This window comes from Paenibacillus sp. V4I9, from assembly GCF_030817295.1.
In the GTDB taxonomy this organism is placed as follows: domain Bacteria; phylum Bacillota; class Bacilli; order Paenibacillales; family NBRC-103111; genus Paenibacillus_E.
The window spans coordinates 1,093,987-1,151,657 of the sequence record NZ_JAUSZE010000001.1 but is presented as its reverse complement, the minus strand read 5'-3'; the positions used below and the strand labels follow the sequence as shown (position 1 = coordinate 1,151,657).

At 43.8% G+C, this 57,671-nt stretch carries 46 protein-coding genes, 2 pseudogenes and 1 riboswitch (1 of these 49 running past the window's edge); of the genes and pseudogenes, 12 read left to right on the top strand and 36 right to left on the bottom strand.

Features of this window, described 5'->3' with window-relative positions; all coding sequences use genetic code 11:
• The 7 genes from QFZ81_RS05660 to QFZ81_RS05630 form a co-directional block, all read right to left on the bottom strand.
• Positions 1–1,822 carry the 5' portion of a response regulator gene (locus QFZ81_RS05660; RefSeq protein WP_307601874.1) on the bottom strand. Its footprint begins 1,427 nt before the window's first position, so only the first 1,822 of its 3,249 coding nucleotides appear in the window; the start codon lies at positions 1,820–1,822; its stop codon lies beyond the left edge, outside the window.
• 31 nt (positions 1,823–1,853) lie between these two features.
• Positions 1,854–2,564: a response regulator transcription factor gene (locus QFZ81_RS05655; RefSeq protein ID WP_307447082.1), complete on the bottom strand. Its 711-nt coding sequence runs from the start codon at positions 2,562–2,564 to the stop codon at positions 1,854–1,856.
• Between the two features lie 147 nt (positions 2,565–2,711).
• On the bottom strand, positions 2,712–4,865 hold the full coding sequence (locus tag QFZ81_RS05650) for an EAL domain-containing protein (protein ID WP_307601872.1): 2,154 nt from the start codon (positions 4,863–4,865) through the stop codon (positions 2,712–2,714).
• Between the two features lie 64 nt (positions 4,866–4,929).
• A complete protein-coding gene (locus QFZ81_RS05645; RefSeq protein ID WP_307447088.1) occupies positions 4,930–5,334 on the bottom strand; it encodes a hypothetical protein in 405 nt (134 codons plus the stop codon).
• Between the two features lie 266 nt (positions 5,335–5,600).
• Positions 5,601–6,017: a GNAT family N-acetyltransferase gene (locus QFZ81_RS05640; protein WP_307601870.1), complete on the bottom strand. Its 417-nt coding sequence runs from the start codon at positions 6,015–6,017 to the stop codon at positions 5,601–5,603.
• Between the two features lie 28 nt (positions 6,018–6,045).
• Positions 6,046–6,540 carry a CYTH domain-containing protein gene (locus QFZ81_RS05635; protein WP_307601868.1) on the bottom strand — a complete coding sequence of 165 codons (495 nt, stop codon included), beginning with the start codon at positions 6,538–6,540 and terminating at the stop codon, positions 6,046–6,048.
• Between the two features lie 719 nt (positions 6,541–7,259).
• Positions 7,260–8,087 carry an AraC family transcriptional regulator gene (locus tag QFZ81_RS05630; RefSeq protein ID WP_307601865.1) on the bottom strand — a complete coding sequence of 276 codons (828 nt, stop codon included), beginning with the start codon at positions 8,085–8,087 and terminating at the stop codon, positions 7,260–7,262.
• Between the two features lie 112 nt (positions 8,088–8,199).
• Here QFZ81_RS05630 and QFZ81_RS05625 point away from each other — a divergent pair, with 112 nt between their 5' ends.
• Complete coding sequence (locus QFZ81_RS05625; RefSeq protein ID WP_307601863.1) at positions 8,200–9,906, top strand: glycoside hydrolase family 2 protein; 1,707 nt, start codon at positions 8,200–8,202, stop codon at positions 9,904–9,906.
• Between the two features lie 86 nt (positions 9,907–9,992).
• Here the strand turns inward: QFZ81_RS05625 and QFZ81_RS05620 are convergent, their stop codons facing one another.
• The 5 genes from QFZ81_RS05620 to QFZ81_RS05600 form a co-directional block, all read right to left on the bottom strand.
• Positions 9,993–10,835 carry a carbohydrate ABC transporter permease gene (locus QFZ81_RS05620; protein WP_307601861.1) on the bottom strand — a complete coding sequence of 281 codons (843 nt, stop codon included), beginning with the start codon at positions 10,833–10,835 and terminating at the stop codon, positions 9,993–9,995.
• A 16-nt stretch (positions 10,836–10,851) separates the two neighbouring features.
• Positions 10,852–11,736 carry a carbohydrate ABC transporter permease gene (locus QFZ81_RS05615; RefSeq protein ID WP_307447104.1) on the bottom strand — a complete coding sequence of 295 codons (885 nt, stop codon included), beginning with the start codon at positions 11,734–11,736 and terminating at the stop codon, positions 10,852–10,854.
• A 77-nt stretch (positions 11,737–11,813) separates the two neighbouring features.
• Positions 11,814–13,157: an ABC transporter substrate-binding protein gene (locus QFZ81_RS05610; protein WP_307447107.1), complete on the bottom strand. Its 1,344-nt coding sequence runs from the start codon at positions 13,155–13,157 to the stop codon at positions 11,814–11,816.
• A 72-nt stretch (positions 13,158–13,229) separates the two neighbouring features.
• Positions 13,230–14,981 carry a cache domain-containing sensor histidine kinase gene (locus QFZ81_RS05605; protein ID WP_307601859.1) on the bottom strand — a complete coding sequence of 584 codons (1,752 nt, stop codon included), beginning with the start codon at positions 14,979–14,981 and terminating at the stop codon, positions 13,230–13,232.
• A 37-nt stretch (positions 14,982–15,018) separates the two neighbouring features.
• The gene (locus QFZ81_RS05600) at positions 15,019–15,843 is read right to left on the bottom strand and encodes a response regulator transcription factor (RefSeq protein ID WP_307606834.1); all 825 of its coding nucleotides are present in this window, start codon (positions 15,841–15,843) and stop codon (positions 15,019–15,021) included.
• Positions 15,844–16,168: 325 nt separating this feature from the next.
• Between QFZ81_RS05600 and QFZ81_RS05595 the strand changes: the two genes are divergently transcribed.
• Positions 16,169–17,440 (top strand): erythromycin esterase family protein, encoded by a 1,272-nt coding sequence (locus QFZ81_RS05595; RefSeq protein WP_307447114.1) that lies wholly within the window; start codon positions 16,169–16,171, stop codon positions 17,438–17,440.
• A gap of 224 nt (positions 17,441–17,664) precedes the next feature.
• Here the strand turns inward: QFZ81_RS05595 and QFZ81_RS05590 are convergent, their stop codons facing one another.
• Positions 17,665–18,399 carry a hydroxypyruvate isomerase family protein gene (locus QFZ81_RS05590; protein WP_307601857.1) on the bottom strand — a complete coding sequence of 245 codons (735 nt, stop codon included), beginning with the start codon at positions 18,397–18,399 and terminating at the stop codon, positions 17,665–17,667.
• Between the two features lie 133 nt (positions 18,400–18,532).
• Between QFZ81_RS05590 and corA the strand changes: the two genes are divergently transcribed.
• The 3 genes from corA to QFZ81_RS05575 all read left to right on the top strand — a co-directional run bounded on the left by corA (position 18,533) and on the right by QFZ81_RS05575 (position 20,499).
• Entirely contained in the window at positions 18,533–19,483 is a 951-nt protein-coding gene (gene corA / locus QFZ81_RS05585) for a magnesium/cobalt transporter CorA (protein WP_307447121.1), read from the top strand.
• A 259-nt stretch (positions 19,484–19,742) separates the two neighbouring features.
• On the top strand, positions 19,743–20,039 hold the full coding sequence (locus tag QFZ81_RS05580) for a hypothetical protein (RefSeq protein ID WP_307601855.1): 297 nt from the start codon (positions 19,743–19,745) through the stop codon (positions 20,037–20,039).
• A 40-nt stretch (positions 20,040–20,079) separates the two neighbouring features.
• Entirely contained in the window at positions 20,080–20,499 is a 420-nt protein-coding gene (locus QFZ81_RS05575; RefSeq protein WP_307601853.1) for a DUF2961 domain-containing protein, read from the top strand.
• A 231-nt stretch (positions 20,500–20,730) separates the two neighbouring features.
• On the opposite strand, the gene QFZ81_RS05570 is transcribed toward QFZ81_RS05575, so the two are convergent.
• The 6 genes and pseudogenes from QFZ81_RS05570 to QFZ81_RS05545 all read right to left on the bottom strand — a co-directional run bounded on the left by QFZ81_RS05570 (position 20,731) and on the right by QFZ81_RS05545 (position 30,700).
• Positions 20,731–22,383, bottom strand: coding sequence for an ABC transporter substrate-binding protein (locus tag QFZ81_RS05570; RefSeq protein ID WP_307447126.1), 1,653 nt, complete (start codon positions 22,381–22,383; stop codon positions 20,731–20,733).
• Between the two features lie 51 nt (positions 22,384–22,434).
• Positions 22,435–23,331 carry a carbohydrate ABC transporter permease gene (locus QFZ81_RS05565; RefSeq protein ID WP_307601852.1) on the bottom strand — a complete coding sequence of 299 codons (897 nt, stop codon included), beginning with the start codon at positions 23,329–23,331 and terminating at the stop codon, positions 22,435–22,437.
• Between the two features lie 24 nt (positions 23,332–23,355).
• Positions 23,356–24,315, bottom strand: coding sequence for an ABC transporter permease (locus QFZ81_RS05560; RefSeq protein ID WP_307447132.1), 960 nt, complete (start codon positions 24,313–24,315; stop codon positions 23,356–23,358).
• Between the two features lie 164 nt (positions 24,316–24,479).
• Positions 24,480–26,807 (bottom strand): helix-turn-helix domain-containing protein, encoded by a 2,328-nt coding sequence (locus tag QFZ81_RS05555; protein WP_307601849.1) that lies wholly within the window; start codon positions 26,805–26,807, stop codon positions 24,480–24,482.
• Between the two features lie 273 nt (positions 26,808–27,080).
• On the bottom strand, positions 27,081–27,341 hold the full coding sequence (locus QFZ81_RS05550) for a hypothetical protein (protein ID WP_307447137.1): 261 nt from the start codon (positions 27,339–27,341) through the stop codon (positions 27,081–27,083).
• 195 nt (positions 27,342–27,536) lie between these two features.
• Positions 27,537–30,700: pseudogene (locus QFZ81_RS05545) on the bottom strand (ATP-binding cassette domain-containing protein).
• Positions 30,701–31,017: 317 nt separating this feature from the next.
• On the opposite strand from QFZ81_RS05545, the gene QFZ81_RS05540 reads away from it, so the two are divergent.
• The 3 genes and pseudogenes from QFZ81_RS05540 (at position 31,018) to QFZ81_RS05525 (ending at position 34,410) form a co-directional block, all read left to right on the top strand.
• Positions 31,018–32,406: an IS1182 family transposase gene (locus QFZ81_RS05540; protein WP_307601847.1), complete on the top strand. Its 1,389-nt coding sequence runs from the start codon at positions 31,018–31,020 to the stop codon at positions 32,404–32,406.
• 505 nt (positions 32,407–32,911) lie between these two features.
• Positions 32,912–33,361: pseudogene (locus QFZ81_RS37240) on the top strand (SDR family NAD(P)-dependent oxidoreductase); the annotation flags it as partial.
• Between the two features lie 83 nt (positions 33,362–33,444).
• Complete coding sequence (locus QFZ81_RS05525; protein WP_307447147.1) at positions 33,445–34,410, top strand: cation diffusion facilitator family transporter; 966 nt, start codon at positions 33,445–33,447, stop codon at positions 34,408–34,410.
• Positions 34,411–34,470: 60 nt separating this feature from the next.
• Here the strand turns inward: QFZ81_RS05525 and QFZ81_RS05520 are convergent, their stop codons facing one another.
• Positions 34,471–35,529 (bottom strand): LacI family DNA-binding transcriptional regulator, encoded by a 1,059-nt coding sequence (locus QFZ81_RS05520; RefSeq protein ID WP_307447150.1) that lies wholly within the window; start codon positions 35,527–35,529, stop codon positions 34,471–34,473.
• A gap of 136 nt (positions 35,530–35,665) precedes the next feature.
• On the opposite strand from QFZ81_RS05520, the gene QFZ81_RS05515 reads away from it, so the two are divergent.
• A complete protein-coding gene (locus tag QFZ81_RS05515; RefSeq protein ID WP_307601841.1) occupies positions 35,666–36,583 on the top strand; it encodes an EamA family transporter in 918 nt (305 codons plus the stop codon).
• Between the two features lie 237 nt (positions 36,584–36,820).
• Here QFZ81_RS05515 and QFZ81_RS05510 read toward each other — a convergent pair whose 3' ends face one another.
• The 6 genes from QFZ81_RS05510 to QFZ81_RS05485 all read right to left on the bottom strand — a co-directional run bounded on the left by QFZ81_RS05510 (position 36,821) and on the right by QFZ81_RS05485 (position 43,588).
• Complete coding sequence (locus QFZ81_RS05510) at positions 36,821–37,627, bottom strand: ABC transporter ATP-binding protein (RefSeq protein WP_307447155.1); 807 nt, start codon at positions 37,625–37,627, stop codon at positions 36,821–36,823.
• Between the two features lie 3 nt (positions 37,628–37,630).
• Positions 37,631–38,449, bottom strand: a complete 819-nt coding sequence (locus QFZ81_RS05505; RefSeq protein WP_307601839.1) for an ABC transporter permease — start codon at positions 38,447–38,449, stop codon at positions 37,631–37,633.
• A 23-nt stretch (positions 38,450–38,472) separates the two neighbouring features.
• Positions 38,473–39,495, bottom strand: coding sequence for an ABC transporter substrate-binding protein (locus QFZ81_RS05500; RefSeq protein WP_307601837.1), 1,023 nt, complete (start codon positions 39,493–39,495; stop codon positions 38,473–38,475).
• A gap of 64 nt (positions 39,496–39,559) precedes the next feature.
• Positions 39,560–39,668: riboswitch (guanidine-I (ykkC/yxkD leader) on the bottom strand.
• A gap of 719 nt (positions 39,669–40,387) precedes the next feature.
• Positions 40,388–41,152, bottom strand: coding sequence for a succinate dehydrogenase iron-sulfur subunit (gene sdhB / locus QFZ81_RS05495; RefSeq protein ID WP_047680827.1), 765 nt, complete (start codon positions 41,150–41,152; stop codon positions 40,388–40,390).
• 2 nt (positions 41,153–41,154) lie between these two features.
• Entirely contained in the window at positions 41,155–42,918 is a 1,764-nt protein-coding gene (gene sdhA / locus QFZ81_RS05490) for a succinate dehydrogenase flavoprotein subunit (RefSeq protein ID WP_171641079.1), read from the bottom strand.
• Positions 42,919–42,934: 16 nt separating this feature from the next.
• Positions 42,935–43,588, bottom strand: a complete 654-nt coding sequence (locus QFZ81_RS05485) for a succinate dehydrogenase cytochrome b558 subunit (protein WP_307601835.1) — start codon at positions 43,586–43,588, stop codon at positions 42,935–42,937.
• A gap of 288 nt (positions 43,589–43,876) precedes the next feature.
• Between QFZ81_RS05485 and QFZ81_RS05480 the strand changes: the two genes are divergently transcribed.
• Positions 43,877–44,773 (top strand): LysR family transcriptional regulator, encoded by an 897-nt coding sequence (locus QFZ81_RS05480; protein WP_307601834.1) that lies wholly within the window; start codon positions 43,877–43,879, stop codon positions 44,771–44,773.
• 51 nt (positions 44,774–44,824) lie between these two features.
• On the opposite strand, the gene QFZ81_RS05475 is transcribed toward QFZ81_RS05480, so the two are convergent.
• From QFZ81_RS05475 to QFZ81_RS05460, 4 genes are all read right to left on the bottom strand, one after another.
• Positions 44,825–45,562: a response regulator transcription factor gene (locus QFZ81_RS05475; RefSeq protein ID WP_307447174.1), complete on the bottom strand. Its 738-nt coding sequence runs from the start codon at positions 45,560–45,562 to the stop codon at positions 44,825–44,827.
• A gap of 93 nt (positions 45,563–45,655) precedes the next feature.
• Positions 45,656–46,906 carry a cation:proton antiporter gene (locus QFZ81_RS05470; protein ID WP_307447177.1) on the bottom strand — a complete coding sequence of 417 codons (1,251 nt, stop codon included), beginning with the start codon at positions 46,904–46,906 and terminating at the stop codon, positions 45,656–45,658.
• Positions 46,906–47,568, bottom strand: a complete 663-nt coding sequence (locus QFZ81_RS05465) for a potassium channel family protein (RefSeq protein ID WP_047680845.1) — start codon at positions 47,566–47,568, stop codon at positions 46,906–46,908. Before QFZ81_RS05465 ends, QFZ81_RS05470 begins: the two co-directional genes overlap by 1 nt.
• 14 nt (positions 47,569–47,582) lie before the next feature.
• Positions 47,583–48,935, bottom strand: a complete 1,353-nt coding sequence (locus QFZ81_RS05460; protein ID WP_307601831.1) for a TrkH family potassium uptake protein — start codon at positions 48,933–48,935, stop codon at positions 47,583–47,585.
• Between the two features lie 275 nt (positions 48,936–49,210).
• Here QFZ81_RS05460 and QFZ81_RS05455 point away from each other — a divergent pair, with 275 nt between their 5' ends.
• Positions 49,211–50,782, top strand: coding sequence for a CPBP family intramembrane glutamic endopeptidase (locus QFZ81_RS05455; RefSeq protein WP_307601829.1), 1,572 nt, complete (start codon positions 49,211–49,213; stop codon positions 50,780–50,782).
• Here the strand turns inward: QFZ81_RS05455 and uvrC are convergent.
• From uvrC to QFZ81_RS05440, 3 genes are all read right to left on the bottom strand, one after another.
• Entirely contained in the window at positions 50,742–52,739 is a 1,998-nt protein-coding gene (uvrC, locus tag QFZ81_RS05450; protein WP_307447188.1) for an excinuclease ABC subunit UvrC, read from the bottom strand. The two genes, QFZ81_RS05455 and uvrC, sit on opposite strands and share 41 nt — an antisense overlap.
• 459 nt (positions 52,740–53,198) lie before the next feature.
• On the bottom strand, positions 53,199–53,513 hold the full coding sequence (gene trxA / locus QFZ81_RS05445) for a thioredoxin (RefSeq protein ID WP_057307540.1): 315 nt from the start codon (positions 53,511–53,513) through the stop codon (positions 53,199–53,201).
• A gap of 142 nt (positions 53,514–53,655) precedes the next feature.
• On the bottom strand, positions 53,656–54,039 hold the full coding sequence (locus QFZ81_RS05440; protein WP_029194766.1) for a MerR family transcriptional regulator: 384 nt from the start codon (positions 54,037–54,039) through the stop codon (positions 53,656–53,658).
• 210 nt (positions 54,040–54,249) lie between these two features.
• On the opposite strand from QFZ81_RS05440, the gene QFZ81_RS05435 reads away from it, so the two are divergent.
• Entirely contained in the window at positions 54,250–54,393 is a 144-nt protein-coding gene (locus QFZ81_RS05435; RefSeq protein WP_082562634.1) for a YqzM family protein, read from the top strand.
• 140 nt (positions 54,394–54,533) lie between these two features.
• On the opposite strand, the gene dnaI is transcribed toward QFZ81_RS05435, so the two are convergent.
• From dnaI to QFZ81_RS05420, 3 genes are all read right to left on the bottom strand, one after another.
• Positions 54,534–55,484 carry a primosomal protein DnaI gene (dnaI, locus tag QFZ81_RS05430; protein WP_307447196.1) on the bottom strand — a complete coding sequence of 317 codons (951 nt, stop codon included), beginning with the start codon at positions 55,482–55,484 and terminating at the stop codon, positions 54,534–54,536.
• Between the two features lie 54 nt (positions 55,485–55,538).
• Positions 55,539–57,059, bottom strand: a complete 1,521-nt coding sequence (locus tag QFZ81_RS05425) for a replication initiation and membrane attachment family protein (protein WP_307447198.1) — start codon at positions 57,057–57,059, stop codon at positions 55,539–55,541.
• Between the two features lie 171 nt (positions 57,060–57,230).
• Positions 57,231–57,587 (bottom strand): winged helix-turn-helix transcriptional regulator, encoded by a 357-nt coding sequence (locus QFZ81_RS05420; protein WP_307447201.1) that lies wholly within the window; start codon positions 57,585–57,587, stop codon positions 57,231–57,233.
• Positions 57,588–57,671: the final 84 nt, after the last annotated feature.

The window sequence follows — 57,671 nt, the reverse complement described above, 5'->3', positions numbered from 1 at the left end:
TACCTATTCCACTATCCTCTACGGTAAAGCTAAGCCTAATTTCTTCTCTGGATGTGTGTGGTTCCAACTCAATTTGGAGCATCACATAGCCCTCTGAAGTAAATTTAATCGCATTGCTGCAAAGATTAAGCAGTACTTGCTTCAGTCTCAGCGGATCCCCAAGAATATGATTGGGCAATTCAGCGGCTGTATTAAAAATAAGCTCGATCTGGCGACTATCGGATAAGACACTCAATATACTGGAGAGTTCCTTGAGAAGCTCATCTAACTGAAAGCTGGTTCGTTCTACTTCGAGTTTTCCCGCTTCTACTTTGGAAAGGTCAAGAACATCATTAATAATGCCCAGCAGTGTATGGGATGAAGATTTTATTTTATGTAGATAATCCTTTTGATGGTCTGAGAGTGAGGTTTTCCCGAGAAGTTGAGAAAGACCAATGATACCGTTCAGAGGAGTTCTAATTTCATGACTCATTTTGGCAATAAATTGGCTTTTAGCTTGATTCGCTTGATCGGCGGCATGCCGCATGGTTACCTCTGTGAAATCATGAACCGTTCCAACAATACCTTCCAATTCGCCACTCGCATCATGATAGACTGAAAGCGTGACACAATAATCTCGAAGAGCACCTGAAGAGGACGGAATACTCATTTCAAATCGTACGTTACCACCATTCCGGATGACTTCTTGGAAATGGGAATCCCAACGAATTTGCTCGGCTTCCGGGAGAAATCCGGTTATTTTTTTGCCCAACATGTCCGCAGCTGTCGCATGGGTCATCAGGGAAACAATTTGATTCACAGAGGTAATCTCGCCTTCCTTCGTGAACCCAAGAATTCCTTCCTGTGAATTCTCTACGAGGATACGATAGCGTGCTTCACTCTCCTGAATACGCCGTTCTGCTGCTGTTCGCTCTGTAATATCTGTCGTAGAGCCGATGATCTCGACCACCTGCTCACCTTCAAATACGGGTTGTAAGGTTGTAAAGGCGATCTTCCCTTTTATTTGGTTCTCATACGCGACTTTGTTCCCCTTCCAGGCTTCTTCGAATTTCCCAAGTATAAATGTTGTGAATTCAGTGGTAAAACATTTGATTGATTGTATATTTTTATTTATTAAATCTTGTGGGTGTAGTCCAAGATTTCGTAATAACTGACCATCGATCATGGTATAAATGAATTGATTATGACTTTTATTAAGTTTAAACGTAATGCCGGGCTGCAGCCGAAGAATATCCACTAACTCTTGTTGGATATGACTTACTTGACTCCTTAGCTCCTCTGCCCTTAAGAAATAGCGGATTAGCGCTGCTGCGAATAAGCCCCCTCCCAAATGCAGAAGTAACGTTGGAATGACTAACCGGGCAACAGGAATATGATAGATTAGTACCATATCAACGAACAAGACACTGATAGGACACATCATTAATAATGTCCATTTTCTCCAATAACCATGAATGAAATGATTAGTTAGCGCGGTACCCGCAAATATGAGTAGTCCTAGTGTAGAGATTCGAAAAAATACAGAAGGATCTATCAGCGTCCTGCCAATAATCATAATCGTTGTGGCAATAAAACCAGAAATTCCTCCACCAATGAATGTAGCCATCAGAATAGCAATCGCTTTTAAATCCAATATATGTCTTGCAGTAACATGTACGCCAAGAAAAGTTAGAATGACACCATAGATCCCATGCAGCAAACCTGCTAGTATGCGATATTTCCATCTAGATGTGGCTTTTAATCTAGGAGAATAGAAAATCTCGATAGACAAGAAAATGAAGACAGCCAGTATCGAGAAATTGTTCAGTAGATCTTTGAGCACTGCTATTCACCTCATCGCTTAATTACACACCTTAAATAGCTGAAAGATGCACAAATTTATAACCAACACCCCATACGGTTTTAATATATTGTGGTTCCTTTGGATTCTGTTCTATTTTTCTACGGAGATTCGTAATATGTACATCAATGGCGCGATCATTCACGATTTCGCCCATCCGATATAAAGTATCTATAAGCTCATCACGTCTAAACACTCTGCCAGGATAGTGAATAAAACGTTTCATTATTTCAAATTCAGAATTGGTGATATCAATTTTTTGATCTTTGATCACAATCAATCTGCGCTCTACATCCAGAGTAAAGTCAGGATATTGTGACTCTGACTCTGTCCCTTCCGACACACCGATAGCCGGAACCTGTATGTCCGCCATACGAAGTGAGGCTTTGATACGTGCTTTTAACTCCTGCATGCTAAACGGCTTACAAAGATAGTCATCAGCCCCAATATTAAAGGCCTCCACCTTCTCCTTAATATTTGTTTTCGTCGATATCACAATAATAGGAACCAAACTTAATCCCCTAATGGCCCCACATAGCTCTAACCCCTCATAATCTGGCAAAACGAGATCCAATAAAATCACATCAGGCTGAAAATGAACGATTTCCCTCAATCCGTCATGTCCATTTACGGATTGCTTCACATCAAATTGATCTTCCGAAAGATACATGCTTATCATTTGTCCTATAATGATGTCGTCTTCGATAATAAGCACCTTAATCACTAAAATCCCTCCTTTATACCTATTTTGTTTCTATCATCTATTATAATATGTCGAATTATGGCAGGTCTACACTATTTTTTACCAGAAATATGAAAAATAAAAAACGCCACAGAACCGACAGTCACTGTCATGGCGTTAGGATGATTCTTATGTATTCGCAATTCGATTGCATGTAAATCTATCAAATATCTCGGGTACTTCGCTTGCTTCTACCGGGCGGCTAAATAAATACCCCTGTACGGTGTCACAATTGAATTCCTGCAGAATCTTTAAATCGTTGTCGTTCTCTACCCCTTCTGCAATCACAACTAGCTTTAGGTTACGTGCTAGCGCAATGATCGTATTTACAATGGCTGCATTGGTAGGATTAATCGAGATATCCTTCACAAAGGATTGATCAATTTTCAAATGATGGATCGGGAATTCTTTCAAATAGCTGAGCGAGCTGTAACCCGTTCCAAAGTCATCCATAGCAATCTTCAGACCCATGTTTCTAAAACTATTTAAAGTCGTTAAGGCAACTTGAACATCCATCGTCATGCTTTCCGTTATCTCTAATTCCAGATATTGCGGTTCGAGTCCTGTCTCTTGAAGTATGCTGTTAATCTGTTCTTTGAGTGACTGATCATAGAACTGCTTAGAAGACAAGTTGACAGCCATTGAAACCTTAGGAAAACCTAACTCCTGCCAGCTCTTATTCTGGCTGCATGCTTCTCTAAGGACCCATTTTCCAATCGGATAGATTAATCCCGTTTCCTCTGCGATAGGAATAAATTCTAGTGGAGATACGCACCCCAGTTCAGGGCTTTTCCACCGAATTAAACTTTCAAATCCGACGATCTGATTTACTAATAGATTGACCTGCGGTTGGTACACCAGAATAAACTCATTTTTCTCCAATGCTTTTCGCAAATGCTTCTCAATCTTAATTCTACGTTCTATTTTCGCATAAATTTGCGAATTGAAATATTGAACTTGATTACCGCCTAGTTCCTTGGCGTATTCCATAGCAATATCTGCAAAACGAATCAGATTATCAGGGTCAATATCGTCTTGTGGATACTGGCTAATCCCGATCGAGGGAGATATATAAATTTCATGTTCTTGGATGCGAATGGGCTGATTAATAGTCTGAACAATGGTATGTGCGAAACCTTCAAGTTCAGCTAACGAATGGTGCTTAACCAAACCAATAAATTCGTCACTGCCCACTCTGAAAACAGAAACATCTTTGATCATGGTACTGTTTTTCAATCTGCGGGCCATAACTTGAAGAATTCTGTCCCCTGTATCATGACCTAACGTTTCGTTGGCCAGCTTGAAGTGATCCAAATTCACGAATACAACAGCAAAACGTTCCTGCTGTGCAATTGCGTCCTCGATCCATTTACTTAACCCATGTCGATTCGGAAGGCCTGTCAGAGGGTCATGATGGATTAAAAAGCGGATTCGTTCCTCCAAGCTTCGCGACTCCGTAATATCTACAGTTAGCGAAATGATTTCTGTCATTACACCATCTCGTTTGATTGGGCGAAGTACGGTTAAGTAATAATAACCATGCCATTCGGTTTCGAAATCAATGACTTCTTCATTGTCCCATGCCGCTTGATAATAGGGAGCCATGAAGTCGGCCTTATCTTGCGGGAAAATCGTAAACAAATCCTTGCCTACCGCGTTATTATCCTTGATACCAAGCCGGTTAAATAGTGAGCCCTGCCAAGTTGTATAGATAAATTTATGATCCTCTTTATGAAATTTAACGAGAAGTCCATTCTGTTGTTTAATTTGATCCTGCAGCTCATCGTGAAAATGAAGCATATCCCCTTCCATTTTAAGTAGGAATGTAAGCATTTCCAAGTGAATTTTGATCGACTGCTCTTTCCCCAACATACTCGTCTCATTCCGTAGGAACAGTTTCTTCCTCATTGCGGTTTTACACCGTAATAGAAATTCTTCTTCCAACAGCGCATTCTGTGTACTTTGGAATAATGTTTCCTTCTGGATAAAGTCCAAAGCCCCTAGCTCCAGGGCTTGCAAAGCAACATTTGAACATTCTTCCGTGCAGCTGCTCAGCATAATAACCGGCACAGGATGGAAGGTCATAATTTGACGCAAAGCAGCTAGTCCATCGAGCTCGGGCATCTCTACATCCAGTGTTACTAGGTCCGGCTGCAGCTCTACAATTTTATCCAGCGCATTGGCACCATTAACCGCGAATCCTACCACTGAAAATTGTTCATCTTGTTCAAAAAGATTCGCAATCCTATTTCTCATTACGATGGCGTCATCAACGATTAACACCCGGTATTTCCTCATTCTTATCACCTAAATTCTTATGAATTCGTCTTTGTCAAAATAATGCCGGTTAAGTGACTCGCATTTGAATCGCAGAGAAAACAAGATCAATGATTTCCCCTCGGGCTTGATTGACAAATCCTAGTGTTGTCTGCTGCAGGTTTTCTATAGAAACACAAGAGGATAACAGCATCTTATCTGAGAACAAATACAAGGACAGCTCATACGAAGATGAAACGTTTTTGACTACTTCACTAATATTCGTCTTTTTATATTTTTCAGGAAGCTCAACCGCGTACACTAAATACAAGGGTTCGCTCGGAAATTGAGTCATTTGAAAAATTTCTTTAAAAGAAGACTTCACATACGAATTCCAACGAAATCCAAATCTATAGTTATGATCCTCTTCCCAATTGGGCTCGAACTGAGAAATTAATTCGAGAAACTGCTGGCGGTAGTAATGTATCAGGTTCATAGGTGGCCCCTCGCAATTCCTGAAAATGTTAGCTATCATTTCTGTACATCCATCATACTTTGTAATTGTTGTTAAACATCTATTTTAAATCTTAGCTAAACATTATTTTTGCTAATAGTTCGCTAACGAATCTAACACTTTCACTCTTCAGAAAAAAGCGAAAAGACCAAGCTCTGACCTCACTTGGGTCATAAACTCGGCCTTATGTATGTTTATCTTGATGAAGATTATTAACCAATTGTAAGGAAAACGAAATATAACTTACTTTATGAGTTCGTCGGCACTCTTCTCATAAAGCGATTGGTATCGCGTTCGAATCCATATTGCTCATAGAGCTCATGCGCATCTTTCGTGCCGAGAATCCCAACTAGGTCCTTCAGATCTTCGGAGTTTGTAATCGTCTCAATCAATCTCTTCCCAATACTTCTACCTCTGTACTCCTCATCCACGTAAACATCCGCTAACCAATACATCGTCACATGATCGGTTACAATACGGGCAAAACCAATTTGCTTGCTGCCATGGTACACGCCAAAGCAAAGCGAAGCTTCAATGGATTTTTGAATAATTGTCATCGGCCGCTTATTTGCCCAATAGCTTCTGGATAGAAAACCAGCGATGACATCAATTTGAAGCAATTCCTTCTCATCACTTATAAAAAAGCCATCAAATTCATATCTCATGCGTTTCCCCGCTTTCACTATACGTAATTTATCGCGCAGTCTGCAGTTTTACCCACATTGACTTGTTTCGGAATTCTTCCTCCGCTCCTAACTCTCTCCCAAACCAAGAAGGTATTCTAAAGAGCCGTGCAGCTTCAACATCGGGAAACTCGACTTCGACTACCAGAAGATCCACTTGTTTATACTCATCAATTTCAAAATGGAGCCCCTGAACTTCAACCGTGGTGCGAATTTTCTCCAATGGGATTAACCCGGTTCGTTCAAGCAGCTGCTTATATATAGGCTCCGAGATGTTATATTCAATCTCTTCCCGAACCAAGCCATGCCCCGATTTGAACGTATGTGTAAAATGCGACAATCCAGAACGATCCACTAGCTGGCGCACTCTGATTTCTTGATCCTCCGAAAAGGCCAAATACGTTTGATAAATGTACTGCTTTGAAACTAGCGTGATTTCATTATTGTCCAGCTCAGCCGCTGGGAACGCGGGTAATAGGAACTTTCTTTCGATTTCGGCACTCATTGGTGTGACCCCTCTCCAAACAAATCGTGTTCTATTCCCCATTTTACCACGCTATCATGAAAAAAACCTCTCACCTGCCGATTACGGCATGTGAGGGCTGGGTTGAGGGCTGAGAAGGACGTTTCCGACTTCTCAGCGGTCTTTCGCTCACACGTGCTTCGCCAGAGCGCAAAAAAAGACCTCTCACCTGCCGATTACGGCATGTGAGGGCTGGGTTGAGGGCTGAGAAGGACGTTTCCGACTTCTCAGCAGGCTTTCGCTCGCGCGTGCTTCGCCAGAGCGCAAAAAAAAGACCTCTCACCTGCCGACTACGGCGTGTGAGGGCTGGGTTGAGGACTGAGAAGGACGTTTCCGACTTCTCAGCAGGCTTTCGCTCGCGCGTGCTTCGCCAGAGCGCAAAAAAAGACCTCTCACCTGCCGACTACGGCGTGTGAGGGCTGGGTTGAGGGCTGAGAAGGACGTTTCCGACTTCTCAGCAGGCTTTCGCTCGCGCGTGCTTCGCCAGAGCGCAAAAAAAGACCTCTCACCTGCCGACTACGGCGTGTGAGGGCTGGGTTGAGGGCTGAGAAGGACGTTTCCGACTTCTCAGCGGTCTTTCGCTCGCGCATGCTTCGCCAGAGCGTTAAAAAAGGGGTAAACTTTGCTCACCCCAAAAGCAAAAACATATAAATTCTGCCGTTGAAAAAACTCCCCTAATAGAGCTCTCCCTTCCATCCCTCTCATCGATTGGACTTGTTCAAAGTTCGGAATCGAGCCGGAGATACTTCGTTCCACGCCCGAAACATTTTACCAAAATGAAATTCATCGGCAAATCCGCATGCATCCGCAATAGCTTTCATCGGTTCTTCTGTCAGCAGCAGCAGTGTTTTGGCTTTCTCATTGCGAATCCGGTTCAAGTACTCTTTGGGTGAAACGCCTACTTGCTGCATGAACATTTTTCGTAATTGAGAGACGGAGATATGGAAGGTTCGCGCGAGTTCTTCCATCCTCAAGGGCCGGTTATAGTAGGTTTCGATCCAAAACTTCGCTTGCTGAAATGCTTTCATATACGGGTCCGTTGACGTGTTTGTATCCCTCATGAAATGAATCAATCGTGAAAGGACATATTGGAATTCAGCCTGTCTTTCGTGTGGGTCCGGGCTCTGTAACGTCCCTATCTGCTTGAACTGCTCTTGAATCCAGACCGCTTGCTCCGGAGAATACAACTTGTTAAAAGGCAATTGAAGTGAGTCCAAATGAACGGGCTGCAGCCAGGTTTGATTCTCATAGGGGATGTCGAAAGCATCAAATAGAAGCATACGAATATAGAGCGGTTTATCCACAGATGATGTCATGGTCAGCGTAAAACCCGGCCTTAAGTAAAAGAGCATACCCGATTGTACATTCAATAGCTGTTCATCAAACGAATGTGTAAATTCTCCTTCTCCACTCATAATCCAGTAAAGTGAATGAACATCTGTTGTATTCCGAATGTCTTTCCAGCCTGGAACAGGCAGCTTCTCATAGGTCAGACGAAGATGATACATCCGGTGCTCTTTTGTTTCCATTCATTCACCACCTTCAAAGCGATTTTGACAAATACTAAAGTTCTTTATCCATAGAAAATAGCCATTCTTCCATGATACGCTTAACTAAACATACATGAAAGGGGCTTTTACTTTGATTCGTACTTTTCAACAACACTCCCTACGCCATACCCGACTTCTTGATGGATTATGGGACTTCATAACGGATCCAGGAAATGTAGGGATAACGGAACAATGGCATGCCAAGTTTCCAACCGATTCCCGAAAGCTTGTGGTTCCTTCTTGCTGGAATAATGAATTAGGCTTATACGATTATATCGGCGCTGCATGGTATCGCACTTATTTCGACACCGCACAGGAAGCCAATATTCGACTGTGCTTTGAGGGAATTCTCCACCATGCCGATGTTTATGTTGACGGTCATCACCTCGGTTACCACTTTGGCGGCTACACCCAGTTTTCCATGATTTTGCCTCATCTAGCGCAAGGTAAGCATGAATTAACCGTTCGTGTGGATAGTACTTTGGACTGGCAAACACTGCCTACAGATGTCGCGGATTGGTACTCTTATGGTGGTATCATACGTTCTGTCGAGCTTCAGGAGCTGCCCGATGTTTATATTGAATCCTTGAAAATTGATTATCAACTAGAGGGAGATACAGCCGATATCCAGCTGCAAGTAAAGTTAGACTCCTTAAGCTCGGTTGATCGTCAAATTGTTGTTAGTGCCTCTACAGAAGGACTAGCTTTCTCTGATTCAACCGTTCATATCGCGGCGGGGAAATCTTCACAGCTTTCGCTCCGAGGGAGCCTCGAAAACATCCGCAAATGGGATGTTGGACAACCGGAGTTGTATACCTTCGTAGTCCGTACAGGCGAAGATGACTTGATCGATCGGACAGGATTCCGCACCATTGTAGTTAATAACGGTCAAATCCTCCTAAATGGCAAAGCGCTATATTTGCAGGGAGTGAATCGACACGAAGAGCATCCCGAATGGGGATTTGCTTTTCCGCCTAAGCTCATGCTGAAGGATTTGGATATTTTGACCGATATGGGCTGCAACATCGTTCGCGGTTCACACTATCCGCAAAGCCAATTCTGGATCGATTTGCTTGATGAACATGGAATGCTCTTATGGAGTGAGATTCCAATGTGGGGATGTTTTATGAGCAAGGAAACGCTGGCTAGTCCTCTATTCGCAGAACGCGGATTGCACATGTTAGATGAAATGATAAGCCGTGATTATCATCATCCTTCGATCATTTTCTGGGGGGCCCATAACGAAATTGATACACGCACGGATGAAGCGCTGGAGCTTACTAAGAAATTCGTTAGCAAAATACGCAGCATGGATACCAGCCGCCTAGTTACGTACGCCACGATGCATCCTGAAGAAGACATTGTACTATCCTATTTCGATGTCATCGGAATCAACAAATATTACGGCTGGTATCAAGGAAACGTGAACGGATTCCGTGACATGCTTCAGCAGTATTATCAACATGCAGAATCACAAGGTGCCAGTGGTAAGCCCGTCATCATGAGCGAGTTTGGCGCTGCTGGTATCTTCGGAGATGCAGGCTGGGAGCCTCGCTTGTTCAGTGAAGACTATCAAGCTGACGTTGTGCAGCAGGCTTTACAGATCTTCCGCGAGGATCCTCGCATCGTCGGTACGCTGATTTGGCACTTCGCCGACATTCGCGTCGATGTGCGGAGTGACCGTCCTTATTTCCGTGATCGGGCGCGGAGTTTTAACAATAAGGGGCTGCTTAATGAATATCGCAAGCCAAAGCTGGCTTACAGATTGGTTAAGGAGATTTATCGATCTAAGCGTTAACTTTCAAAAGGCAAAATCATAAAAAGACGCTCCAACCAGGCAATCATCCGGTTGGAGCGTCTTTTTTTACTTTCCGTTTGTGCGCATTAGCCTTTGAGAGATCCCGCTGTTATACCAGAAATAATCCGTTTATTGAAAATGGAGATGACAAGGATCGACGGAAGGGTTGTCATCACAATGGCCGCGAACATCGGCGCAAAATCCGTTGCGTATTGACCCTGAAAATTCAAAAGTCCTATTGGAAGTGTCATCTTTTTGGCATCGTTAATGAATGTTAGTACAACCAGTAGTTCATTCCAGATACCAGCAAAGTTCATAATGCCAACCGTCATAAGCGCCGGTATCAATAAAGGCATCAAAACTCGCCAATAAACACCGTAAACCGAACAGCCATCAATAATGGCCGCTTCCATAATTTCTTTGGGAATGGAACTCATAAAACCGCTTAGCACCAGTATCGATGTAGGTAAAGCAAAGGCAACATAAATAAGAATCAAGCCGATTTGCGAATTCATCAGATTTAATTTAGAGAAGAATATAACCAAAGGAATGAGTGTTGCTTGCAGCGGAACCATCAAACCGATCAGAAAATAAAGTAGCGTGCCTTTCGATGCTTTCCACTTTAATTTAATAATCGCAAAAGAGGCCATTGAACCTATTAGTAAGACCAGAAGTAATGTGACAGTCGTAATGAGTACCGAATTGTAAAAATAACGGCCTGTTCCCCCTGTGATCCATGCATTTATGTAGTTTCCCCACAGCCAATGCAGCGGAAGTTCCCATGGACGTTCAAAAATTTCCGGTGTTTTCTTGAGTGAATTCACAATAAGCCAAAACAGAGGATAAATATAGACAAGCGTCCCTAATCCCAAAAATAAATAAGTGAACAGCTTTTGAATGGGACGAATCATTTTTGAACCTTGCTCCATACGCGTACCTCCTTCCTCAATCTTCGATATCTTTGGTGGAAATTATTTTATTAATAACAAACGTAACGATTAAGCACATAACTAGTAAGATGACAGCTAATGAATTACCGTAGCCATATTCTAACTGACCAAAGGAACGCTTTTGCAAATAACCGACCAGTGTTTGTGATACATTGGCAGGCCCCCCGCCCGTCATGACATAAACAAGATCAAAAAACCGTAAGGAACCAATAGAAATGAGAATGGTATTCACTTTAATAATCGGTTTAAGCAATGGCATGGTGATATGCCATACCAATTTCCATCCGATAGCACCTTCAAGACGCGCGGCCTCAAAGATTTCCTCGGAAATATTCTGTATCGCTGCAATGAACAGGATCATGGTATACCCAATAAATTGCCAAGATACAACCGCTGTAACTGCCCACATCACCGTTTTGGGTTCAGACAACCACAGGTGCTTTAGTGAATCTAGCCCTAACCAATCAAGTAAATTATTAATAATACCGATCTGCGGATGATAGATAAATGTCCACATCATACCTACGGCGACACTCGACAGGAATGCCGGCATAATGAAAACAAGCTTAAAGAAATCTTTCCCTCGCACGTTTCCTGTCAGAATCAAGGCCAGAAAAAAACCAAATGGCAGTTGAATCACCAAACTTGTCACCAAGAGAAATAACACGTTACGTATCGTAACAAAAAACACATCATCATCTGAAAACATACGCGTATAATTGTCCAACCCTATAAACTTCATCGGATTCAGAACATCCCAATCAAAAAAGCTCAAATAAATCGATGCGATAATAGGGATGAAAACAATAGCCGAATATAGAAACAGGGCAGGGGTTATAAAGAATGCAATGGTCGAGCCTTTTCTCAGCATTTTATCCATAAACAACCACTCCATTATTGTTTTGATGAAAAAAGGGAGAAGAATATCTTCCCCCTCCATAAGAAAATTTTATTGGTTTAGCGGTTTTTCTCCGTATAAGCTTGCAAGCTCTTGAATGCATCTTCCGGTGATTTGCCTGCTAAGATAGATTGGATCGTGTTGTTATATTCATCCCCAATCTTCGCACCCAGTCCCACATCATAAAAGATGAACATCCCTTTCATTGTGGACATTTGATCTTTTAAATCTTTACTTAACCCTGGCACTTTAGCTGGATCTAAGGTAACTTTAGTAGCTGGAATATCTCCTTGCTCTTCACCAACACGTTTTTGTGTTTTGTCCTCGGACCATACTTTCAGATATTTAACAGCTGCATCTTTGTCTTTTGCCGTTGAACTTATCACTAAGTTAAATGCAGGTTGACCCAACCAAGTGTCAATATCCCCTTTTCCATTCGGAAATGTTGGGAATTTAGCAATGCCCACGACATCCTTCACCTTGGAATCGGTATTTACCAACGTATTGATTGCCCAACTGCCAGTAACCATCATGGCCGCTTGACCATTTTGGAACATGCTCGTCATTGCACTGTTGTCAATACTAAGGAACCCTTCTGGGAACGCCTTCATTTTTGTTAATTCCTGCAATACACGGCCTGTTTCGATGTAAGAAGGATCAAGCCAAGTTCCTTTGCCCTCCATTAATGCATTAAACGGTGCGTCACCGCCAATCCGATTGGCTACAAATTCACTAAATAAGGCACTAACCCAAGCATCTTTGGCACCCATTGCAATCGGTGTCACTTTATTTTTAACCAACACATCAATCACATGTTTTAACTCATCGTACGTCTTAGGTACCTCAAGGTTATTCTTTTTGAAAATGTCTTTATTGTAGTACATGGTAGCTGCCGCGAAATTAACCGGAACACCATAAATTTTGTCATTGAATGTTAATAAATTAAACGCCCCAGAGATAAAGCGATCTTTCCACGCTGGATCTTTATCCAAATATTCATTAAGCGCCAGCACTTTTCCTGAATCCGCATACGTTTTTAGTTTTCCGGCAGCATGCAGAGTGTATACATCAGGCGCTTCATTTCCGGCGATTTGAGCATTTAATTTCGGATAAAAAGCTGTACTAGGAAGATGTGATACTTCGAAAGTCGCGTTCACATCTGTTCTTGCATTAAATTCTGCAAGCAGATCTTTCTGAATATTGATCCCCTTGTTTTCCGGTTCTAACCAATCAAATTCTTTCATTTTAATCTTATCTTTTGGCTTTGCAGCCGCTTCCGTTGCTTTTGGAGCATCACTAGCTTTGGGTGCCTCACTTGCTTTCTCGGTCCCGCAAGCAGATAATACAGCAGTGATTGCAAAAATAGCAGTGATTGATGCTGAAATCCTTTTAACCTTTTTCATTTAAACCCTCCTCTATCATGTTTTACAATCTAAGCTTAGTTGAAATGGGTTCAAACGAGTATGCGGTATTCCTTACTTCATGGTTGAATCTGCCGACCTCTTCTCATCTTTACGTGGTAAGGATAACGTTATCATTGTACCTTGCCCTACGACGCTATCAATCTGCAAGCCGAATCTCTTTCCGTAATGCAATTGAACCCGCTGATGTACATTAATCAATCCAATCCCCATACCTGAATCATCAACAGTCACTTGCAAATTTTCCCGAATCTGCGCTAGTCTTTCAGCCTCAATACCGTTTCCGTTATCACTTATGGTAATGTTAAATAAATCATCTTCAAAAAAACCGCGAATCTCAATAAGCCCTTGGTCAATCTTCATTTCCATACCATGAATAATCGCATTTTCCACCAACGGCTGCAGAATAAATCGCGGAACTAACAAGGGTAGCGCCATCGTATCTATGTCGATAGAAATGGTAATTTTATCTCCATATCGATATTGCTGAATATAGACATACTTATTAACGTTGTCCAATTCCTTGTCAAGGGGAATGTACTCTTTTCCCTTGATTCCTTCCCGCATTAAATCACCCAACGCTTTGGATAATTTCCCTACTTCAGGAACGTTCTTCATGCGCGCAAGCCAATTGATCGTTTCTAGTGTGTTAAAAAGGAAATGAGGGTTAATTTGAAACATTAAATATTTTAATTGCGACTGCTGTTTCAATAGTTCCTCTTGATAAACCGTATTAATTAAATGATGGATTCGATCGATCATTCGGTTGAAATTTCGACTCATAACACCTATTTCATTGCGGGAATTGTAATTAAATTGAATATCAAAGCGATCTTTTTCCACGTCTTTCATCATCGCGGAAAGCTGACGAATGGGTTTAGATATACTGTTCGACACAAAATAGGCGATTAATAATGCAACGACAATACAGATAATGAAGATAATAAACATCCAATTTTTCAATTCAATAGACGTTTGGGAGTATTTAGCATCCGGAATGACACTGACGATCTTCCAATCGGTATTCCCGATGGCATGATAAGTAATGATATAGTTAATCCCGTCCATCATCTCGCTAGTATGATCTTGTTCAGGTCCATGCAACACGCGAGTTATATACGGGTAATCAGGGGTCGTATTAATCAAGGATTTATTCGAATGTGAAATGATCCTTCCATTCTGATTGATAATATACATTTCGCCTTCATTGTTTAATTTCGTCTGCGCAAAAACCGAATATAAAGCGTCTTCTTTAAGATGAAGTTCAAAATAGCCGATTTTCTTCAGGTTTCCTACATCAAACATAGAACTTCTAGCTGTAATCGTTAGCTGCTCGGGATTCGTATTCATCCAAACTAAATTGCCCTCATTCTCTTTCAGTACATCCCAATCGTTTATGTCCAAATCATTGGATTTCAAGACATTTCCCGATGGAAAGACATCTTTATTTAAAGCATAAAGGCTGATGTCCTGTATGTCTTCGCTATCAATGATGGCACCATCCAACAAGAGCTTAATTTTGTTGATTTCGTCTAAATATTCCAACTGATTTTGAAAGCCTAGATTGGCTTTTTTAAGAGCATCCCTTATTTCTTTATTCGTAAAAAGGGAATAATACACCCGCTTGACTTCCTTCATCTTGAATTCAATATTTTTGCTTACTTCGGTTAACAAATCGGTGGTGTAAGCGTTTGTTTTTTCCTGTATGAGCGATCGTGATTTTTGATAAGTTAACGTACCGATCACAGCTAATGGAATAAGGTTCAAAATGAGGAAGGACACTAGTAATTTTTTTTGAATCTTCATGTCTAGTATCCATTGCCGCAACCTACTTGCTAGCTGGTTACGTATCATTGAGGTGCCCGCCTAATTCCGCATGTCTTATAAATAATTGCTTACGAAAATCGTTTGGCGTTTGTCCGTAATGTTTTTTAAACATTTGTCCAAAATACCTGGAATCTCGAATTCCCACCCGACTGGCTATTTCAAATACTTTAACCTGGGGGTCTGCTAGCATATCCACAGCTTTTTGCATACGAATTCGGGTGAGTGTATCCGAGAAGTTTTCTCCTGTTTCCTTCTTAAATAAGCGGCTCAAATAGTCTGGATGATAATGAAGCATGTCCGCAACTTTGGCAATGGTCATTTCCTGCATGTAATTTAATTCTATATATTCAATGATTTGCGCAATCACTTCATTCAGCTTGGATATTTCACCTTCCGGTAGCAACATGCCTTGCAGTGTAAACGAATATTCCTTCAACTGATGCCGCAGACCAAGTTCAAGCTCATTTCGCTGACGGTCCTCTTGAATCACTTGTTTGGCTTTTCTGCAAGCCAGCATGATTTCATCTGGATCGGTAGGTTTTAATACAAAACCGACTGCCCCCAATTTTATTGCTGTCATTGCGTAATCCAACTGGTGGTAGGCTGTAATAAACACCCATTTGATAGATGGATTCTCTGCTTGTACCAGCTCCATTAAGGCTAGTCCGTCTAAACCGGGCATTTTAATATCAGTCAATACTAGATCTGGATTAACAGCTCGAATCAGCTCTAGTGCCTCCAATCCATTAGCCCCCAACCCTACCAACTCAAAGCCTTCTTCTTCCCATCCTAAGGACTGCAACCCCATTCGGGTGATTGGTTCATCGTCAGCAATAATCATCCTAATCACATATATTCCTCCCCACCTGAAGTAAGTGAGTTCATTATCTTTGTTTTTGTTTAATAGTTCAATGAATATTTGCTTTACGAAAAAGGTTTTCGACCCTCCAAACAAAAAAAGGGACCTAGCCAACGGGGCCAGGTCCAAAGTTTATATTAAAAAAGGGGGGTCTTGTTTATTATAATACACCCATTATGTTAGAGAACTGTAACAGGAATGTTCCAATTGTGTTACAAAAAAAGGCGATTCCATTCAAATGGCTTTTTTTGTATGCACTTTTGTACATACTACAGAATGTAAATCTTTAGGAATAGGAGTCAAACAAGTGAAAGTTGAAGACGCCATTGTGGAACAGATTAGACAGCAAGCTGTGCAGCTGAGCACCCCCGAAGATTTGGATGTATTAGTAGAAGCAATCGGAGACAAGAAGTACGTTTTACTCGGTGAGGCAACGCATGGTACATCGGAATTTTATAAGCTTCGCATGGAGCTGAGCCGTAAATTGATTGAAACGAAAGGTTTTTCTTTTATTGCTGTCGAGGGCGACTGGCCGTCCTGTTATGAGATTAACCGCTATGTGAAGCAGTACAAGGATGCAAAGCCGAGCTCCCGCGAGGTCATGGAAACTTTTAATCGTTGGCCGACGTGGATGTGGGCCAATGAAGAGGTTGGAGAGTTGATGGAGTGGCTTAACCAGCACAATGCAAATAAGCTGATGGAAGAGCGAGTCGGGTTTTACGGTTTAGACGTCTACAGTTTATGGGAGTCCCTAGAAGAGATCGAACGTTATTTACAGGAAAAAGGCACACCTGAGCAGTTAGCTATGGCGCGGAAGGCATTTGAGTGCTTCGACTCTTATGAGAAGGAGGGGCAAAATTACGGGGTTTCGGCGGCTTTTTACGGCGAAAGCTGCCAAGATGAGGTTGTGAAGCTGCTTCAAGCGCTTCACGCGAAACGCGTGCGGTACGAAGAAGACAGCGAAGCAGCGCTTAGCGCGGAATTGAACGCGCTTGTTGCTGTGAACGCTGAGGATTACTACCGCACCATGGTTCGTCACGACGCGGAATCGTGGAACGTCCGCGACCGACACATGGTCGAGGCGCTGCGCCGCCTCGTCAACCACCACGGCCCAGACGCCAAAGTCATCGTCTGGGAGCACAACACGCACGTCGGCGACGCGCGTGCAACAGATATGTTGGCCGACGGTATGGTGAACGTCGGCCAGCTCGTGCGCGAAGCGCACGGCGAAGCCGATGTGTTCGCTATCGGCTTCGGCACTTACCGCGGCACGGTCATCGCCGCGACATCCTGGGGCGCGCCGATGGCGACGATGCAAGTGCCACCTGCCCAGCCGGGCAGCTGGGAGGAGCTCATGCATCGCGCCGGCGCGCATGATCAGATCCTCCTGCTCAGCAAGGAGGATCCGATTCTCGGGCACGAGGTGCTGGGGCACCGTGCCATCGGGGTCGTGTACCGCCCTGGTCATGAGAGAGGGAATTATGTTCCCTCTCTTATGGCTCGGCGGTACGACGCCTTCGTGCATGTGGATGAAAGCCATGCGCTTCATCCGCTAACCATAAAAAAAGTGCTTGTGTGAATTCACACAAGCACTACCTCCCAAAAGCCTATCCGCCGATGCAAAACACTATTTCGAGGCCTAAATCAAGCTCAGTTCCTATACATAACTAATGTTGTACGAAATTCGCATAAAAGTGGCCTTTTTAGTATGAAATACGGCTAAATTGTTGTATCAAATACAACATCTTCAGCTTGGAAGGAAGATATCAAGGATATTGTTGTACAGCGTACAACTTATGGCTTTCACTTGTCATTAATAAGACGTTCTAACCCAATACTCGGTTCCTCCAGAGGAAAATACTCTAAACCGATATGCCCAGTGAAGCCGGTTTCATCAATGGCCTTGAAAATCTGCTCGTAATTCAACTCGCCGTTACTCAGCTCATGCCGCCCCGGATTACCAGCTGCATGAAAATGGCCTATCCAAGCCATATTTTCACGAATATTCGTAATAAGATGACCTTCGGTAATTTGTTGGTGATAAATATCGAACAGCACCTTCACATGCTGGCTCCCCACCTGCTTCACAATATCGAATGCTTCTTCAGATGAAGCTAAGAAATATCCTTGATGGTTCACAAGTGTATTCAGCGGCTCTACCAATAATGTTATCCCTTCCCGCTCCAATAACGGCACGCATGCTTTTAGTCCATCAATCAATGATTGACGCTGCACTTCTCTGGGCACGCCTTCTAATTCCTGACCCACTTGCGAAATGAGCTGAGAGCAATTCAAGCTCTTCGCTGCCGCAATGGATTCGGTAAGTCCAACTATATAAGTTTCACGCATGGTTTCATCGACTAAGCTCACAAATTTGGTACAAAAGGCAGCAACCGAAACACCAGCATCCTTCACAACATGCGCGACTTCATCCAAATCTTTATTCCACCACGCCCAAAATTCAATCGTATCATAGCCAATTCGCTTCACTTCCTTAACACTTTGAGCAAAATCATGCTTGCTATAAACCGCATCCATACAAACGGAGAGCCTCATTGTCATCCTTCTTTCCAAATATACGTTATTTGTGCTAGGGACCAAGCATTTCTGAACTTTCACTATTGTATGGTAAAATTAAGCAGATGAAAATATGACCCAAGGAGTTTTACTAATGATTCGTTCCCTTGCTATTACCATGGACTTCAATGTGCTCCATAATGTCCCCTTCGAGGAGCTTCTAGGCCCGAACATTAAGTGGTATTGGGTCGACTTTCATAATCCGAGCGAAGAGGAAGCGCTGCATCTGAAAGAGCATTTCCATTTTCATCCGTTGGCCATAGAGGACTGCTTTTTCTTACTGCAACGACCGAAGATGGATCACTATGAGAACGTTCACTTTTTTGTGATGCATGGGATTAATGCGATGACACTGGATGCTGAAGAAGTGGATATGTTTCTGGGAAGCAATTACATTGTGACCTTTCATTTGCATGAATCAAGGGAAATTGAGGATGCTTGGAGCCGAATTTCAGAACAAGAACATTTGCGGAATGAAGGTCATATTTATGCGGCTTATTTAATTCTTGATAATTTGGTGGATCAATATTTCCCAAGTGTTTACCAAATCGAAGATCAATTGGATGATATCGAGAACAATTTTGATGCCGAATCGATTGAAGTCTTAATGAAACATATTTTTGATATTCGGGCCAAATTGTTAAAATTACGCCGCACCATCGTGCCCATGCGTGACTTGCTGTACAGGGTCATCAATACAGATCGTATCGAGCATCTCCGTGAGCAGCTCGTCTTTTTCACGGACATCCATGATCATCTGCTCAAGTTGTCTGAAATGATTGATTCAAACCGCGACATGACGGCTGATATGAGGGATAGTTACATCTCCCTGAATTCAAACCGAATGAATACCATCATGAAAACGTTGACCGTAATCACGACGATCTTCATGCCATTAACGTTCATTGCTGGTCTTTATGGGATGAATTTCGCTTATATGCCTGAACTGAAGTGGCACGGGGGTTATTTTGGAATTCTCTTGATCATGTTCGGAATTGGATTCGGCATGTTCGCTTGGTTTTGGAAAAAGGGCTGGTTTAAATAGAAGACCTTACTGATTCTGAGCAATGCTCATCACGGCATTCCTTCCTAAAGCCAGCAGGCGAAACCCCCACTTTTTTCTTAAAAGCTCGACTGAAGGCATGAATACCGGAAAATCCTAATTGATAAGCTCACAGAAAGAATCCTTCCTTTTCAGCAATAATGGTTAACTTTTAACTAACTTTGGCTAAATGAACGCGCTTACCTTCATTATATAATGTTTTCAAGTTCGCATAACAATAATGATAAAGGTGGATGTTCCTATGTCGCAAAATCAAGGCTTTATTCATGAACTCTCTGTAGCTCCATACCTGACACAAGGTCGAACTCGCTGGATCACGGCAGAGAATCCGACCGGTGAGAAGGGACAAGGCGGGAAAGCAGCAAGCAATTTAGGTATTACTCGCAAAGGCAGGCCGTGCATCACTTTACCTCAAGGAGAAACAGTCGTTCTGGCCGATATTCAAGGAACTGGCATCCACGATCGAGAATCAACACGCCGAGGATATTCACGGCTTCTTCTATCAATTTCATTATACGCTTGTAGATTCGCTCCCTGAGAAAACGGCTTACTTTCACGCCCAATATGTCGGTACCTATTTGGCATGGGCAGCCTTAGAACGTTATTGGTGGGGCGAGGGGGAAATTAAATTTTATTTGGACGGAGATGAAGAATGGCCAACTCTCTGCGGGACGGGGACGGAGGATTACTTCGGTGGAGCCTGGTGCTTTTACGAAAAAGAAAACGGGATCCCCGTCGAGGTGTCATACAGCACTCCCTATCTAGGATACCCATACTATTCCAAATCGGATACGACCCTCAAAGAGAAGTTTGGTGAAGATTCCGTGCCTATGCATGGACTGTATCGCTGGCATCTTCCAGACCCCATCCATTTCGAGAGCGATCTGCGCGTCACGATTCAACAGATTGGACTTTCCTCCGTTGCCTATTGGTATCAGATGGAGCCTCATGCGGATTTCCCCATACTGCTTCCCGTTCACCGGAGATGGCCGCGATAGTGAACACGCCAAATTATTTGCAGGCCTAGCTCATCACATGTAGATGCATACACCGTTTTAATTCCGATCGGTGAGCACCACCTCAGAATATAACCGTTTTCACAGAAGGCGTCTTTGACGTAAGAAATGATTTTTTATCGAAAACAACGATGGCGGGGAGCGTACACAGTAAAGGGCCGACTTCCAGAACTATTCGCTGGATTGTCGACCCCATTTATCGATTATACAAATCTACTTCTTCTTCGCATCATAGGCAGCTTGGTAAATTTCCAGATAACGCTTCAGGTTCATATTATCCAAATTTTTCAGATAGCCGTCCCATTCTTTCTCCAGATTTGCATCCCCGATGATGAAACGCGCGGTCATCTCTTTGACATGATCAGTAATCGTCTTCTCGAGATCAGCTAGCTCCATCGCCTGCTCGTTCGTGAAGAACAGCTGCGGTAGAACAGTATCCAGCTTCTGCTTATAAGGCTCGTACTTGTTTTTCGTTTCATTGTACAAAATAACTTCCAATGGGTTTTTCGGATCGGCAACCAAGCCTAAGCGGAAATCGTTCGTTCTAAGCGACGGCCCGGTTTGTGCCCATTTCACATTTTGCACATTGGGCAGCTTGGCGTCGGTATATTTCCAGATGGCCTGCTTGCCATTGATGCCGAGCTCACCTTGAGCCGCATTTTTCCATTCTATATCCGGACGTCCTTCTGTGTTGCGCAGTGTCATCTCCTGAGTGTACATCAGATCTGCCAGACGGAAGGCGGCTTCTGGATTTTTACTCGCTTTCGTAATGACGTAACGCCCTTGTGAGACGCTATTCGTGTACGGCGCAACTTGTAAGCCTTTCGGCCCTTTGAGCACTGGAACAGCGGTAACTTCAAGCCATCTTCCGCTCGGTCCGTTAAAAGCTGTAAACGTCCCATTATGCTGGGCTATCGCCGCGCCCAATATATTAATGTTGGGATTTTCCCCCATTTGCTTCGCCTGATCCCGATCCTGTGTGAAGGACTGCGGCGCGATCAAACCTTCGGCATATAGCTTGTTCAGGTACTTTAGGCCCTCTTGCCATTCCGGCTTGTTATAAGGCACATCGACCTTGCCGTTATTAAGGTACAATCGGTTGGTACTATTAGGATTTAGAATAAAAGCATTCATAAGAAACGAATCGATATTGACGGCAGGTCCAACCGCTGCACCTGCAAGCGGAATCTCATCTGCTTTTCCATTGCCGTTCGGATCCTTCGTTTTAAAATCCTTTAGCACCTTGTATAGCTCATCCGTCGTTGTTGGCACAGCCAGCCCCAATTTATCGAGCCATGGCTTGTAAATCCACATTTTTTGGGACATGGAGCAATGGAAACACTCGTTCACAAGCGGCAGCCCGTATATTTTACCGCCTGGCGCTGTAATCGCATCTTTCACTCCTTCAACCTGCTCAAACATCTTCTTGGTTTCGACGCCATACTTATCAATAAAAGGCTTTAAATCGAGGAAATCGCCTTGGCTGCCATAGATCAGCTGTTGTGTAGGGCTAACGTCAAAACCCATGATCACATCAGGCAAATCTCCGCTTCCGAGCACCAGATTAAGCTTTTCTACCGCCGATTTCTCCGGGGCAACATCCCACACGATATGAATGTTCGTCTTCTCCTCCAGATACTTCGTATATTCATTTGTCGCAAAATCTTCAACAAAAGAGCTTCCTTTTACAAGCACCTTTAAGGTTGTTTTTTCCTTTGTGATAGGTAATTCCCCTGCCGCAGTCACCCGGTCCTCTGACACTTTAGGGGCCGCATCTGATTGCGCTGCTTCTTTATCTGAACAACCGCTTAAAATTGAGACTGTACACAAAGCTAGCCCTAAGCTTACTACCATCCATTTTTTCATCTAAAAGAACCCTCCCTGGAATTTTTCATTAGAAAAATTTTCATTGAATGACTAACCTTTCAACGAACCGATCATGACTCCCTTAACAAAATGCTTCTGTACAAAAGGGTAAATCATCATAAGTGGCAGCGACGAGACGACAATGAGAGAGTATTTAAGCAGTGCCCGTAGGCCCTCCCGATTCGCTTCCTGACCCAGATCGGACAGCATAGCGGAATCTACCTCATTTTGAACGAGTATTTCCCTAAGTACAAGCTGTAATGGATAAAGGCTCGGCTGCTTCAAATAGATCAACGCATTAAAATATTGATTCCAATAACCTACCGCCGAATACAGGGTAATGACAGCAATGATCGGACCAGACAGCGGAATCACGACATGCCATACAAACTTGAAATCGTTACAGCCGTCTAACTGAGCGGCTTCTAGCAGTTCATCCGGTATCGTCGTTTTGAAATAAGTTCTCGTAATAATGACATTGAATACACTCATAGCCCCGGGCAAAATCATCGACCAGATCGTATTGAGCATGCCGAGATCTTTGACCAACAAGTAGCTCGGAATGAGCCCGCCAGAAAACATGGTGGTGAACACCAGCAAAAGCATGACGGCATTTTTCCCATACAAGTCTCTCCGTGCGAGCGGATATGCGGCCATAATCGTTAGTGCGACATTGATGACTGTACCCAGAACCGTATAAATAACGGAATTGCGAAACGAGCTCCAAATCAGCTTATGTTTAAATACAGCCTCATAACCGTCGAGTGTAGGTTGAACCGGCCATAGCCACACCTTCCCGGAGATAACCGCGTCTGGGCTGCTGAAGGATGCGCTTACAATAAACACAAGCGGATACATCACTACAATGAGAAATAAGGTAAGCACCGTGTAATTGATCACGTTAAACCAACGGTCATTGCTGGCTTCCCGAATGTTAGCTTGCTCCATGATGACTTCCTCCCTCTATCCGCCTTACCATAGACTTTCCTGCTTAGCTTTCTTGGCCATTTGGTTGACCGAGATCAGTAAAATCAAACCAATGACCGATTTGAATAAATTGATTGCCGTGGAATAAGAGTAATTCATCGCCTGGGAGGCAAGACCGACCTTATACACGAACGTATCAATGACTTCAGAGGTACGCGAGTTAAGCGGATTTTGCAATAACAGCACCTTTTCAAAGCCCAGATCCAGAATATGTCCGGTGTTCAAAATAAGCAGAATAATCATAACCGGAACGATGCTCGGCAGATCGATATGCAGCATGCGCTGAAATTTACTTGCTCCATCAATAACAGCCGCTTCATGCTGTGCGGGATCAACACCCGCTAAAGCAGCTAAATAAATGATGCAGGAAAAACCTACATTTTGCCAAATACCAGACCAGACATAGATCGAACTGAAATATTCCGGCTTGGCCATAAAATTAATCGTTTTGAATCCCAATTGACCGAGCAGCATGTTCACTAGTCCATTGCGGGGGTCCAGCAGCTCTATGATGATACCTACCATCACGACGACAGATATAAAATGGGGAGCATAAGTAATCAGTTGTACGGACTTTTTGAATAACTGGTTTTTCACATAATTCAAGGATAAGGCCAGAATAATCGGAAACGGAATCCCGGCAAGCAAGCTGTACAAGCTGATGATCAACGTGTTTTTCATCAATTTCACAAATTCATAAGAGTTGAAAAATCGGATGAAGTGCTTCATGCCGACCCACTCGCTCCCAGCGACACCCTTGGATGCAATATAATCCTTGAAGGCAATCTGCGCCCCGTACATTGGATAATATTTAAACACAAGGACGTAGATGACTGGAAGCGCAAGCAAGGCATACAATTGCCAGCTTTTCTTCATTTGCTTCCTTGCGGCAAACAGCAGACTGCTTGCTCCCGTGCTTGCTTTGGTTAATACAACCTCTTTCATTGTGCGCTCTTCCCCCTTTCAATTGATATCTTAACGATACAAGAAACCGCCACAAGCCGTAAATTAGAAAGCGCTTTCTTTATGTGCAATTATTAAGATTCATTCATGTGCACTTCTAAACGGATGTGCAAAAGTAAAGAATACGGCACAAAAGTGCCGCATTCTTATCCGTGTAATTTCTTATAGGAGGTCGCACTGACGCCATGCAGCCGCTTGAATGCCCGACAAAACGTATTGGAGGAGCTATAGCCAACCTTATCGGAAATTTCAAGAATCGTTAGGTCAGTTGTCTGCAGTAGATTTTTGGCCCGATCCATGCGCAGATTTTCCAAAAAGTCAGAGAAATTAATGCCCGTTTGCTCTTTGAAGAATTGGGAGAGATACACTTTCGAGATGCGAAAACGATCGGCCACTACATCCAGGCAAAGCTCACTGTCCGTATATGCGTTCTGCAGCATGCCAAGAATACTTTGAATCAGCTGCACATTTTGACTTTTCTTGTGCTCGTTCACGCTTTCGCATATCCATCGATAGGTTACGCGGATCGACTGATAATTTTTGCGCATATTTTCATAGGAGTCAATCTCGCTGCTCAGTGACTGGATCCGTCTGTAAATCTCCTGCTGATCGAGCTCCATTTGCGGCAGCAACTTCACCAGACTTCCCCACATTTCGAACAAGAACAACTGCATAACAGCAAAGGAAAGGTGCCTCAGCTCGAAATTCTCATGGTATATCTCATCAAGCGTATGCTGAACCTCAGTATGGTCCCCCGCTTTGGCCAAATTGATTAAACGGATCTCCACATCCTGCGGGAAATAGTAGTTGTTCATATCCGTCGGGAGCTCGTCATACCATACGATTTCATTCTCATTTTTCCTTAATTGTACGTTCAAAGCTTCTCTGGCCTGTTCATACGATCTGGAGATACTAGTGAGACTATCACATAAGCCGCCTACACCATAGACAGACACCAGCTTTAACTGGCTTTTCATCTCCTCATTGGCTTCCTTCAGCTTCTGCTCAATAGGCTCCTTGTAGAGTTCCGACTGCTCAGCTCTATAACAGAAAAGCACCCCGAATTGATCCTCCGCTATATCGTAAACAAAGCCTTCCTGATCGATCGTCCTTCTCAACATTTCTTTAGCCAGTAAACGTTTCATATCCAGTTCTTCCAGCAAGTTATCATTATAGCCGTTATCGAAGCCTCGCAAATGAACAACAGCGACCCGATATAACATCCCTTGCAAATCCATACCGACATACTTTAAGAGTGCATCTGCATCACGTGCCGAAATAAATTGCCCATTCAACAACCGTTGAAAATACGCTGCCCGCAGCAAAGGAACCTGCTGCTCGATCTCGGACTTCATCCTGTGGTTATTGTTGAACAAACCGGTTACCGTTTCTCCAATTAATCTAAAGGCATCTTTCTGGTGCGAGACTACGTCCGTTTTTTCAAGGATCATGTTTACGATATTCCTTAGCGGTTTACTGTTGCGATAAGCCAGCACATATGCGATGAAGACACCCACGACAAGAAAGACGAACGTTAAAGAGAAAATGATTTTCTGAATATAACGAACCTTCTCCAATACAACAAAGGTTGGCTCTCCAACCAGATACGTCCAACCGTTATAGGAGGATTTCGTATAGGTAATCATCATCTGATTCGATTGCAGCGATTGCTCGATTACGCCCTTATCGCCAATCAGATTGCCGATCTCGATCGGTAAGGGGGCTTTACTCGCCGAAAGCTCACTGATGATTTTCCCCTCACCATCCACAATATAAGCCCAACCACCTTCGGAAATGTTCAGCCCTTGAAAAAGCTTCTGGATTTCCTTCTGGTCTATCATGACAGCAATGGCGCCCTGGGGATTTCCGGGGTACCCAAGCGATTGCATATACGTTAGCATAGAATAGGGGACACCCTGTACGATGACTTCCTCAGACGCAAATGTTTTGCGGGTATGAAATTGCTTTGCGACGAAGTCATACCATGAATCATAATCATGCTTGCTGTAACGAGCTACCCGATCAAAAAAATGCTGAAAAGAGTAACTAGCCCCCGGGGTTAACACCATTTCACTATTTTTAAACAATACATAATAATTAAATATGAAATTGTTAGACATCCTGTAATCATACAAGCTTTTATTCGTATCCAATATCCGGTACGTATTCGTCCCCTCAAATGGATCAGTGACAGACTGAAACCTCATAATTCTTGTATCGGCCGCTAACTGCTGGGTAATCGAGGAGATTTCCTCCAATCTTCGATCGAGGATATCTTTACTCTGCTCCAACAGGTTCATATGGCTCGCGGTTGCTTCGCTTTCGATCAACGCAGTCGTCTTCTGATAAATAACCCAGCCAATAATCATCGGCAGCATCAGAAACACAAGATATGGAACGAGAATACGTGCAAACACGCGGTGCCTTCCTTTGTTAACGTTAACATTAATGCTTCTCTCTCTCTTGAACAGCATAGTAAATGTCCCCATTTCCTTTACGATTCCGTGTTGCGATCATATTGAGAGTAATCATTACGCATTTCAATGTATGCGTTTGCAATCTATTGTGACGTTCATCCCAAAAGGATAAGCTGTTACTTTCAGTATACCTTGCTGTGCTGGTAATCGGAAGCTTTTCATTCTTACTTTTCTAGCCTTACCAATACCTGCTAAAGGGCGAATCAGTGTATCTAAAGAAACAAAATAAGACTACCCAACTTGGATAGCCTTTTAATTGTCTTTACCACTTCACGGTACATTGGCTTCTGCAATAATTTCCTTTGTCAGAGGATCAACTAAAATATTGGCTTCTACACTATTGTATAGATAGCCAACGTTCCAATATGGTGCTAATTTAAACCAAACAATCTCTGCACCTGTGACTGTGTATTTATCTTCTTGACCATTAAAAGCAATTGATATTGCTTCTTTTTGCGCTGATTTATAAGCAAAAAAAACAGATACGAATACGGCGACAGTTATGACTATTAGCATTGTTATTCTTTTCATCACAAGTGCTTCCCAACCTTTGTAGAGATTTCCTCACTCTTGCTTAGCTCAATCAACAACATTTTCTTCACAACCGAGAATACTTATTTACCGAGATGAGATATTTTAAAATTCTTTGTACTGCAACCCTTCCAATTGTCCCATCTCCTGTGGAATTGATCAGCGTATCACTTTAGAGGCGAACGCTAGAGTATCTTACTTCAGGCAATGATAAACCGCCATCATATCTCGTTTATTCAACTCACGAATACGATTGAAGATAGGAATATCCGCAACTGCCTCAATTAGTAAGCTTTCAGCAACAACATCTCTTACTTTGCCAGTAAGCCATGTTTGTACATCTATGCCCTCGACGATTTCCTTGCGCCCTTCATCGTTGATGCCACTTACATAACAGCTAACACATGGCACCGATAATTTAAATACGCCATCATGGAGACCATCCTCTGAAATTACTTTCTTCCCGTTGCAGAATGGACATGGATGACTTGCTTTAATTTTATTAATTTGGGTAACAATTTTATTGTAACCAAACACTTCATAGACATAAGTTAGTTTTTTATATTTTCCATTGGTGAAATACTTATCAATAATGGTTTCTCTAGTTTCAGCAATATTGGCAAAATCACAGATGGTAATCAAGTTTTTACTGTTGATCGCCTCGAGGTTGCCTTTAATCTTGTCCCAAAATGGTACGGCATTTTGTAAAACCACCTCATAGCCCACAAAGCTTGCAAGTTCCAGTTCAAGCATTTTCAGCGCAACTTGTGTTTCCCTAGGAAATAAAGAGACATCTTCCGTAAGTGCAAGATCGCCGCCAACAATTGATTTTAGTTTTTCTAGTTGAGGTAAACTCCCTACGGTTTTAATGACCTGATCAATCGGTTGCTGAATAATCTCACGAATATCCGTATCACTAAATTTTAGCTTTTTATGATGGTTTAACACGCTTCCTTGACAAACTGGGCAGGCAATCATTTCTTTTGAGGCTTTCATTTGCTCTTTAAGAGGAATGTTCTTCGAAATTACCATATAACGCCCAAGGATGAGATTAAAACCTTCCCATGTTCTCGAAGCCTTCCCTGCTTTATCATAAAATGACTTTTCCCAATAACCATATAAGAAAGTACGCTTTTCTGCTTCTGACATCTCATTAAAGCTTTTACTCATATCGTGACCAAGTTCGTTCTTTATCTCTTCAAACAGGAAGTGCAATTTGGCATGTTGATAATATTTCAAGACATCCATGACTTCTGGAAGTAACATGCCATCCCAGAATGGGACTGTTTTATCTTGAATGAGAACATCCATATCAAATTGCTCAATGACACGACGACCCGAACAACTCGGACAGTGATTGTCTTGATAATAGAAATCGAAGCTTCTTGTATCTTTATTGGTCGGATGAGCAGCCACAATATGATTGATCAGTCCACCCATTTCATAGAGAAAGCTATATTGACTATACAGGTGTCGTTCAAGATCAATGGCGATGACAGGTGCAATCGTTTCAGATTCATATTCACTATAAATCACATGGGCAATTGGCGATAAGCTTTTTAAGATACCACCCTTATAGACGTTTTCTGCCTTTTTAAAATAGTCTAACTGATTTTCTTGTAAGTAGTGAATACCGTTTTGCGGCTTGAGTGTGGAAGAAATATGCATGGGGGCCTTGCTATCTTCCTTAGGTTTTTGACGATAATAATCATCATGACTGACAACATCCAGATGCTCCACAGGGTCAAACTGCCTTTTTCCAAAATCAACGATAAAATCAGAGCTTTCCAGCATATAGGCATTATGTTCGATCATCAGGATGGAGACAGATTCATCTTCCAGAATGTCCCTAACACTATCAATGAATTGGTTTAAAATATTTTGGGATAAACCTTTTGAAGGCTCGTCAAAAATAAAAAGTGTATGTGGGTTTCTTGAATTAGCAAACAGCTCAGAAACTAAATGAACACATTGAAATTCACCAGTCGATAAGGACTGCGTTTTTCTTTCCAGCGTCAAATAACCAAGTCCAAGTTTGATCAATAAGCTCAAGCGTTTATGAGCGATGTCTTCATTTGGCAGTTCATCAATAATATCTTCAATCGAACGCTGAAAAATATCATCAATATCCTCGCTATATTTTGTGAGTTTCTTTTTAATATCAAGAAACGTCGCAACGGTTGAACGACTGGAAATCGACTGGTTTCGATCTTGCCCAACCACGACCAGTTTATCTTTTGGATAACGCTTCTGAAAATCTTTGACCATACACTCATTGACAAGTGTAGATTTACCGCAACCCGACTCACCCGTAAAGGTTACGGTCTATTTTTGGGAATCTGAATTTCAGCCATTTGAATATTACGACAATAAAGATCATGAAATTGATAGTATTCTGTTGGCATTGCCTTATTTAGTTCACAATAGATAGGTTGTGGACGTGGTGATTCTTCAACAATTTTCCCACCGTATTTACCACTACCAGGTCCAAAGAACAATTGATCATCCGCTGTGTCGAGCACCGTGTCAGAATGGTCAATGAGCCAAATTTGATTCTTATACCCTAATTGTTTAATCTCTGCTAAAATTTTCAATAGTGTTTGGTGATCAAGACCCACGGAAATTTCATCAATGATAATAACCGTATTTTCACTTGTTGCCATGAATTCTGCCAAGTAAAGTCGTGTTATTTCTCCACCTGACAATGTACCCATAATGCGATTTAATGTTAAGTAACCCATATTCATATTGATTATATTCTGGAGAATATGCTGCTTCGCTTCACTAATTTGTAATTCCTCTGCAAGAGAAAGAATCGTTTCAATGCTTAAGTTATTCATATCGGAAATACTATGTGGTTGATTCAATAATTCCATCTTATATTGCTCAACTTCTTGATTGTAGCGCCTACCCTTGCACTTTGGACAATCCACATTTTGGGTCATACTGCGCCCTTTACAATCTGGACACCAGCCTAAGGCGTTATTAAAGGAAAAAACTTCTGGAGAAAGATTAAATTTTTCAGCAAGCGTTACACGAATCTCTTTGAACACGCCCGTATGTGTGCCAATGGTTGAACGAGGATTGGATGAAATCGATGATTTTCCGAGAAAAAGGACTAAAGGCATTTCTTCCATCTTGATGGCACTGAAATTGGTTTCCATAATATTAGGAAATAAATACTGATATTCAGCCTTTGGCAATAAGGAAACGAGACGCTTCTTGGATTCTTCACCAATGGTTTGACAAAACGTTGTTTTACCAGATCCAGACAAACCAGCAATACCTAACGATTTATCTACTGGTAGTGCTGCATCTAATAGGTTAATATTGTTCGAAATTAATCGATTTATTTTCATATGTAAATTAATCCTCTCTATTCTTATAAGCTTAGTCTTTCCATGTTATCACAGAGTTAAATGTATGAATTGCTTTTTTTTCGAATCAAAGAACTCGTCAGCTCCATTCTATTATTCTTTCACATTCCACCATTTGTATGGAACTAAAGAAGCGCCTAAGACATTGAGTTGTTTTTTGACAATTAGATTTACATATCCATATAAGATAAAGCCACTCCTATTACGGGGCTGTTGACAAACACAATATTGAGAGGTTTTTGTAGAGACTGCGTAGAATTTAATTCTATGCAGTTTTTCTATTTGGAGGGATACCGATCATGATGGGGGTTAACGGAGATAAGCAGCACCAGTTTATTTTTTTAAACTTGGAGGATTATGTGCCAAAAGATCACTTGCTGCGAATTATTCAACGAGAAGTGGACGTCACTTTTATTTACGACAAAGTGAAGCATCTATATTCCCTCGTTGGTCGAAAATCTATTGATCCTGTGCTTCTCATGAAAATGATGCTCATCGGGTATTTATACGGAATTTCCTCTGAACGCAAGTTGGAAGAAGAAGTGAAAATGAATCTGGCGTATCGCTGGTTTTTAGGACTAGATCTCATGGAATCCGTTCCGGATCATTCTACTCTTAGTCAGAATCGTCGACGCCGGTTTAAAAACAGCTCTATCTTTCAAGAGATATTTGATCACATTGTGACATTATGCATACAAAAGGGAATTGTAACAGGCGATGTTATTGTAACGGATTCGACTCATGTTAAAGCGAGTGCATCGCTAAGCCATTCTGAAAAAGTAAAGGTGGACAAGAAACCATCGGAATACTTGGAGGAATTAGAAAAAGAGGCGCGGCGGCTTGAGAGTCAGCGGCAAGTAGAGCGCGATGCCGGAGGAAAGAAGAAGTGCGGGAGAGTCAAACAGGATCGCATGACTACCACTATCCAAACAGAAGTTACTCAAAGCCTGACGGATCCTGAGACTGGTCTGATGAATCGGCCCAAAAAGCCGATCGGATTCCATTTTCTTAGCCATACCAGTATCGACACGGCCTACGGTATTATCACGGATATCCATGTAACTCCAGGTAATGTGAATGACCACGAACCCTACGCTGGGCGATTAGCTGCTCAGCAAGAAAGGTTTAATCTTGAAATTAAAAAGGTTTGTGCTGACAAAGGATACGACTGCGCAGTGGTGCATCACGCTTTAGAAAAGCAAAACATTGAAGGGTACATCTCACCAATCGTAAAAGAAAGCAGTATTGAGGCCATTGGAGGTAAACCATTCCAATATGATGAAGAATTAGACACTTACTTGTGTCCTGAAGGAAAGACATTGAAGTTTACGCATGTCGAGGGTGATGGAATGAAGACCCCTTATCGAAGTGTGTATGCGGCAAAGACCAAAGATTGCAAAGCATGCCCGCTGCGTGAACAATGTTTTGGAAAGTCGAAGAAATATCGAGTCATTCGGCGAACTCTTTTCCATGAAGCAACAGAACGCAACAAGGAACGGGCTAAGAGCGAAGAGTATCGGAACTTCAAGCGTCTTCGGAGTATTTGGTGCGAAGGCACATTCGGAATCATGAAACAATCTCACAATCTAAGCAGAACCTATAAACGGGGCATCCGTAACGCTACGGAACACTGCCTCTTTTCGGCGTTGGCGCTAAACATAAAACGAATGATTAAGGCGACAGTGTAGATGGAAATGTTGCTCTTCCATTCAACAAAAACTCTATAATACAGCAAAATGGGTTGAGGACAAGATCCTCAACCCATTTTGTCAACAGCCCCTTACGGGGAGTGGTTTCTTTATTATTTTCAAAGACTTGAACGAAAGATACTTAGGAAAGTCTGATGTCTAATCCTACCAAGACTCCCTTTAGGAATGTAAAACTACAACCAAACGCCCCGTAAGCCCTTAATGTATAAGGGTTATTTGTCATACACAAAAAAAAGGAACCCAGCCAACGGGGCCGGGTTCAAAAGTTTATATTAAAAAGGGGGTCTTGCTTATTATAATACCTCGCAAACATTATGAAACCATAACAGGAGTATTTCAATTATGTTACAAATTAGAAAGCGCTTTATTTCCTTCTCTTCTCCAATATTTACACCTCTAAGATTCGATCCCGCAAAGCCGGGGTAATGACCTGTCATACGATAATTTAAAGAAAGTCGCCATTGTGACCGGCGCATAATCCGGCATTGGCTTGGCTTCCGCTATACGTTTGGCTGAAAAGGGGTTTAAAATCGGGCTGCTCAACCGCCCGGGCGGTGAGCTTGAAGCAGCAGTGGCCAAAGTGCAGGCTGCCGGAAGAGAAGCGATCTCCATAGAAGCGGATATTGCCGTCGAGGAAGAAGTGAAACAGGCCGTTCAAACCGTCATGGACCAATGGGGCCGGCTCGACGTACTGGTCATTCTTGTGAGTCAAACATGCAATCGAGCCTCTCAAACAGCATGGTGGCAGCATCATCATTACTAGCTCCATTAACGGTAACCGGGTTTTCTCCAGTTTTGGCATGAGCGCTTATAGCACTTCCAAAGCCGGACAAGTGGCTTCATGAAAATGGCTGCGCTTGAATTGGCGCGTTACAAAATTCGTGTAAACGCGATCTGTCCAGGAGCGATCGAAACGAATATTGATGAGTATACTCTTTACACAAAATCAGTTGCACCTGACGAAGGTCTAGCATATAATAATATTAATTAGAATTATTATAAATAAGGAGGGATCGTATGAGTATCGAATACGACTATCACCATCTCCATCATGTTAAAGAACAGAGCAAATCCAGAAAAACGTTATGGGTAACTCTCATACTGACCGCCTTTTTCACCATTGTAGAAATTGTAGGTGGGGTGCTCTCTAATTCCCTTGCTTTACTATCCGACTCTGCTCATATGATCTCCGATGTCATCGCTTTGGGGCTTAGTATGGTTGCTCTGAAGCTGGCTACTCGTCAGCCTAATGCGCGGTTCACCTTTGGTTTCCTGCGGTTTGAGATTATCGCTTCTTTTCTGAATGGATTAGCCCTCTGTATCATTGCTTTGGGAATTTTTATCGAAGGAATTCAACGTATCATTAACCCGCAGCCGATTCACCTGGCTCTTATGCTTGGAATTGCCTCCATCGGTTTCGTTGTCAATCTTGTTCTTACATTGGTTCTCCATAACAGTGTGAAAGAAGAGGACAATCTGAATGTGAAAAGCGCGCTGTGGCACTTTTTCGGTGATTTACTCAGCTCGGTAGGTGTCATTATCTCTTCTATTATCATTTATTACACAGGTCTTCTCTTGTTCGATCCTCTGATTTCGATGGTCATTGGCGGCATTATTTTTACTGGTGGGAGCAAAATCATTCGAGAATCTTATCTGATTCTGATGGAATCGGTGCCTGAGCGCTTCAACTTAGATGAAATTCGCAGCGAGATCGCGCGTGTTGAAGGTGTCGAAGATGTGCATGAGATGCATCTGTGGGCGGTTTCGACTGATCACTACTCTTTAACCGCGCATGTGTTCATCAATCCCAACATTCAACCCTTCTGTGTTATTCTTGCGATTAATGAAACGCTGAAAAGTAAATATGGCATCAAGCACTCCACCATCCAAATTGAACATGCCGACATTAATCCACATGGGGATTATGGCAAAGAGTTTTTGAAACATCAAAGACAAACGAATAGAAATGAGATTCATATCTAATAAGGGAAAGGCCAAGAAGACCGCTATACTTCTCATCTTAACGAGAGTATAACGGTCTTTTCATGTTGTTGTAGACTTCCGGACAATCATCTCCAAATCAATAAATAGCTCATGTCCGTGAATACGTGGCAGGTGGTCATCCAGCAGTTGTGTATTCTCTTCATCCAAGTCTTCACCAATCTGCCGCATCAGAAAAGCGGCAACTAATCTCGTTTGCAGCTCGACAGGCATGTCGAAACTTGTGATAGAGGGAAAGCTGGCCTTAGAAAACAGTTCATTGTCCATTCCAATCAACTGCACATCCTCCGGCACGCGAATGCCTCGCTCATGACACACAGCTAGAAGCTCCAGTGCCAACGCATCATTGAACGTGTAGATGCCAATAGGTCGCTGCTCGCCGCTAATGCGCAGAGCTTCCTCCAGTGTACCTTCGATACCGAGCTCTCCAGCATCTAGAAGCGCATGCACCGTCGACTCGGCCTTATCGCCTAGCCCTGCCATAAACCCTTGAATACGCTGCTCATTGGCCCCCATCCCTTTACGCCTGCCGGCATAAATAATGGAGCGGCAGCCGTTGGCGAGGAAATGCTGAACAGCTTCCGTCGAAGCCTTCGCGAAATCCAAATTAACCGCCAGTTTGACCATGTCGCTAGGCCATCCCCAGCCATTAAAGATAACGAGCGGCGTGCCCTCCCCGACTAACTGCTGGGTCGATTGCATACTCATCGCTAAACCATGGCTCACTAAACCGTCTACTCTTCGCTGCAGCAAGTGCTCCAGGTGACGCTTCTCGATCACTGGATCCATACCCGCTGCTGAAAATACGGATAAATGGTAACCGAAACTATGTACTTCCTGCTCCAGCTTCTCTGCAAATCGGCCATAATAGCCGCCGAAATGCGGTATGATAAGGCCTAACTCATAGGATCGACGCCGACTAAGGTTCGTTGCCATCACATTGCGGCGATAGCCCAGCTGTACAACGGCTTCCTCCACTTTGCGTATCGTCACCGGTGACATCGGCACCTTTCTCCGATTCAAAACATTGGAAACTGTCGCAATGGATACACCCGCTTCGGAAGCAACATCGATAATGGTGGGCTGTTTACTTTTCTTCATAGGAAATCCCTCATTCTTGAAATGCTTTAACTCATTTTATCGATAAGCAAATCGCTCGTCAAATTTCGATAATCTGTGCATTCCTACGGCAATTCGATATAATGAATAGATATTACTTGGGGATGCATGCAGCCCTATGAAAAGAAAACGTAAGGAGTCACACATCATGTGGTTTATTGCTGCAGTCGGCAGTGCCGTACTATTTGGTCTAACCGGCTTTTTTATGAAAGTGAGTCAAATGCGCCAAGGCTCCACACCGCATCTACTGCTCGGACTCTATCTCACAGGAACACTTGGCTTCGCTGTGAACAGTCTATGGGAAGGCTCCCTCTTCTTAGACGATTGGCGTGTTTGGTTAGCTGGTATTATCATTGGCGTGGGGTCAGGCTGGGGCAATGTCGTATTCATGAAGGCGCTCGAGAACGGTCCGGCTAGCTTAACAGCGCCGCTGATGAACTTAAATATTTTGCTAGTTATTCTCATTTCCGTCACCATCTACGGTGAACACATACATAGCACAGAAGCCAGCGGCATCGTCCTGCTCATTGCTTCAGCGGTACTTGTATCCATTAAGCTCAAAGAGCCCCTCACAATCAAAGAGAAGAAATGGTTTGCACTCGTTGCGCTCGGCGGACTTCTGTTCTTCTTCCGCAACGGCGGCTTAAAAGTTACTGCCGAGCTAGCGTTAGCGAACACGCCTATTCTACTCATCAGTTATCTGCTATCCGCCATTTGGTTCGCCATCGCTGCAGCTAGCCACACCAAGAAGCAGCAAAAGCCTGTCCAACAAGGGCTCATCGCTACCTATGATGCTTTACCAAGTAGCACAGGATTTCTATGGGGGCTGCTCTCTGGCTGCTTCTCTTATGGCGGCCTTCAGCTTTACTCCGTCGCTCTGCAAATGGGTCCGGGATCCATCGTCGCGCCCATTTTCTCTACCTATGGACTTGTCGTCGTTGTCGGCTCTGTGCTCGTTTACAAAGAAAAGCTGACAATCCTGCAAGGTCTCGCTTTAGCTCTTCTATTTGCAGGTCTCATATTCGTAAAGCTTTGAAACAAATTCACTATTATCCGCGATTCATGTCAAAGGGCTGTCCCAAAAGGGTTATAAACCTTGAGGGGTATCTACCTTGAAGATGGTTTTACATTTTCACGAGGACTTCCACCAATAGGGGGAGGTCCTTTTCCTACGAAACAACAAAAGGGGCTGTCTTAAAAAGTAGATAAAATCTACTATTCAGACAGCCCCTTATTCATTTATTCAACTTACGATACCGGCATTCACTGCTGATTACTCCTCATGATCCCCGATAAGCGAAATAATTTGCTTCTTCAGCTTAATAAACGACTCCGTATCTTTACACTCTAAGGTCTCACGAAGTCCTTGCGGAATCACGACTTCTTGGCGAATCCTTCCAGGATGCGCCTGCATCACATACACGCGCTGCGATAAGAAAATAGCTTCCTCGATGTCATGGGTAATGAACACGACGGTGGTTTTCTCCTTTTCCCAAATACGCAATAGCAGCTCCTGCATCGAATTCTTCGTCTGCGGATCGAGTGCACCGAATGGCTCATCCATCAGTAGGACTTCCGGATTGTTCGCGAGGGCCCGAGCGATGGCGACCCGCTGCTTCATGCCGCCCGAAAGCTCCTTCGGCAGCGATCTGGCGAACTTCTGAAGCCCGACGAGTTCCATAAAGTGATCGGAAACGGCCCTCTTTTCGAATAAAGGAACGCCTTTGAGTGTCAGTCCGAACTCGATATTCTCCCTCACAGAAAGCCATGGGAACAAGGTATAGGTCTGGAATACCATCCCACGGTCAGCGCCAGGACCATCAATTTCATGCCCAGAAATACTTAGCGATCCAGTCGTCATCGACTCTAATCCCGCAAGGATCCTCAATAAAGAGGACTTGCCGCAACCTGAAGGACCTACAAAACTGACAAACTCATGCGCGTCCACATGGAAAGAAACGCGATCCAGCGCGACAAACTGGGATTTCTTTGTGCTATACACCTTCGTTACATCCGTCGCCATAATTTTACTCACAGCCACAGCTCTATCATCAGAGGGCTCCATATTCAAAGCATGCATGATTTAACGCCCTCCTTCCAACCACGGGAAAAATCTACGGTGACAATAAGCAAATGTGCGATCCGTTAGTAAGCCCAGCAAGCCAATAGCGATAATCCCTACGAAGATCAAATCCGTATTGAGGAACCGCTGCGCTTTCATAATGGAGAACCCTAGTCCGCTGCTGGCCGCAACCAACTCAGCAACAACGAGATATGTCCAAGCCCAACCGATGATTAATCGCATGGTGTTCATTAAATCCGGCAGTAGAGCAGGAATAAGCACCTTCTCGATTACTTGCCAGCGGTTCGCACCAAGGGTATAGGAGGTTTGAAGCAAATCATTGGATACCGAACGTGTATTATCGGCAACCATCAGCATGAGCTGGAAGAAGCATCCAATGAAGATGACGATCACCTTCGCCCATTCACCAATCCCTACCCAAACCATAATGAGCGGGATGAAAGCCGTCGCTGGCATATATCGGATAAATTCCGTCGGAGGGACGAGCAGCGCTTCAGCGAAGCGAAACGTACCTGCCAGAATGCCAAGCGGAATCCCCAATATACAAGCAAGCAGAAAGCCCGCCCCTACTCGAAAAATGCTTATGCCAACATGGTTCCAGAAAACAGAACTCTGAAGTTGAATGGCAAACTGACGAAGGACTTGATCCGGTGTAGGCAAGAACGTACGATTTACAAAGCCGCCATAGCTAAGCACACTCCAGAAGAGCAAAGCTATCACAACAATGAGCACGACACCGGATGTATAGGTTCTACGGCTAATATCGCCACGTATGGCAAACAAAGTTGATTTGCGCTTTTTTTTCACCATGGTGTCCATTTAGAGCCCTCGCTCTCCAGTTGTTATTTCTTACGTTCCTTCAGCACTTCTTCTACAAAGTGTCCATCTAAAAAGCTTTCCGACTTCGGAATAGAGGTCAACATATCTAATCCCTTTAAGAACTCGGCCGTCTTCTGCGAAGTGAATTGCAGGGATTCTAAGTTATCACCCTTTTGAAAAGCTTTCACATTATCTTCAAGTTGGAAAATTTTCACGCTATCCACGCCTGCTTTATATTCATCTACCGGCGTCTCTGCCGCTTTGGCCATAATTTTCAATGACTCTTCAGGATTGGCCTTCCAGTAATCCAAAGCATCGAACCAAGCGTTGATGATTTTTTTCACATCTTCCGGACGGTTCTTCGTTATTTCTTCTTTGAAAACTAACAGATCAGGGATAAGTCCCGGTGTATCTTTGGAGGAAAATAATAGCTTGCCTTTGCCCTCTTGAATCGCCTTGCTTAGGAATGGCTCCCATAGTACCGCGGCATCCAAATTGCCTGAAATAAAGGCAGGCCCTGCATCGTTAACCGTCATATTCGTATAAGCAACATCCTTCTCGGCAAGCCCCGCCTTTTCAAGTGCGGTTAACATCAGAAGATGATCAACCGTTCCCAGCTCAGTCGCTACTTTCTTACCCTTCAAATCCTTCAATGAATTAATGCTCGGCTTCACAACAACACCGTCTCCGCCATTGGAGTTGTCGTTCACCAGCACAGCCTTGAGTTTAATCCCTTTACTTGCTGGAGCAAGTGTATCGCTTAAGGTTTGGCTGTTCGCATCGACTTTACCAGACGCCAATGCCGATAAGGAGTCGCTATATACCGGGAACCAAACGAGATCAACGTTAACCCCATTTTTCTCAAAGAACCCCTTCTCCTTCACTAAATACCAGACAAACCAACCTGGCCATGGACTGAGTGCCAATTTAATCGGTTCTCCGCTTTTTTCCGTTGTCGTACTTGTTGCCCCTTTGCTCGTACATCCGCTAACTACTGTAAAAATCAATAACAACGCCATCATCAGAAATACCACTCTTAGTCTCATTCCGATCTCCCTCTCCATTTGAACTGGTAAAAAGAAAAACCCGGAACGATATCATATTCTGATATCCTCCCGGGCTTTTATCCCTCCGTGTGCACGATGAAGCTCACCGTGTGTCTTCTCTTGGACCTGACCAACAGCCTTCATTCTGTCGCGGAACCCTAGAAAACAAGTTTGCTATGAGGTTAGTACTTCGATGTCCTACATTTGTCTTAATCATACTTACATCCGACTTATATGTCAATATATATAACATAAATAAATAATGGGTTGTCAAAATAGCTTAATGTGTAATATTATATAACATATATAACGACAAAACGGAGGTGTATACGATGTAATCGATTCATTTCCACATCACGATGTTAGATAATCAGCCTGTTCTACCTAAACCTGTTATATTAACGGGGCCTTCTGTTTCTGAACTTCAAGAAGGACACCCCCTATCCGAGCATCCTCTCCTGATTTCCCCTATAAATAATCAAGCAGCCACCCAAGCTGATAGCCTGCCCGCTGACTAGCCTCATAATCCTACGAAGACCATCAGGACGATCCTCCAGATGGTCTTTTTCTGTGTGCAGGGTTTCCATATCCCCTCTTGGGCATCTGTGGTTACCGATGTTGTATTTTCTGCAACAATTCCCGCCGAAAAAAGGCTATTTGACGGGTTGAAGTTGTAGTTTTGTACAACATTTCTGACCCATTTATTGCGAAATGGCCTGTTTCGGGCCCAATTGTTGTACATTATGCAACAACTACGGGAGCGAGGCACGATATAGGCAGCAATTGTTACATTTTATACAACATCATTCAACCGATAATATGGATTCATTCATCCGGCATAAAAAAAGCCCGACACCCTGGAGATCAGGGCATCGGGCTTGGGCGATTTCGTTTACACGCCTAACCATTTTTTGAACATATGCTTCGTTGTATCTGCATTCAATGCTGCGATTGAAGTCGTCAGCGGAATGCCTTTCGGACAGGAGCGTACACAGTTCTGCGAGTTACCGCAGCCTTCGATACCGCCATCTGTCATCAACGTATCCAGACGCTCGTCTTTGTTCATTTCACCCGTTGGATGCGCATTGAACAGACGAACTTGAGAAAGCGCTGACGGCCCGATAAAGGAGTTCTTGTCATTCACGTTCGGACAAGCCTCAAGACAAACGCCGCATGTCATACATTTGGAAAGCTCGTAAGCCCATTGACGCTTCGACTCCGCCATACGAGGTCCTGGTCCAAGATCATACGTACCGTCAATCGGAACCCATGCTTTTACTTTCTTCAAAGCCGTGAACATGCGCCCACGGTCGATAACAAGGTCACGCATAACAGGGAACGTGCTCATTGGTGCTACGCGAATCGGCTGCTCCAACTTATCAACAAGAGCCGAACAAGCTTGACGCGGCTTACCGTTGATAACCATGGAACATGCTCCGCATACTTCCTCGAGACAGTTGGATTCCCAGCATACAGGTGTCGTCTTATCACCCTTAGCATTCTTCGGATTACGCTGTACTTCCATCAAACCACTGATGACATTCATGTTGGAGCGATAAGGAATTTCAAACTCCTCGGTATAAGGTTTGGAATCTGGACTCTCTTGACGAGTCACGATAAACTTCACTGTCTTTTGTGCGCTTAGTGTCTCAGCCATGATTAATGTCCTCCCTTTTTCTTCTCCGTGGAGTAATCACGTTTCCGTGGTGCAATTAAAGATACATCGATTTCTTCATAGCTGATTTTCGGACCATCTGGCGTCCAATCGGCAATTGTTGTTTTCATGAAGTTCTCATCATCACGCTCAGTGAATTCTGGCTTGTAATGCGCACCGCGGCTCTCGTTACGCAGCAAGGCGCCGAGTGTCATCGCTTCAGCCAACTCGAACATGTTCCAGAGCTGACGTGTGAACGCAACCCCTTGATTGTTCCAACGAGCTGTATCTGTGATGTTGATGTTGTTGTATCTTTCTTTCAAATCCTTGATCTTACCAATTGTATCTTCGAGACGATCATTGTAACGAACAACCGTCATGTTAGCATTCATCATGTCGCCAAGCTCTTTATGCAGAACATAGGCATTCTCCGTACCATTGTTCATTTTGAGCAAGTTCTCGTAACGGTCTGTATGACGTTTCTTCTCGCGATCGTATACGATCGAGGACGTATCATCAGCGTGCTTCTCTAAGCCGCGGATATACTCAACCGCTTTAGGACCGGAAACCATTCCGTCATAGATCGCCGAAACGAGTGAGTTCGCTCCGAGACGGTTCGCTCCGTGATGCTGATACTCACACTCACCAGCAGCGAATAAGCCGGGAATGTTCGTCATCATGTTGTAATCGACCCAGATTCCGCCCATGGAATAGTGAACCGCAGGGAAAATCTTCATCGGAATTTTACGCGGATCGTCGCCCATGAATTTCTCGTAGATTTCCATAATACCGCCGAGCTTAATATCAAGCTCCTTCGGATCTTTATGAGAAAGATCGAGGTAAACCATGTTCTCGCCGTTAATACCAAGCTTCTGGTCTACGCACACTGAGAAGATCTCGCGAGTTGCAATATCACGTGGCACCAAGTTACCGTATGCTGGATATTTCTCTTCGAGGAAGTACCAAGGCTTCCCGTCTTTGTATGTCCAAATACGTCCGCCTTCACCACGTGCAGATTCAGACATCAAGCGAAGCTTGTCATCTCCGGGAATCGCTGTTGGGTGAATTTGAATCATTTCGCCATTCGCATATTTAACGCCTTGTTGGTAAACAGCACTTGCTGCCGTACCTGTATTAATAACCGAGTTCGTTGTTTTGCCGAAAATAATACCAGGACCGCCTGTAGCCAAGATGACCGCATCGGATGGGAATGTTTGAATTTCCATGCTCCGCAAATCTTGAGCTGCAATACCACGGCATACGCCATCATCATCTAGAACAGAACCTAGGAACTCCCAATGTTCGAATTTCGTTACAAGACCAGCTGTTTCCCAGCGGCGTACTTGCTCATCAAGTGCGTACAAAAGCTGCTGCCCTGTAGTAGCGCCTGCGAATGCCGTACGATGATATTTGGTACCGCCGAAACGACGGAAGTCGAGGAGACCTTCTGGTGTACGGTTGAACATAACGCCCATACGGTCCATTAAGTGAATAATACCTGGAGCCGCATCGCACAAAGCTTTAACAGGTGGTTGATTTGCTAAGAAATCTCCACCGTATACTGTATCATCAAAGTGCTCCCACGTGGAGTCACCTTCGCCCTTCGTATTCACCGCTCCGTTAATGCCGCCTTGCGCACATACGGAGTGGGAACGTTTAACAGGAACCAAGGAGAACAATTGCACGTGAACTCCGGCCTCTGCTGCCTTAATTGTCGCCATGAGTCCCGCAAGGCCTCCACCGACGACGATAACTTTTGAATTAGCCACTTCTGTTCACCCTCCTTTATTTCCCCGTATGCGCTTCTACCGGAAGCTCAAATTGCGTATCTGTAAATGCAGTCAAAGACATAATAAACATCACGGCCATGACAACGAACAAAGCCATCCAGATCATGGATGAAAAGCGCTGCGCGCGCGGTCCAATTGTAATTCCCCAGCTAACCAAGAACGACCACATACCGTTACAGAAATGGAATGCTGCGGAAAGTGTACCGATGACATAGATTGTAAACATTACCGGATTCGTGGCGATATCATGCATCGTCCGGCCAAGCTCTTCATGCGCTACGTTACCGAATGCAACTTGCAAGCGGGTTTCGAAAAAATGCCAAGCAACGAACAAGAATGTGATGACACCAGTAACACGTTGAAGCATGAACATTTGATTACGGAAATAACCATACTGCGAAACGTTGTTACGCGCTTGATACGCTACATACAGGCCATATACCGCATGATAAAGAAGCGGTATCCAGATTCCGAAGATTTCTAGAAACAGCACCAATGGCAAGCCATTTAACCAGTTAATTTGATCCACGAACGCGCCTGGTCCTTTTGTTGCTTCATAGTTCGTGAGCAAATGCTCAATAAGAAAGAAGCCCACAGGAATTACGCCAAGCAAAGAGTGGATCTTTCGAAAGTAATACGAATTACCCATAATTGAACCAATTCCCCCCTCATAAAAATTCATTCATCATTTATCCGACATTAACAGACAAGACAAGCCACATACCATTGTACTCTCGCCGCAAACGAGCGTCAACCCATAATCATCCAAGCCTATTTTGCCAAATCAGTGAATGATTATACACCTTCGTCCAAGAAATGTGAATAAAAAGTGACATGTACATCGTACCTCTTTCATGCTTATAATGGAAGTGCCGTTTTTTTATATACACTTATAACTTAAACACATATGCATAGCGCGAAAGGAGTCGATAGAAGCATGGAACTCTTGGATGTTTTCGCTGTTGTTGTCGAACAAGTAAGCCTCAATAAAGCATCTCAGCTATTAAACATCTCGCAACCGGCTCTCTCTCGCAAAATAATGAAGCTGGAGGAAGAACTTGGTGTAGAACTTTTTATCCGCAAAGGTAAAAGGCTGGAGCTGACCAAAGTCGGTCATATTTGTTATGACCATGCTGTGGAACTGCGTCATCTAGAGCGAAAGTTCAAGCAAGCGATCCAAACCTACAAAGCAGCGGGCAGCCACACTTCGATTACCATTGGAGCAAGCCTGACAACGCTGCAAACAACGCTCCCAGATCTTATCACAGATTACTTGCAGGATTACCCGCTGACAGAAATTAAGCTGCTTACGGGTAAGACGCACGAGATCGTTACTATGGCGAAAGAAAACAAAGTGGATATCGGTATCGTTGCGTCCCAAATTAATGCTTCCAGCCTTCATTGCGAGCCTTTATTCGATGATCACTTATGTCTAGTGCTTCCTCTAGGGCATCCTCTTATCGATCGCGCCGTCATCACAATGAACGATTTAAATGATTTGCCGATGATCCTCTTCTCCAAAGGCACTTGGTATCGCATTTTGATGGATGAGCTGTTCAACCGTTATACCATATTACCCAATGTGCAAATGGAGATCGACTCCTTCGAAGCCATCATCCGACTCGTTTCAACCTGTAAAACGGCAACCTTGCTTCCAAGATCCTATTTACGTGAAGATTTAATTCGGAATAATGAACTGATTTTGCGCAATCTGGTAGAGTTAGAACAGACGAAACGAACGACTTCACTCATTTACTCCGACCATACCGCGGATAATATGGCGACTATGAAGTTTATAACTCAAGCGATCAATTATTTTGCCAAGCAAAAATAAAACCTCTGTGCCTCACATCTATAGAAGATGCATAGGCTAGAGGTTCTTTTACTAATAAACAAATTTGTAACCTACACCCCAAACCGTCCGAATCCACTTAGGTTCTTTGGGATTGTCCTCGATCTTTTTACGAAGGTTAGCAATATGTACATCAATGGCCCGATCCGTTACTAAACTGTCGAATCCGCGAACCGTTTGCAGTAAATCTTCTCGGCTATATACACGGCCAGGATGATTCACGAAGCATTTCATAATTTCGAATTCCGAATAAGTCGTTTCCACTAAAACACCATGAACACGCATAGAGCGCGTATTCGGATTGAGCGTTATTTTCTTATCGATATCCAAGACTGCCTCTAATACCGCAGTCGTTGATCCTCCAGCAGCTCCCGTCACTTGACGAGTATTCACACTCGATTTCAAATACAAGTTGGAGCGACGAATAAGAGCGTGAACTCTCGCACTCATCTCATGCATACTGAACGGTTTACACATATAATCGTCCGCACCTGCCCCGAGCGCGTTAACTCGTTCAACGACTTTACTTTTCATCGAGACGATCATAATAGGTATTTTCGAGGTTTCCCGAACTTGTCTGCATAAGGCAAGACCATCCATATCAGGCAGCATCAGATCGAGCAAAATAACATCTGGATCAAACTGGGAGACAGCTGCAATACCTTCTGCCCCATTTGCCTTTCTTATGACATGGAATCCTTCTTCACTTAAATACATAGTGACCATATCGCCGATCATGGCATCGTCTTCAATTATTAATACCTTATACATGGGGAGTCCACCTTCAGTTAGAAATTCTCTTGTTGTATATGTACTCGCAAATTTTTTAATTGAATAGTCGAATGGCGATCAAAGAAATTTATTTTATTCATGGTTCTCGGGATCGTCGGGCTTTATTTCAAGTCCCAGTTTACGCGCTACATAAGCCGTTGTACTTGCTTGAAACAAAATAGTTATAAGCACGGCCATGAACGTAACGCTGGCAATAAGATCACTATGCTGAACACCCATCCCAGCTACCATTCCGGATAATGCCGCGGGTATAACACCTGTCTCTCGAACCCAGAACATGAACAGAATTTCATTTCGTTTCCACTTCGCTTTACGATCCGGCCATGTACAGATCAGAACCGTAAGCGGGCGCGCGATAAACATAAATACAAAGATAACACCTAAGCTAGTCCAGAAATGCTCAAGGAGCAATGGAAAGTTAACTTGACTGCCTAGTAAGATGAAGATGAGCATGCGCATGATGACCGTGATGTTTTCGGAAAAATGCTCCATTTCAAGATGTTTATCTTGCATATCCAGTTTGAACGTCCCTGCATTTCCCCAGATCAGTCCTGCCGTAAAGGTCGCCATAAAGCCGCTTACACCAAGCTCTTCTCCCACGATATAAGCACCGAGTGATGTCACAACCATCGATATCGTTGCGTAGTCTCTTAGTAGACCCAGCTTCAAGTGTGCTGTCAGGAACGTTATCGCGTAGCCAATAGCGGCCCCAACAAGAAGCCCGCCCAACGCTGTCTTCACAAAATCAGTGACCCCCGAAGTAACAGAAACCTCTTGTGTACCAAGAATAATGGCTAATAACGAAAAAGTTAGAATCGAAGCCGTCGCATCGTTAAAAGCAGATTCACTTTCAACCGTTTCACGTACTTTCGTACGGATCTTCACTTGTTTAAAAACAGGGATCAGGGTTGCTGGATCTGTTGAAGCAATAATAGCTCCCAGTAATAGAGCATAAAGCCAAGGCAAATCCAGCAGCAAATGAGCGACTACTGCCACTGCGCCGCATGTGATAAGAACGCCAGGAACACTGAGTAAACTTACAGTAAGCCATACCTTGCGAAGACCAGAGAGTCTGATATTGCGTCCTCCATCGAAGAGGATTAAGGTCGAGCCAATAACAAGGATGAATTGATTCGTAAAAGATGTGCTTGATTCTGTAATCCAGTGAAAGGCTTGTCCCACCAGCATACCTGCTATCAGAAACAGCGCAACGTCAGGAAGCTTCAACCATTGCGCTGCTTTCCCTGAGATCATGCCCAGTCCAAAAATAAGCACGAGTAGGATAAGTACATGTTCAATTAGGATTGAGGTTGTATTTTCCATTAACCGATGACTTCACTTTCAAATTTATCAATTTGATTGTTGGTTCCGATGATGACCATCACATCATTCTCATTCACAACATCACCCGCCGTAGGTGCAATGATAATCCCTGTTTGTTTATTGATAGCCACAATGCTGCATCCATACTTAGCACGAGGATCTAGCTCTCTTAGAGCAAAGCCACATAGATTCTTAGGGACAGATAATTCCACGATTGTGTACTCTTTAGAAATCTCAATGTAATCAAGAAGATTAGGTGATACCAATTGGTGTGCAACACGAATCCCCATATCTCGCTCCGGATAAATCACACGGTCAACACCCAGCTTATTCAGTACTTTGCCATGCAATTCGGACAATGCTTTAGCGACAACCTTTTTGATCCCCAAATCTTTAAGTACAATGGCCGCTAGGATACTCGATTGAATATCATCCCCAATGGCTACAACAGCGCAGTCGAAATTTCGTACGCCCAATGATTTCAATACCTCTTCATCCGTCGCATCCGCAACTACCGTATGGGTAAGCACAGAACTCAGCTCATCAACCACTTCTTCATCTTTATCAATACCCAACACTTCATAACCAAGCTTAATGAGTTCTTTGGAAATACTGGCCCCAAAACGCCCCAGCCCGATTACAACATATTGATTTTTTTTCATATTTCTAGTTCCCCTTATCCAATCGTGATTTTACCCTCTGGGTATCTATATAGTTCTTTCTCTTGCTTCGGCTGCAGTGCATAAGCTAGTGTGATGGGCCCTAAACGCCCAGCAAACATCGTCAAACTTATGAGAATCTTCCCAAATGTCGTTAATTCAGGAGTCAAACCCATGGTCAAGCCTACAGTCCCGAAGGCGGATGTTACTTCAAACAATATTTTCAATAACTGTGAATCCTCCGTCGTCGATAACAGCATGGTGACGATGATAACTAAAAACAACGCCATCATTGTTAAGGTAATAGCCTTAAGAATACGATCCTTGGCCAACCGATAACGGAAAATGACAATATCTTCTTTACCACGGATCATCGTAACTATGGCACTAATTAGAATCGTAAATGTGGTTGTTTTAATACCTCCCCCTGTAGATCCAGGAGAAGCACCGATAAACATTAGGATGACAATGAAAAATTGGGATGCTTGGCGTAGAGCTCCAATATCAACTGTATTCGGCCCAGCCGTACGAGGGGCAACGGATTGGAAGAAGGAAGCTAATATTTTCCCGCCTAAATCCAGTGAACCCATGGTTCTGATATTTGTATATTCGAATATAAAGATGATAATAGCTCCAAACATAATAAGAAAACCTGTCATGCTAAGTACCACTTTGGAATGCAGGGAAAGCTTCTTCTTGGTGTTATAGTCCATCAAATCAGACATAACAATGAAACCAATACCCCCCAGTACAATAAGCGCCATAGCGACAAAATTTACCACGAAATCATCAACATAGCCGGTTAAGGAAACGAATGGCGCATCGACCGTGCCAAATAAATCAAAACCAGCGTTATTAAACATGGATATCGCATGCCAGATTCCGAAATAAAGGGCTTGAGCAAAATCCATATCAAACGACCAACGAATCGTGAAAATGACTGCTGCTATTGCTTCAATCGATAACGAATAAATAATAACTTTGCGGATAAGTCTGACGATGCCTTCCATGCTGCCTTGGTTAAAAGCCTCTTGCAGAACTAATCGTTCTTTTAACGTGATTTTTTTACGAAAGGCAAAAGCGATTAAAGTCGACATTGTCATGAAACCTAATCCGCCAATTTGAATCAAGCTCACAATAACGATTTGCCCAAACATCGTGTAGACACTACCTGTATCCACTACGACCAAACCTGTCACGCATGTTGCCGAAGTCGCTGTAAACAGCGCATCAATAAAAGCAATCGAATGTCCCGTTGCCGAAGCAAAGGGAAGCGTCAAAAGACCTGCTCCTAAGAAAATAATAGCAGCAAATCCGAGAACGAGAATTTGCGGAGGCGTCAGTCGCCAAATATTCATTATTTTAATCATAGTGCCTCCTGTGTTTGCAAAAAAGACATAAGGATTTCCAATGCGTTAACGGTAGGGTTCCCCCGTTATTATTTAGAAATTCCGAACGTTATCCAATTGATAGGTATTATATAATTGTTTTTAATTCTTTACCACTAAATTGGCTTTCTTTTTAAACTATGATAACGTGAAAGATGTGATTTCAGAATCGAAAATATAGAAGGGAACTCACTATGATCAGGCCAAAATTAAATCGTTTTCTCCTCTTCCTTGCATGCATTGGAGTAGCTCTTTATTTGGGAATATCCGCATTATACGGACTTCAGGCCGAAGAACCGTCGGCAGCAGACAATCCTTCTATTACAAAGCAGCAGGCTGCGGATCGCGCAGCTCAATTTGTTAATGAGCGCTACGATGTGAATAATCCGCAAACCTTTGTTGTTTATCAGTCCAAGAAGGAACGCAGCGGTTATTTGCAAAAGGAGCATTTGTTAGAAGCTTATATGAAGGACTACGGGGAGCGTTACCCCATTGATTATTATCAAGTAAGCGTAGAAGACACCAAGACCAACCGTCAATTTGATGTTGAGATTAATTACACGAATGCATCCGTTATTGGATGGCGTGAAATGCAAAATCCCTCCGATCAAGCAATCATCAGTAAGCAGAAAGCAGACATTTTGGCCAAGCAGGAACTTCGCCAGCAAGGATTTGAGCCGGATGACTTTGCACCCATAGATAAACGGACCGCCGAAGGCGATCAAGAACATGGAACAACCTTATTTTATGAAAAGCAAACAAAACCGATTGGCGAAGCAAAGTTACAGGTTCGAGTTGATTTCAATGATAAAAATCTGACCGGTTATAACGTGCTTTTCAGCTTACCTGCGTCGCATCAAATCTGGATCGATCAGCAGGATCACTCCGCATCTATCATGACTTGGATTTCCATGGGCTTCTCACTCATAATGACCATTGCCGCGATTGTATTCGCCATCATCTATAGAAAACATATGAAATTCAGTAGAGGCTTGCTATTAACAGCCATTTTCTTAGCTATTTATATCACCAATAATTTTAATATGTACCCTGCTTTTAGATCTATGAGCGGAGCTTTGAACGATGAATACGCAACATGGGCAACTATTATTTTCATGAATGTAGTGACTGTGCTGCTCGGCATATCTCTCTACCTAGCTCTAGTAGCAGGTAATGGATTGTGGAATTCTATCGGAGAGCGGAAATGGCCAGCTTGGAAGGAATCATCATTTGGGACTCAGGTTTATAGCGGCATGGGGCGCGGCTATTTGCTTGCTCTCTTTATCTTAGGCGTTCAGCAGGTGCTTTTTTACACAGGTGAAGTGAATTTTGATGTTTGGGCTGTGAACGATCCGTCCGATTCTGTTCTCAATATGGTAGAACCTCGCTTCTTCCCGCTCATGGCCTGGGTTGCTGCCATATCTGAAGAGGCGACCTACCGACTGCTCGGCATCATTCTATTCAAGAAGCTGTTTCGCTCAAACTTTATTGCGATTATCATACCAAGCGTGATCTGGGCGGCTAGTCATACCCAGTATCCCATTTATCCAGTTTATACACGGCTAATCGAGGTCACCATCATAGGCATTATTCTAGGTTATGTCTTCCTCAAGTACGGTTTCATTACCGCCGTATTCGCCCATGCCTGCATGGACAGCATCCTCATGGGGATGTCCCTCTTCTACCTCGGACATGTAAGCGATGTGCTTGCTGGCATTTTCTACATCCTGCTGCCTGGTTTGATCGGTCTGCTGCTTGCCTGGCTGCATGGAAAAAGGCGGGGTCCCCTTATTCCTGGGGAGCCGCCGCCTCGCCTTGAAGCGCTTTGAGAATTTCGTTAGCCAATTTCTCACCTATACCCAGGGGCTTGAAGTCTTGGACTTCAGCCTCTTTTATTTTGCGTACGGAGCCAAAATGCTTAAGCAATGCCTTCCGGCGTTTCTCCCCGATGCCGGGAATCGCGTCCAGCTGTGAAACAACCATTGACTTCGCTCTTGTTTCGCGGTGGAACGTAATCGCGAATCGGTGAACCTCGTCTTGAATCCGCTGTAGCAGGTAAAACTCCTGGCTGTCACGCGGCAGTGGCACGACTTCTGCAGGATCTCCGATCATGAGCTGCGCTGTCTTGTGCTTCGCATCCTTCACGAGTCCACAGATCGGAATGAACAGGCCTAATTCGTTCTCCAACACGTCGACTGCGGCTGAGATCTGCCCTTTCCCTCCATCCACGACGATCAGGTCAGGCATCGTGAGATTATCCTTAAGTACACGTTCGTACCTCCGGCGAATCACCTCGCGCATGGTTTCGTAGTCATCCGGCCCAACGACTGTTTTTACTTTGTATTTGCGGTACTCCTTGCGATCTGGCCTGCCGTCCACGAAGACGACCATCGCAGAAACTGGGTTCGTCCCTTGTATGTTCGAGTTATCGAACGCTTCGATACGGCGAATCGTACCTGTACCGAGCCATTCTCCAAGATTCTCAACCGCTTTGGTCGTGCGGCGCTCATCGCGTTCTACCAAGCGGAACTTCTCGTCGAGCGCGTTGCGGGCGTTATCTTTGGCCATATCGACCATTTGCTTCTTCAGCCCTCGCTGCGGGATATGCACTTTGACCTTGAGCCAGGATTCCAGTGCTTCGCGGACATCCTTCTCTTCAGCCTCTACTTGAGCCACAACTTCCGCAGGAACATCGATAGAGGTTTCAATTGAGGCTTCAGCGGGAGCTTCAATAGGAGCTTCAGTAATGACATCTGTAGGAGTATCGGCTGCTCCTTCGGCCCCCGTCATGGGAGCAACTGCCCCCTGTATCGGTATCGTCGGCAGGAAGATCTCCTTCGGCAGCGCCGGATTGTCGCTGTAGACTTGAGTAACGTAGGTGATGAAGTCATTGTACTCATCACCGTAATACGGAAACAGCGAGACGTGCCGCTCGATGAGCTTGCCCTGCCGCATATACTGGATGTGTACAGCCATCCAGCCCTTGTCGACCGCGTAACCGAAAACATCTCGGTCTAGCGCATCTGCCGTCGTGATCTTCTGCTTCTCCATCACGGCGTCGATGTTCATGATATGATCGCGCAGCTCCTTGGCGCGCTCGAAGTTCAATTCCTCCGCTGCGGCCAGCATTTTGGCCGTCAGCTCTTCCTTAATGACGTCGTGTCCCCCATTCAGGAAACGGCTGATCTCTTGCACCATCCGCTCGTTCGTCTCGGCGGATACGTCGAATTCGCAAGGCGCAAGACACTGCCCGATATGATAGTATAGGCATACTTTCTCGGGCATCGTCTTGCACTTGCGCAGCGGATAAAGCCGGTCCAGCAGCTTTTTCGTTTGCTGGGCCGCAAAGGCATTCGGATAAGGGCCGAAGTACTTGCCCTTATCCTTAAACACCCGCCGCGTGACTTCCAGGCGCGGCTGCTCTTCATGTGTAATCTTGATGTACGGGAACGTCTTATCATCCTTCAAGAGTACATTGTACCGCGGATGATGCTGCTTAATCAGATTACACTCAAGAATCAAAGCCTCCATGTTCGAGGAGGTAATTATATATTCAAAGTCGCGGATTTCGCTGACTAGTTTTTGCGTCTTTGCACTGTGGCTCCCCGTGAAATAGGAGCGCACACGATTCTTTAGTACTTTCGCTTTTCCCACATAAATAATGGTACCTTCGCGGTTTTTCATGATATAACAACCTGGCTTATCCGGTAATAAGCTCAGCTTGTGTTTAATTACTTCCAGACTCTGTTCGCGGACTCCAGCGTCCTCATGCTCATGCTCGGTCATGCATCCAATCTCCTCTCGCGCAAAAACTTACACCATAATTCCCCTCTAAGATCCTAAACTTCGGAGTTCCAAAGCTCCTAAGTCCCTAAGCCCAGAAGCTCCAAAGTTCCAAAGCCCCTAAGTTCCTAAGCCCCTAAGTTCCGAAGCTGAATGTTGCACTGCGTACAACATTTACACCTCTGGGCAGGCCATACCGCTGTAAATCTTGTATTTCATACAACAATTTAACCTCAATATAGGCATAAAAGAGGATTAGCGGCTATATTTGTTGTAGAAAATACAACATTCGTACATAAATGCCCATCTATTCGAATAATTGTTGCATTACGTACAACAAAATCGTCTCAGTAGCTACAAAGTATAAACGCTCCCCATTATCGGAAAACAAAAAAAGCTCTTTTTCAGCATAGCAGAAAAAGAGCTTTTTCTCACGAACAATTGTTTCTAGTTTGTAACAAATTATTGATGACGAGAAACAACATTTTTCAGCGCTTCTTTGGATTGGAAGCCAACTACTTTATCAACAGGCTGTCCGTCTTTGAAAACGATCAATGTTGGGATACTCATAACGCCAAAGCGAGCAGCAGACTCTGGGTTGTCATCCACGTTTACTTTTGCGATTTTCAAGGACTCAATTTCTTTATCAAGCTCTTCCAAAACGGGAGCGATCATTTTACAAGGTCCGCACCAAGGTGCCCAGAAGTCTACAAGTACTGTACCTTCTCCTTCAACTTCGGCTTTAAAGCTGTTATCAGAAACATTCACGATTGACATGATAGTTCCTCCTTCTAAGAATGGATTTGATTTATAACATCAAGTAGTACCTAGCTACCGATGAACGTCAACATGTAAAGTATACCACACCAGTAGGTCATTTCAACCAAGCCATAAGTTAGCAAAAAGGTCGAAGTTGAATCTACTTAGCAGGTAAACCTACAGGCAGGCCCTGAAGTCTTTGCTGCTCGATATAAGCAATACGATCCTTCAAATTAGCTTGCAGCAGCTGCAGCATTTTCATCTGTTGTTCGATTTCTTCGAGCTTCTCTGTGTAGAGTGGCAGCAAATCATCGCACATAGACTCTTGATTTTTCATGACGCAGTTCAGAAAGCTTTCAATTTGTTCGGTCGTAAAGCCTAAGCTCAAATAAAACTGAATGGTCTTCACGCGCTCAACAGCCATCTGGTTGAACACCCGATATCCGTTTTCTTCACGCTGTGTCGCGATTAGCCCTTTCGCCTCATAATACCGCAAAGAACGAATACTGGCTCCGGTAAGCTTGGATAACTCACTAATCCGCATGGCCTTCACCTTTTTCCTTTTCCTTGATCAAGTAAGGATGATTTCATTGTAAACCATGACACTAATGTTAGAGTCAAGTCTTATTTTATACTTTCCGCTGCTATCCGTTATTGTTTGCACAATTGTCACTTTGATTAGCTTTACAACTTTCGACGAATTTGGGTATACTAAACTTAAACATACGAATGTCGGACGTTGGGGGGTAACCACATGAGCGATCCTAAACACCCTGAGCTTCACGTGTACGAAGAACCGCGTAATGATTTCATGGATGTAGGCATTGGCTTTGGCGCTTTCTTTGGCTTTTTGTTTCTAATTGCAGCCATTGCAACCGTGATTCAAGTTATGAAATAGGAATAACCAAGCCTGGAAGAGTACCGCTTTACACTCAGTGTGTAGGCGGTTTTTTCATGCATTTTTTCGTTAGGAAAAACTTATACTTTCTTATATGGCCAAAAAAGCTGTACAGATGAACCCATCTGCACAGCTTTTTATTATTTCCCGCGCTTGTTCGTACCTGTTACCACAACCACATCGACAAAAGGACGAATACGGTCCATAATCCGCTGTCCCTTGTACTCCTCGTCACCATCTTTATTCGTAAAGCTGAAATGCTTCTCCAAATCAGAGAGTGCGTAATTGGATGTGAAAAAGGTCGGCTTACGATTCATGCGATGATTCACGATAGCTCCAATAACATGGTCTCGCAACCACGGATTCAAATTCTCCGCGCCAATATCATCGAAAACTAATAAATCCGTTTCCTTTAGAAGATCAATTGTTTCCTTCAGCTTATAAGGCTCCTGGAACATTCCCTTCAAGTCCTCGGCAAAATCCGGCATATAGACGATTGCACCTGTCATACCGACTTTGGCCAGCTGGTGCAGCATATAGCCCATCAGGAACGTCTTCCCCGTCCCAAATGATCCGGATAAGTAGAGTCCTCTAGTCTGAAGCCCCTCTTCCATCGTCAGACTGACATAGTCGTTAATTTGCATAACGGCTTTCGCCCGGTCCAGATCCGTTTCAAGGATATCTCCAAAAGAATAGCTGCGCGAAATCATCCGCGGATCCACATGAAAGGTGCGGATTCGGCTGCTTATGGCATCCTGCAGCTGCTTCGCATTGAACTTCTTGCAAGCTACCTTTTCCTCATGAACAAACGGCTTTTCATTGACGGAGTCGGCTGTCAACATCGTATAATGCCCTGTCATATCATTCGGACAGTTTTCTAACCCTGGACAGTTCGAACAGTTCTTGAACTCTGTCACATATTGATAAAGCTTGTTCATATTAATCTTAATGGTATAGTCATCGACGAATGGATACTTTTGGCGAAATTTGTGAACTAAGGCGTCATCCATAACAACTTTAATTTTCGCTTCTGCCTTCCGTCTCCATTCGGATTGCGGCATTGATTTGAGTAAGTGAGAAAGGGAATCCATGCTTCCTGCACCTCCTTATAATTCTCTTGTACGTTGTTCCATCGGATCTAACCGTCAGCTCTTCCGATTAAAGCGCTCGTCCAGCTTCTGCGCCATCCTTCTCGCGGCTTCCAGCTCTTCATCCGTCAGCCTCGAAGCCGCCGACGTGCCGGCATCCGGCACAACGATCGGAATGTGAGGCTTCTGCGTCTTGCCTTGACGACCTCTAGTTACAGAGCCACCGCCAGCTTTTGCGGCCTCCACCTTGGAAGCGGCCTTCTGTTTGTAGCTGATTTTCTCACGCACATATTCCACTGCTTGTTCGTATGTGACAATTTGCTTGCCCAGCATATCCGATGCGACCGCTTCAATCGAAGACTTAGCCCACGAACGGCGGTCAATATGTAGGAAGTGGATCAAGACGTTAATGACTTCCTCATTCAATTTATAATTCAAGTCAATCTTCTCAAATATATTAAGTACACCGTCCGGAATGGAGCCCTGAGTAAAGAACATTTTCAGAACTGCCGTGTACGGCTCATTTCTCATAATGTAGTTGTATTGATGATCTGTACATTCGCCGCGCAGCTGCTGCGGCACTTCTAGGTAATAAGCCATCTCAACTGACTTGTCTCCAGACGTGTCTAACATATCCTCATTCGCATCGCCTTGCGACTTCTCTTCCGACCTGGATAACGTGCGCTCTCGTTCCTCATCCCGCTTCTTGCTCTGTCTGTAGAACAGATTCGCATTATACTGCATAAGATCCATCTGCAGCTCGCCCTCTTCGGTGAATGCGCCATCCTCATCCAGCAAACGGCATGTTTCCTGAAGTGACAGGTTGTACTTTTTCGCCACAATATTAATCGCAGCCATCTGATCCGTTTTATGCTTGAGAGCTTCAACGAAAACGCGATTACTCGCTCCTCGCGGGAACCTCATAATAATATCCGCATACTGGAAGCCCTTGGTTGTCACGTCCATGCGAGCGTCTCCCTGTTTACTGGCTGAGGCCTCATACAGGGCTTGCTCCAGTTCGTAATCAACCACCTGAGTATTGAGGCGGAATAGATCATAGAACGGAACAGACAGGTTCTCTTCACTCGCGTCACAGCACTCTTCCGGCTCCGGCGAGAGCAGCTCTTCCCGAAGGGATAAGAGCATGAACTTACCGACCTTATCGCGGAGCAGCAGTGTCAAATGCTGATTGCGGAAAAACTCATTGGGCCCAAGCGGAGGGAACAATGTGTACACGAAGACATAGTCTTCTTCACCCGGCAGAAACTTGCGAGTTGTCTGCAGGAGTCCTATGGCTTCAAGCTTCGAAGATTGCTCAATTAAATATTTGCGTCCTCGCTCCCCCTGCTCAAGCTCGAGCAGCAGAAACAGCTTTCGCTGTTGTTCCAGAGGCGAATATCCGACTTTTTCTGCACTCATCTGCAGATAGAGTGCTTGATAGAGGCTAATAGCCAATCCGCCGATCATAGGCTGATACATAATAGCTAACATTTTATAATCCAGACTGCTCAAAGAAAACTCACGGTTCACACAAAACCTGTGGTTCTCGGTGAAATGCAGCATATTCGTCATTCTCATTCCGTTACAGCACCATCCTGCCTCAACCGATTGCAGCTATGTAAGCTTCTCGGTTTCTCTCTATTAGTCTACCACAAAAATCGACACGCTTGGTATCTACGAGAGAAAGATAATATTACCTAATATGAAAAAACCAACCTTTCGGATGGCAAGATTCCGACAACTCAGACGTTAGACGCGACACTCCGACTTGTTTTTGTAAGCATTGCCCCAATCTTTCATAAGTAAAATAATCGGGACCAATGTTTGTCCGAAGTCAGTCAACGAATATTCGACCTTTGGAGGAACTTGATGATACACCTCGCGGTGGACAATGCCGTCCTCTTCCAGTTCCCTTAGTTGTAGTGTCAGCATTCTTTGAGTAATGGACGGACAGATTCTTTTGAATTCATTAAATCTTTTGGTCCCTCCAATCAGGTGATATAAAAGAATGCCTTTCCATTTGCCCCCGATAACATCCAATGTATATTCAACAGGACAGCCCTCATCATTCGGAGGGTTGCCGTACCCGCTTTTACGATCACGCATTACGATTCAGCTCCTTAACAGTATACAAATTGATACTACATAAAACTATTGTGCGTACTTACTATTTTAAAACGGATCGAATAA

What these genes read in the sequence shown, in the direction of transcription:
- QFZ81_RS05645 (WP_307447088.1), bottom strand. Translation starts at nt 5,334, where the DNA reads ATGAACCTGATACATTACTACCGCCAGCAGTTTCTCGAATTAATTTCT.
- QFZ81_RS05640 (WP_307601870.1), bottom strand. Translation starts at nt 6,017, where the DNA reads ATGAGATATGAATTTGATGGCTTTTTTATAAGTGATGAGAAGGAATTG.
- QFZ81_RS05635 (WP_307601868.1), bottom strand. Translation starts at nt 6,540, where the DNA reads ATGAGTGCCGAAATCGAAAGAAAGTTCCTATTACCCGCGTTCCCAGCG.
- QFZ81_RS05630 (WP_307601865.1), bottom strand. Translation starts at nt 8,087, where the DNA reads ATGGAAACAAAAGAGCACCGGATGTATCATCTTCGTCTGACCTATGAG.
- QFZ81_RS05620 (WP_307601861.1), bottom strand. Translation starts at nt 10,835, where the DNA reads ATGGAGCAAGGTTCAAAAATGATTCGTCCCATTCAAAAGCTGTTCACT.
- QFZ81_RS05615 (WP_307447104.1), bottom strand. Translation starts at nt 11,736, where the DNA reads ATGGATAAAATGCTGAGAAAAGGCTCGACCATTGCATTCTTTATAACC.
- QFZ81_RS05610 (WP_307447107.1), bottom strand. Translation starts at nt 13,157, where the DNA reads ATGAAAAAGGTTAAAAGGATTTCAGCATCAATCACTGCTATTTTTGCA.
- QFZ81_RS05605 (WP_307601859.1), bottom strand. Translation starts at nt 14,981, where the DNA reads ATGAAGATTCAAAAAAAATTACTAGTGTCCTTCCTCATTTTGAACCTT.
- QFZ81_RS05600 (WP_307606834.1), bottom strand. Translation starts at nt 15,843, where the DNA reads ATGATTATTGCTGACGATGAACCAATCACCCGAATGGGGTTGCAGTCC.
- QFZ81_RS05590 (WP_307601857.1), bottom strand. Translation starts at nt 18,399, where the DNA reads ATGGATGCGGTTTATAGCAAGCATGATTTTGCTCAAAGTGTTAAGGAA.
- corA (WP_307447121.1), top strand. Translation starts at nt 18,533, where the DNA reads ATGATTCGTTCCCTTGCTATTACCATGGACTTCAATGTGCTCCATAAT.
- QFZ81_RS05580 (WP_307601855.1), top strand. Translation starts at nt 19,743, where the DNA reads ATGTCGCAAAATCAAGGCTTTATTCATGAACTCTCTGTAGCTCCATAC.
- QFZ81_RS05570 (WP_307447126.1), bottom strand. Translation starts at nt 22,383, where the DNA reads ATGAAAAAATGGATGGTAGTAAGCTTAGGGCTAGCTTTGTGTACAGTC.
- QFZ81_RS05565 (WP_307601852.1), bottom strand. Translation starts at nt 23,331, where the DNA reads ATGGAGCAAGCTAACATTCGGGAAGCCAGCAATGACCGTTGGTTTAAC.
- QFZ81_RS05560 (WP_307447132.1), bottom strand. Translation starts at nt 24,315, where the DNA reads ATGAAAGAGGTTGTATTAACCAAAGCAAGCACGGGAGCAAGCAGTCTG.
- QFZ81_RS05555 (WP_307601849.1), bottom strand. Translation starts at nt 26,807, where the DNA reads ATGCTGTTCAAGAGAGAGAGAAGCATTAATGTTAACGTTAACAAAGGA.
- QFZ81_RS05550 (WP_307447137.1), bottom strand. Translation starts at nt 27,341, where the DNA reads ATGAAAAGAATAACAATGCTAATAGTCATAACTGTCGCCGTATTCGTA.
- QFZ81_RS05540 (WP_307601847.1), top strand. Translation starts at nt 31,018, where the DNA reads ATGATGGGGGTTAACGGAGATAAGCAGCACCAGTTTATTTTTTTAAAC.
- QFZ81_RS05525 (WP_307447147.1), top strand. Translation starts at nt 33,445, where the DNA reads ATGAGTATCGAATACGACTATCACCATCTCCATCATGTTAAAGAACAG.
- QFZ81_RS05520 (WP_307447150.1), bottom strand. Translation starts at nt 35,529, where the DNA reads ATGAAGAAAAGTAAACAGCCCACCATTATCGATGTTGCTTCCGAAGCG.
- QFZ81_RS05515 (WP_307601841.1), top strand. Translation starts at nt 35,666, where the DNA reads ATGAAAAGAAAACGTAAGGAGTCACACATCATGTGGTTTATTGCTGCA.
- QFZ81_RS05510 (WP_307447155.1), bottom strand. Translation starts at nt 37,627, where the DNA reads ATGCATGCTTTGAATATGGAGCCCTCTGATGATAGAGCTGTGGCTGTG.
- QFZ81_RS05505 (WP_307601839.1), bottom strand. Translation starts at nt 38,449, where the DNA reads ATGGACACCATGGTGAAAAAAAAGCGCAAATCAACTTTGTTTGCCATA.
- QFZ81_RS05500 (WP_307601837.1), bottom strand. Translation starts at nt 39,495, where the DNA reads ATGAGACTAAGAGTGGTATTTCTGATGATGGCGTTGTTATTGATTTTT.
- sdhB (WP_047680827.1), bottom strand. Translation starts at nt 41,152, where the DNA reads ATGGCTGAGACACTAAGCGCACAAAAGACAGTGAAGTTTATCGTGACT.
- QFZ81_RS05485 (WP_307601835.1), bottom strand. Translation starts at nt 43,588, where the DNA reads ATGGGTAATTCGTATTACTTTCGAAAGATCCACTCTTTGCTTGGCGTA.
- QFZ81_RS05480 (WP_307601834.1), top strand. Translation starts at nt 43,877, where the DNA reads ATGGAACTCTTGGATGTTTTCGCTGTTGTTGTCGAACAAGTAAGCCTC.
- QFZ81_RS05475 (WP_307447174.1), bottom strand. Translation starts at nt 45,562, where the DNA reads ATGTATAAGGTATTAATAATTGAAGACGATGCCATGATCGGCGATATG.
- QFZ81_RS05470 (WP_307447177.1), bottom strand. Translation starts at nt 46,906, where the DNA reads ATGGAAAATACAACCTCAATCCTAATTGAACATGTACTTATCCTACTC.
- QFZ81_RS05465 (WP_047680845.1), bottom strand. Translation starts at nt 47,568, where the DNA reads ATGAAAAAAAATCAATATGTTGTAATCGGGCTGGGGCGTTTTGGGGCC.
- QFZ81_RS05460 (WP_307601831.1), bottom strand. Translation starts at nt 48,935, where the DNA reads ATGATTAAAATAATGAATATTTGGCGACTGACGCCTCCGCAAATTCTC.
- uvrC (WP_307447188.1), bottom strand. Translation starts at nt 52,739, where the DNA reads ATGACCGAGCATGAGCATGAGGACGCTGGAGTCCGCGAACAGAGTCTG.
- trxA (WP_057307540.1), bottom strand. Translation starts at nt 53,513, where the DNA reads ATGTCAATCGTGAATGTTTCTGATAACAGCTTTAAAGCCGAAGTTGAA.
- QFZ81_RS05440 (WP_029194766.1), bottom strand. Translation starts at nt 54,039, where the DNA reads ATGCGGATTAGTGAGTTATCCAAGCTTACCGGAGCCAGTATTCGTTCT.
- QFZ81_RS05435 (WP_082562634.1), top strand. Translation starts at nt 54,250, where the DNA reads ATGAGCGATCCTAAACACCCTGAGCTTCACGTGTACGAAGAACCGCGT.
- dnaI (WP_307447196.1), bottom strand. Translation starts at nt 55,484, where the DNA reads ATGGATTCCCTTTCTCACTTACTCAAATCAATGCCGCAATCCGAATGG.
- QFZ81_RS05425 (WP_307447198.1), bottom strand. Translation starts at nt 57,059, where the DNA reads ATGAGAATGACGAATATGCTGCATTTCACCGAGAACCACAGGTTTTGT.
- QFZ81_RS05420 (WP_307447201.1), bottom strand. Translation starts at nt 57,587, where the DNA reads ATGCGTGATCGTAAAAGCGGGTACGGCAACCCTCCGAATGATGAGGGC.